At 65.2% G+C, this 54,341-nt stretch carries 63 protein-coding genes (1 of these 63 running past the window's edge); 43 read left to right on the forward strand and 20 right to left on the reverse strand.

The annotated features are described in order from the left end of the window. On the forward strand, positions 1-96 hold a 96-nt coding region (locus CAL18_RS19545; RefSeq protein WP_141217741.1), incomplete at its 5' end, for an IS3 family transposase. A 386-nt stretch (positions 97-482) separates the two neighbouring features. On the opposite strand, the gene CAL18_RS19550 is transcribed toward CAL18_RS19545, so the two are convergent. After that, positions 483-881 carry a hypothetical protein gene (locus CAL18_RS19550; RefSeq protein WP_141217742.1) on the reverse strand — a complete coding sequence of 133 codons (399 nt, stop codon included), beginning with the start codon at positions 879-881 and terminating at the stop codon, positions 483-485. Positions 882-1,603: 722 nt separating this feature from the next. On the opposite strand from CAL18_RS19550, the gene CAL18_RS03760 reads away from it, so the two are divergent. After that, positions 1,604-1,816 (forward strand): hypothetical protein, encoded by a 213-nt coding sequence (locus CAL18_RS03760; RefSeq protein WP_026638375.1) that lies wholly within the window; start codon positions 1,604-1,606, stop codon positions 1,814-1,816. Between the two features lie 93 nt (positions 1,817-1,909). On the opposite strand, the gene CAL18_RS19555 is transcribed toward CAL18_RS03760, so the two are convergent. Continuing rightward, positions 1,910-2,143, reverse strand: coding sequence for a hypothetical protein (locus CAL18_RS19555; RefSeq protein ID WP_038851950.1), 234 nt, complete (start codon positions 2,141-2,143; stop codon positions 1,910-1,912). Positions 2,144-2,175: 32 nt separating this feature from the next. On the opposite strand from CAL18_RS19555, the gene CAL18_RS03765 reads away from it, so the two are divergent. Next, positions 2,176-2,403, forward strand: coding sequence for a hypothetical protein (locus CAL18_RS03765; RefSeq protein WP_170940283.1), 228 nt, complete (start codon positions 2,176-2,178; stop codon positions 2,401-2,403). Positions 2,404-2,474: 71 nt separating this feature from the next. On the opposite strand, the gene CAL18_RS03770 is transcribed toward CAL18_RS03765, so the two are convergent. Then, complete coding sequence (locus CAL18_RS03770) at positions 2,475-2,801, reverse strand: DUF2007 domain-containing protein (RefSeq protein WP_026638374.1); 327 nt, start codon at positions 2,799-2,801, stop codon at positions 2,475-2,477. A 145-nt stretch (positions 2,802-2,946) separates the two neighbouring features. Between CAL18_RS03770 and CAL18_RS03775 the strand changes: the two genes are divergently transcribed. After that, the gene (locus CAL18_RS03775) at positions 2,947-3,597 is read left to right on the forward strand and encodes a DsbA family oxidoreductase (protein ID WP_170940284.1); all 651 of its coding nucleotides are present in this window, start codon (positions 2,947-2,949) and stop codon (positions 3,595-3,597) included. 21 nt (positions 3,598-3,618) lie between these two features. On the opposite strand, the gene CAL18_RS03780 is transcribed toward CAL18_RS03775, so the two are convergent. From CAL18_RS03780 to CAL18_RS03790, 3 genes are all read right to left on the reverse strand, one after another. Then, positions 3,619-4,146 (reverse strand): ureidoglycolate lyase, encoded by a 528-nt coding sequence (locus tag CAL18_RS03780; RefSeq protein WP_094817363.1) that lies wholly within the window; start codon positions 4,144-4,146, stop codon positions 3,619-3,621. Positions 4,147-4,613: 467 nt separating this feature from the next. Continuing rightward, a complete protein-coding gene (locus CAL18_RS03785; protein ID WP_094817455.1) occupies positions 4,614-5,786 on the reverse strand; it encodes a thiolase in 1,173 nt (390 codons plus the stop codon). Then, a complete protein-coding gene (locus CAL18_RS03790) occupies positions 5,786-6,184 on the reverse strand; it encodes a Zn-ribbon domain-containing OB-fold protein (RefSeq protein ID WP_094817364.1) in 399 nt (132 codons plus the stop codon). Before CAL18_RS03790 ends, CAL18_RS03785 begins: the two co-directional genes overlap by 1 nt. 265 nt (positions 6,185-6,449) lie before the next feature. Here CAL18_RS03790 and CAL18_RS03795 point away from each other — a divergent pair, with 265 nt between their 5' ends. From CAL18_RS03795 to CAL18_RS03805, 3 genes are all read left to right on the forward strand, one after another. After that, on the forward strand, positions 6,450-7,010 hold the full coding sequence (locus CAL18_RS03795; protein WP_038851949.1) for a cytochrome b: 561 nt from the start codon (positions 6,450-6,452) through the stop codon (positions 7,008-7,010). A gap of 95 nt (positions 7,011-7,105) precedes the next feature. Then, positions 7,106-8,017, forward strand: coding sequence for a manganese catalase family protein (locus tag CAL18_RS03800; RefSeq protein ID WP_026638367.1), 912 nt, complete (start codon positions 7,106-7,108; stop codon positions 8,015-8,017). A gap of 141 nt (positions 8,018-8,158) precedes the next feature. Beyond that, positions 8,159-8,659 carry a ferritin-like domain-containing protein gene (locus tag CAL18_RS03805; protein WP_026638366.1) on the forward strand — a complete coding sequence of 167 codons (501 nt, stop codon included), beginning with the start codon at positions 8,159-8,161 and terminating at the stop codon, positions 8,657-8,659. Between the two features lie 76 nt (positions 8,660-8,735). On the opposite strand, the gene CAL18_RS03810 is transcribed toward CAL18_RS03805, so the two are convergent. Further along, positions 8,736-10,130 (reverse strand): APC family permease, encoded by a 1,395-nt coding sequence (locus tag CAL18_RS03810; protein WP_026640236.1) that lies wholly within the window; start codon positions 10,128-10,130, stop codon positions 8,736-8,738. A 281-nt stretch (positions 10,131-10,411) separates the two neighbouring features. Between CAL18_RS03810 and CAL18_RS03815 the strand changes: the two genes are divergently transcribed. Then, positions 10,412-11,071 (forward strand): DUF4142 domain-containing protein, encoded by a 660-nt coding sequence (locus CAL18_RS03815; protein ID WP_231494585.1) that lies wholly within the window; start codon positions 10,412-10,414, stop codon positions 11,069-11,071. A gap of 43 nt (positions 11,072-11,114) precedes the next feature. Here the strand turns inward: CAL18_RS03815 and CAL18_RS03820 are convergent, their stop codons facing one another. The 4 genes from CAL18_RS03820 to CAL18_RS03835 all read right to left on the reverse strand — a co-directional run bounded on the left by CAL18_RS03820 (position 11,115) and on the right by CAL18_RS03835 (position 14,494). Continuing rightward, complete coding sequence (locus tag CAL18_RS03820; protein WP_141214356.1) at positions 11,115-12,074, reverse strand: NAD(P)-dependent oxidoreductase; 960 nt, start codon at positions 12,072-12,074, stop codon at positions 11,115-11,117. Then, positions 12,059-12,850, reverse strand: coding sequence for an SDR family oxidoreductase (locus CAL18_RS03825; protein ID WP_094796096.1), 792 nt, complete (start codon positions 12,848-12,850; stop codon positions 12,059-12,061). Before CAL18_RS03825 ends, CAL18_RS03820 begins: the two co-directional genes overlap by 16 nt. Then, complete coding sequence (locus CAL18_RS03830) at positions 12,851-13,663, reverse strand: N-acyl homoserine lactonase family protein (RefSeq protein WP_094796097.1); 813 nt, start codon at positions 13,661-13,663, stop codon at positions 12,851-12,853. 132 nt (positions 13,664-13,795) lie between these two features. Next, entirely contained in the window at positions 13,796-14,494 is a 699-nt protein-coding gene (locus CAL18_RS03835; protein ID WP_026640240.1) for a GntR family transcriptional regulator, read from the reverse strand. Between the two features lie 254 nt (positions 14,495-14,748). On the opposite strand from CAL18_RS03835, the gene CAL18_RS03840 reads away from it, so the two are divergent. The 12 genes from CAL18_RS03840 to CAL18_RS03895 all read left to right on the forward strand — a co-directional run bounded on the left by CAL18_RS03840 (position 14,749) and on the right by CAL18_RS03895 (position 26,207). After that, positions 14,749-16,149, forward strand: coding sequence for an MmgE/PrpD family protein (locus tag CAL18_RS03840; protein WP_094817365.1), 1,401 nt, complete (start codon positions 14,749-14,751; stop codon positions 16,147-16,149). A 52-nt stretch (positions 16,150-16,201) separates the two neighbouring features. After that, complete coding sequence (locus tag CAL18_RS03845) at positions 16,202-17,161, forward strand: tripartite tricarboxylate transporter substrate binding protein (RefSeq protein ID WP_094817366.1); 960 nt, start codon at positions 16,202-16,204, stop codon at positions 17,159-17,161. Positions 17,162-17,179: 18 nt separating this feature from the next. Next, positions 17,180-17,923: an SDR family NAD(P)-dependent oxidoreductase gene (locus CAL18_RS03850; protein ID WP_094817367.1), complete on the forward strand. Its 744-nt coding sequence runs from the start codon at positions 17,180-17,182 to the stop codon at positions 17,921-17,923. Between the two features lie 19 nt (positions 17,924-17,942). Further along, a complete protein-coding gene (locus CAL18_RS03855; protein WP_249278370.1) occupies positions 17,943-19,298 on the forward strand; it encodes an MmgE/PrpD family protein in 1,356 nt (451 codons plus the stop codon). Positions 19,299-19,321: 23 nt separating this feature from the next. Beyond that, the gene (locus tag CAL18_RS03860; protein ID WP_170940285.1) at positions 19,322-20,284 is read left to right on the forward strand and encodes a branched-chain amino acid ABC transporter permease; all 963 of its coding nucleotides are present in this window, start codon (positions 19,322-19,324) and stop codon (positions 20,282-20,284) included. An 8-nt stretch (positions 20,285-20,292) separates the two neighbouring features. Continuing rightward, positions 20,293-22,089 (forward strand): branched-chain amino acid ABC transporter ATP-binding protein/permease, encoded by a 1,797-nt coding sequence (locus CAL18_RS03865; protein ID WP_249278371.1) that lies wholly within the window; start codon positions 20,293-20,295, stop codon positions 22,087-22,089. Beyond that, complete coding sequence (locus tag CAL18_RS03870; RefSeq protein WP_094796101.1) at positions 22,079-22,789, forward strand: ABC transporter ATP-binding protein; 711 nt, start codon at positions 22,079-22,081, stop codon at positions 22,787-22,789. Before CAL18_RS03865 ends, CAL18_RS03870 begins: the two co-directional genes overlap by 11 nt. 42 nt (positions 22,790-22,831) lie before the next feature. After that, a complete protein-coding gene (locus CAL18_RS03875) occupies positions 22,832-24,055 on the forward strand; it encodes an ABC transporter substrate-binding protein (RefSeq protein WP_094796102.1) in 1,224 nt (407 codons plus the stop codon). Between the two features lie 104 nt (positions 24,056-24,159). Beyond that, positions 24,160-24,555, forward strand: a complete 396-nt coding sequence (locus CAL18_RS03880) for a carboxymuconolactone decarboxylase family protein (protein ID WP_026640249.1) — start codon at positions 24,160-24,162, stop codon at positions 24,553-24,555. 10 nt (positions 24,556-24,565) lie between these two features. Continuing rightward, on the forward strand, positions 24,566-25,459 hold the full coding sequence (locus CAL18_RS03885; protein WP_094817369.1) for an NAD(P)-dependent oxidoreductase: 894 nt from the start codon (positions 24,566-24,568) through the stop codon (positions 25,457-25,459). Positions 25,460-25,473: 14 nt separating this feature from the next. Next, positions 25,474-25,884 (forward strand): cupin domain-containing protein, encoded by a 411-nt coding sequence (locus CAL18_RS03890; protein ID WP_094817370.1) that lies wholly within the window; start codon positions 25,474-25,476, stop codon positions 25,882-25,884. Beyond that, entirely contained in the window at positions 25,881-26,207 is a 327-nt protein-coding gene (locus CAL18_RS03895; protein WP_026640252.1) for an NIPSNAP family protein, read from the forward strand. The genes CAL18_RS03890 and CAL18_RS03895 overlap by 4 nt, the downstream gene beginning before the upstream one ends. 44 nt (positions 26,208-26,251) lie before the next feature. On the opposite strand, the gene CAL18_RS03900 is transcribed toward CAL18_RS03895, so the two are convergent. From CAL18_RS03900 to CAL18_RS20010, 5 genes are all read right to left on the reverse strand, one after another. Next, complete coding sequence (locus tag CAL18_RS03900; protein ID WP_094817371.1) at positions 26,252-27,763, reverse strand: AMP-binding protein; 1,512 nt, start codon at positions 27,761-27,763, stop codon at positions 26,252-26,254. A gap of 39 nt (positions 27,764-27,802) precedes the next feature. Then, entirely contained in the window at positions 27,803-28,975 is a 1,173-nt protein-coding gene (locus CAL18_RS03905) for an acyl-CoA dehydrogenase family protein (protein WP_094817372.1), read from the reverse strand. A 71-nt stretch (positions 28,976-29,046) separates the two neighbouring features. Continuing rightward, positions 29,047-30,018, reverse strand: coding sequence for a Bug family tripartite tricarboxylate transporter substrate binding protein (locus CAL18_RS03910; RefSeq protein ID WP_026640255.1), 972 nt, complete (start codon positions 30,016-30,018; stop codon positions 29,047-29,049). Between the two features lie 67 nt (positions 30,019-30,085). After that, the gene (lpdA, locus tag CAL18_RS03915) at positions 30,086-31,516 is read right to left on the reverse strand and encodes a dihydrolipoyl dehydrogenase (RefSeq protein WP_094817457.1); all 1,431 of its coding nucleotides are present in this window, start codon (positions 31,514-31,516) and stop codon (positions 30,086-30,088) included. A 2-nt stretch (positions 31,517-31,518) separates the two neighbouring features. Further along, on the reverse strand, positions 31,519-31,632 hold the full coding sequence (locus tag CAL18_RS20010; protein ID WP_432759129.1) for a 2-oxo acid dehydrogenase subunit E2: 114 nt from the start codon (positions 31,630-31,632) through the stop codon (positions 31,519-31,521). Positions 31,633-31,665: 33 nt separating this feature from the next. On the opposite strand from CAL18_RS20010, the gene CAL18_RS03925 reads away from it, so the two are divergent. The 7 genes from CAL18_RS03925 to CAL18_RS03955 all read left to right on the forward strand — a co-directional run bounded on the left by CAL18_RS03925 (position 31,666) and on the right by CAL18_RS03955 (position 37,525). Next, complete coding sequence (locus CAL18_RS03925; RefSeq protein ID WP_026640267.1) at positions 31,666-32,463, forward strand: IclR family transcriptional regulator; 798 nt, start codon at positions 31,666-31,668, stop codon at positions 32,461-32,463. A 200-nt stretch (positions 32,464-32,663) separates the two neighbouring features. Continuing rightward, complete coding sequence (locus tag CAL18_RS03930) at positions 32,664-32,951, forward strand: hypothetical protein (protein WP_094817373.1); 288 nt, start codon at positions 32,664-32,666, stop codon at positions 32,949-32,951. A 151-nt stretch (positions 32,952-33,102) separates the two neighbouring features. Beyond that, positions 33,103-34,068, forward strand: a complete 966-nt coding sequence (locus CAL18_RS03935) for a Bug family tripartite tricarboxylate transporter substrate binding protein (RefSeq protein ID WP_026640269.1) — start codon at positions 33,103-33,105, stop codon at positions 34,066-34,068. Positions 34,069-34,090: 22 nt separating this feature from the next. Beyond that, on the forward strand, positions 34,091-34,876 hold the full coding sequence (locus CAL18_RS03940; RefSeq protein ID WP_026640270.1) for a GntR family transcriptional regulator: 786 nt from the start codon (positions 34,091-34,093) through the stop codon (positions 34,874-34,876). An 11-nt stretch (positions 34,877-34,887) separates the two neighbouring features. Beyond that, entirely contained in the window at positions 34,888-36,150 is a 1,263-nt protein-coding gene (locus tag CAL18_RS03945; RefSeq protein ID WP_094817458.1) for a 3-isopropylmalate dehydratase large subunit, read from the forward strand. After that, the gene (locus tag CAL18_RS03950; protein WP_026640272.1) at positions 36,147-36,662 is read left to right on the forward strand and encodes a 3-isopropylmalate dehydratase; all 516 of its coding nucleotides are present in this window, start codon (positions 36,147-36,149) and stop codon (positions 36,660-36,662) included. The genes CAL18_RS03945 and CAL18_RS03950 overlap by 4 nt, the downstream gene beginning before the upstream one ends. Then, the gene (locus tag CAL18_RS03955; protein ID WP_026640273.1) at positions 36,662-37,525 is read left to right on the forward strand and encodes an isocitrate lyase/PEP mutase family protein; all 864 of its coding nucleotides are present in this window, start codon (positions 36,662-36,664) and stop codon (positions 37,523-37,525) included. The genes CAL18_RS03950 and CAL18_RS03955 overlap by 1 nt, the downstream gene beginning before the upstream one ends. 21 nt (positions 37,526-37,546) lie before the next feature. Here CAL18_RS03955 and CAL18_RS03960 read toward each other — a convergent pair whose 3' ends face one another. Next, positions 37,547-38,758 carry an MFS transporter gene (locus CAL18_RS03960; RefSeq protein ID WP_026640274.1) on the reverse strand — a complete coding sequence of 404 codons (1,212 nt, stop codon included), beginning with the start codon at positions 38,756-38,758 and terminating at the stop codon, positions 37,547-37,549. Positions 38,759-38,847: 89 nt separating this feature from the next. Here CAL18_RS03960 and CAL18_RS03965 point away from each other — a divergent pair, with 89 nt between their 5' ends. Genes CAL18_RS03965 through CAL18_RS03975 form a run of 3 tightly spaced genes read left to right on the forward strand, consistent with a single transcriptional unit; the run spans position 38,848 to position 41,414 of the window. Next, a complete protein-coding gene (locus CAL18_RS03965; protein WP_094796111.1) occupies positions 38,848-39,801 on the forward strand; it encodes a diacylglycerol/lipid kinase family protein in 954 nt (317 codons plus the stop codon). Next, positions 39,798-40,610: a metallophosphoesterase family protein gene (locus CAL18_RS03970; protein ID WP_094817374.1), complete on the forward strand. Its 813-nt coding sequence runs from the start codon at positions 39,798-39,800 to the stop codon at positions 40,608-40,610. The genes CAL18_RS03965 and CAL18_RS03970 overlap by 4 nt, the downstream gene beginning before the upstream one ends. A 54-nt stretch (positions 40,611-40,664) precedes the next feature. Then, positions 40,665-41,414, forward strand: coding sequence for a phosphatase PAP2 family protein (locus tag CAL18_RS03975; RefSeq protein WP_094817375.1), 750 nt, complete (start codon positions 40,665-40,667; stop codon positions 41,412-41,414). Here CAL18_RS03975 and CAL18_RS03980 read toward each other — a convergent pair. From CAL18_RS03980 to CAL18_RS03990, 3 genes are read right to left on the reverse strand one after another with little or no spacing between them, the layout of a single operon-like run. Continuing rightward, entirely contained in the window at positions 41,383-41,862 is a 480-nt protein-coding gene (locus tag CAL18_RS03980) for an NAD(P)-binding domain-containing protein (protein ID WP_038852462.1), read from the reverse strand. The two genes, CAL18_RS03975 and CAL18_RS03980, sit on opposite strands and share 32 nt — an antisense overlap. After that, positions 41,859-42,284: a PaaI family thioesterase gene (locus CAL18_RS03985; protein WP_026640278.1), complete on the reverse strand. Its 426-nt coding sequence runs from the start codon at positions 42,282-42,284 to the stop codon at positions 41,859-41,861. The genes CAL18_RS03980 and CAL18_RS03985 overlap by 4 nt, the downstream gene beginning before the upstream one ends. 1 nt (position 42,285) lies before the next feature. After that, positions 42,286-42,900, reverse strand: a complete 615-nt coding sequence (locus CAL18_RS03990) for a TetR/AcrR family transcriptional regulator (RefSeq protein ID WP_094817376.1) — start codon at positions 42,898-42,900, stop codon at positions 42,286-42,288. Between the two features lie 435 nt (positions 42,901-43,335). Between CAL18_RS03990 and CAL18_RS03995 the strand changes: the two genes are divergently transcribed. The 13 genes from CAL18_RS03995 to nuoL all read left to right on the forward strand — a co-directional run. Beyond that, on the forward strand, positions 43,336-44,481 hold the full coding sequence (locus CAL18_RS03995; RefSeq protein ID WP_094817377.1) for a porin: 1,146 nt from the start codon (positions 43,336-43,338) through the stop codon (positions 44,479-44,481). Positions 44,482-44,681: 200 nt separating this feature from the next. Beyond that, positions 44,682-45,041: an NADH-quinone oxidoreductase subunit A gene (locus tag CAL18_RS04000; protein WP_026640281.1), complete on the forward strand. Its 360-nt coding sequence runs from the start codon at positions 44,682-44,684 to the stop codon at positions 45,039-45,041. A 33-nt stretch (positions 45,042-45,074) separates the two neighbouring features. Next, entirely contained in the window at positions 45,075-45,551 is a 477-nt protein-coding gene (locus tag CAL18_RS04005; RefSeq protein ID WP_006217960.1) for a NuoB/complex I 20 kDa subunit family protein, read from the forward strand. A 66-nt stretch (positions 45,552-45,617) separates the two neighbouring features. Next, positions 45,618-46,247: an NADH-quinone oxidoreductase subunit C gene (locus tag CAL18_RS04010; protein WP_094817378.1), complete on the forward strand. Its 630-nt coding sequence runs from the start codon at positions 45,618-45,620 to the stop codon at positions 46,245-46,247. 3 nt (positions 46,248-46,250) lie between these two features. After that, positions 46,251-47,507: an NADH-quinone oxidoreductase subunit D gene (locus tag CAL18_RS04015; protein ID WP_026640283.1), complete on the forward strand. Its 1,257-nt coding sequence runs from the start codon at positions 46,251-46,253 to the stop codon at positions 47,505-47,507. Between the two features lie 40 nt (positions 47,508-47,547). After that, positions 47,548-48,048, forward strand: a complete 501-nt coding sequence (gene nuoE, locus CAL18_RS04020; RefSeq protein ID WP_094817379.1) for an NADH-quinone oxidoreductase subunit NuoE — start codon at positions 47,548-47,550, stop codon at positions 48,046-48,048. Beyond that, on the forward strand, positions 48,045-49,412 hold the full coding sequence (nuoF, locus tag CAL18_RS04025) for an NADH-quinone oxidoreductase subunit NuoF (protein ID WP_026640285.1): 1,368 nt from the start codon (positions 48,045-48,047) through the stop codon (positions 49,410-49,412). Before nuoE ends, nuoF begins: the two co-directional genes overlap by 4 nt. Positions 49,413-49,427: 15 nt before the next feature. Continuing rightward, on the forward strand, positions 49,428-51,755 hold the full coding sequence (nuoG, locus tag CAL18_RS04030) for an NADH-quinone oxidoreductase subunit NuoG (RefSeq protein ID WP_094817380.1): 2,328 nt from the start codon (positions 49,428-49,430) through the stop codon (positions 51,753-51,755). Between the two features lies 1 nt (position 51,756). Next, entirely contained in the window at positions 51,757-52,830 is a 1,074-nt protein-coding gene (gene nuoH / locus CAL18_RS04035; protein ID WP_026640287.1) for an NADH-quinone oxidoreductase subunit NuoH, read from the forward strand. A gap of 21 nt (positions 52,831-52,851) precedes the next feature. Continuing rightward, complete coding sequence (gene nuoI / locus CAL18_RS04040) at positions 52,852-53,340, forward strand: NADH-quinone oxidoreductase subunit NuoI (protein WP_094817381.1); 489 nt, start codon at positions 52,852-52,854, stop codon at positions 53,338-53,340. A 17-nt stretch (positions 53,341-53,357) separates the two neighbouring features. Further along, positions 53,358-54,005 (forward strand): NADH-quinone oxidoreductase subunit J, encoded by a 648-nt coding sequence (locus tag CAL18_RS04045; RefSeq protein WP_026640289.1) that lies wholly within the window; start codon positions 53,358-53,360, stop codon positions 54,003-54,005. After that, positions 54,002-54,310: an NADH-quinone oxidoreductase subunit NuoK gene (gene nuoK, locus CAL18_RS04050; protein ID WP_026640290.1), complete on the forward strand. Its 309-nt coding sequence runs from the start codon at positions 54,002-54,004 to the stop codon at positions 54,308-54,310. Before CAL18_RS04045 ends, nuoK begins: the two co-directional genes overlap by 4 nt. A gap of 17 nt (positions 54,311-54,327) precedes the next feature. After that, positions 54,328-54,341, forward strand: the beginning of a protein-coding gene (nuoL, locus tag CAL18_RS04055; protein ID WP_094817382.1) for an NADH-quinone oxidoreductase subunit L. Its footprint extends 1,999 nt past the window's final position; the window shows 14 of its 2,013 coding nt (coding positions 1-14); it begins with the start codon at positions 54,328-54,330; its stop codon lies beyond the right edge, outside the window.

Consider the following 54,341-nt stretch of genomic DNA (forward strand, 5'->3'; position numbering starts at 1 on the left):
GATGTCTTCGATTACATCGAGCGGTTCTACAATCCCCGACGCCAACACTCAACGTTGGGCTACGTCAGCCCCATGCAATTCGAGGCAGCGGCTTGAGAGGTTAAACAAACTGTCCGGAGAAACGGGGCAAGGCCACTGTATGTGTTTAACAACCGCTAACGGCCGAGGCTGTGTGGAAACGCGTTATGTCCTCAGCGGCGCGCAACGCATTTAGTGCCATCGCAACAGCCCCGGTCCAAGCGCGACGTGTCGTTCGATGATTTCGGCACTCGACGGCTACGATAATTTAAGCTTGTGAGCAGACGACTGGCTAGGAGTACATACCTCGCTCCTTGTAGTACTTCTTTCGCGCATCGTTGGCAGAAACACCCAAGTCTGAGGCATTCAGAGTCTTTGAAACCACGCGAATCAACGATTCCAAGGTGAAGCAAACGAGCTTTAGCACATGACGAAGCTCAGCTCTTCGATACCTACCCAGGTCCTCAGCAGACGTCAGCGGCCGCCCTGGTTCTGCGGCCCCCCATGAAAACAAAGTTCCATACAACGTACCATGAGCGATCTCCGATGCATGGCGGTACAGAAGCAGACCAAATGCCAAGCCTCTTGTAGGCCCTGCGCCAAACATCAAATAGATCGCGTTCAGACGCTGCTGCATCACGTACGATCTCGGCCAGGCGATACAGATCTTCCGGTTTCTTGAGCAGGATCTGTCCATTTCGACCGAGCTCCAAACCTGCTCGTTGGGCTTCGAGTTGATGAGCGTCGGTGATGGGTTCGATAAACTGGATGGAAGGGCGGCGCTTATCTCCCCAGAACCTGAGCAACCATCGGTTCGATTTTCCGTCCAAAATCACCGAAAAATAGGTCTCGGTATCTCGCATCGACAGGTTTTCGCCAGGAAGAATATCGGTGCATATCTCGTGCAGACGCCGTTCTTCTGCCGTCGTGACGATCTTTTCGTTGTCCGGGTCGATAATCGGCGCGTCGTCATCTGGCGCAACTTCTACGGGTGGAACTTCCGATGCGTTGTCCGTTCGTGATTCTCAATGACAATGTACGGTGCCAGCCTTCCTGTCCATGTGGCAGCATTTTCCCGGAGGCGAATCTTTACGGCACCCGCCGCCATGAGAGTAGGCGTGAAATGGCAAGAGTAGGGCGGTGGCCAATACAGTGGCGATGGCTATGGCAGTTTTGCTCATGGACTGTCTCCGTTGAGCCGGGAATGGACGTTCGCTCCTCGCGGGATGGAACGGGGAGCGTCTGAAGGGGGCCTTGGCACGGCCCCGACTCGCTGGCCTGTACACCTGCCCTATGCACATTCAGTTAAATTCAGTCGTATTTAGGAGCATATGCTGCCCCAGTCTGCTTGCGCGATCAACCACGGGTCTACCCGTACGGTTGATGATACGCAGTCCGGTTTGCAGGGACCGAGCTCATTCGAACTGCAAGCGTCAAAATAACGAAACTCGCGCGGCGAAGCGCGTACACACGGCAAGCAGAGCGCAGGACCCTTCGCGTCGATGTGGGTAGTGAAGTATAATTTCAATAATAGAAACATATAGCATGATTTGCGTCGGGACCGGTGTTCCCGGGGGGCACAGCGATGAACTATCTACTCGAGAACATCAACACGAGCATCGCCCGTGCGGCCGAGCTGACGACGGACCCCGCCATGCTGCGGGTGCTGAAAACCATCAAGCAGCAGGTCGGCGAGCTGGCCCGGGCGGCGGATGACGCGAGCCAGGCCCGCCCGTCGGCCGCGGCTTCGCGCGTGGCGTCCGAACCTGTGGGGTCGCAAGCCACCACGCGTAAATAGCCACCCGCGGCGCTGCCTTTCGCCGGCACAGTGCTCGCCGGTGTCGCCAAGCCGGTCGCCTGAGTGCCGCGCCCCGGTTGATATTCGACGTTGCTATATGCCTTGCGACGCGCCGTCGTGTTGCGGGGCGTCGGGGTGGGCGCGCATGGATTGCGGCGCATCTTGCGGGTTTGCCGGCATGCCTTGATCGGTGGTGGCGGCCGGGGTTTCGGGTTTGGGGGGCTCCAGGGTCGTGGTTTGCCCCATGTGTACGGTGATCAGCGTGATCGACGGTCGAGCCAGGATGCGGCTCGCGGGCGGGTTGCCAGCAACCCGGTCATGACCCACAATGGCTGTGCCTCTACGTCGACCAGGTACCCATGTCTCTTCGAATGTATTTCCGCTGCGGTGCGGCGCTGTGTGTGGCGGCATTGACTGCCGCCTGTTCCAGCAGCCCGGGAACGTCCTCGCGCTTGTTCAACGAATGCACCTGGAATCGCAGTGCGTGCATGTATGAAGGCTCTTATGAGCCTGATGAAGAAGCCTATGCCGAGGAAGAGGCGCGTCGACTGAACAAGAGCCAGTCGATCAGGCTGCGGTCGAACTGATGATGACCTGAGCACGCGCCTTCGGGTGCGAGGGCGGCCGCTCATGGCGCTACGCGTGCCGTGACCGAAGGTCAGCCTTGGGAGTCGGCGGGCCGCGAAGCGCCGCATTGCCAGCAGGTCGAAAACTGCGGTTCAAGCCATTCGCCGCAGTCGCCGCAAAACCAGTGCGGGCGCGTGCGCCAGGCGTCGTCGACCTGGCCTTCGATGATGCGCAGGGCGGCGGCCTTGTCGCCTTCGCTTTCGAGCCATAGGTCGGGGCCGCATTGGTCCACGGGGATTTCCCCGGCTCCGCCCTGCAGGTATCGGCCGGTAAGGTGGCAGGCGATGCCGGCCTGTTGCAGCAGGTTGGCCCAGTGCTGCCCCAGCAGCAGGTCGGGTGCGCGGGTGAGCCGTATCATCGTAGCCTCCGGATCCAGGGTGGTTTGATCATAACGTCATGGGAACCCGCTGCGGCGTGCGCGGCGGCGGGCGTACACTGGACTGAACGATGGGGTGACGCCAGCCGCCGTTGCCGCTGTCGCACCGCTTTGCCGGGGAGTGATGATGAAAAGTATCAAGATCGATTTTGTGTCCGACGTGGCGTGCCCGTGGTGCGCGGTGGGGCTGGGAGGGCTGCTTGAGGCTATAGAGCGCATCGGGCCCGCGGCCGAGTTTCGCATCGCGATGCAGCCGTTCGAGCTGAATCCGGATATGCCCAAGGGCGGCCAGAATACCGGCGAGCGGCTGATGAAAAAGTACGGGTTTGACTATGCGCGCCTGCAAGAGAACCGCAAGGTGATTGCGCAACGTGCGGCTGCCGTGGACATGCCCATGAACCAGACGGACGACAGCCGTTCTTACAACACATTTGACGCGCACCGGCTGCTTTACTGGGCCGGCACCCTGGGGCAGGCCGAGCAGCTTGCCCTGAAGCGCAGCCTGTTGAAAACCTACCATTTCGACAATCTGGATACCGGCGAGACGCCCGTGCTGGTCAAGGCGGCGCAAGACGCCGGACTGGACGGCGATGCCGCCCGCGAGACGCTGGAAGCCGGGCGCTACGCCGACGAGGTTCGCGCCGAGCAGGCCAAATGGCGGCAACTGGGTATTACCTCGGTGCCGTCGGTGATCATCGACGACAAATACCTGGTCTCGGGCGGGCAGCCGCCCGAAGTTTTCGAGCAGGCCTTGCGGCAGGTGGCTGCCGAAGGCTGAAACGGGCGCAGTTGCGCCGCGCTATGCGTGGGGCGCGATTTCCCAGTTTGTGAGCGCGATGTTTGCCAGCGCGCTTTCGTGGGCGGGGGCGCCGTCGCGCAGATGGGCAACCAGGTCTTGCGTGGTGGACTGCCGCGTCAGCATCAGGCAGGTGACGGGTGCGTCGGGCACGCGGGTGGCGTGCCAGATGCCGGGCGCCATGCATAGGCCCATGCCCGGCTGCACGGCAAAAGCCGCAAGGGTGCCCAGGTCGGGCATGCCGGCCGGCGTGCCGCGTGCCACGATATGGACGACCGGCCCGGTAAGCGGCACGATGGCCTGTTGCGTGCGCAGATGCACTTCTAGTTGGGTAACAGGCCCGGTGTTGCGATAGTTGACCCACAGGACTTCCGCTTTGCCGCCGTGTCCGGGATCGAACAGGTGTTCGTGCCAGAAATCGGTGGTGGGGTGCGTATAGGCGGGAATGGCCGGATCGGCAGGGAACGCCTTGCCCAGTATCCACCCGTAAGGAGCAAAGGCATCGGCAGTGATAGGCAGGGCGCGCAGCATAAAAAACCCAGGTGATGCAACTGTGCCCGATTAAACCTCATTCGTGCGCCGCCGGCCAGTGCGGCCGCGGCCGGCCATGCTGCCTAGCTTTTGCGCAGGCGATGCACGGCGGATAACACCGTTGATGCATGCCCGTACGGTTTTACGCGTAGTTCTTGCATATACAGGCGCAGTGCAAGTTCGGCGGCCGAAACCTCCGCCGGGTCGCGCGTGGGGAGGGCGGCGCCGGCTGCCGGCACGCGGCGCGGCGGCCGCTTGGCAGCCCGGCTGTCTGGCCGATTCGGCCGCCTGGAAGATAGGCCCATGAGAGTTCCTTGGTGTCGGCCGTAGCGGCGCGATTCGGAACATCTTACGGGCCGTTATTGCGCCCTTTTATTCCGTCCGGGTGCAACAGATGAAAAATAAGCAATATCTGAATTAGTTGCTCCGTGCCGGAGGGGTGTTGTCGTGCCGTTTGCCCACGATGTTTACAGAGTGTCTGCCGTTCCCAGAATGGCGGTGGACTGGCTGGACAGCGTGCCGCCATTGCCGTGAACCAGGGCGGTCCGGGCATTGGCGACCTGGCGGTCGCCGCATTGGCCACGCAACTGGCGCACCGCTTCGATGGTGATGAATATGCCGTACATGCCCGGATGCACGCAGGACAGGCCGCCGCCGTTGGTGTTGACGGGCAGGCGGCCGCCTGGCGCAATGGCGCCGCCGCTCACAAAGGCGCCGCCTTCACCCTTCTTGCAAAAGCCCAGGTCTTCCAGGAAAAGAATGGGATTGATGGTGAAGGCGTCGTAAAGCTCGACGACGTCGATGTCCTGGGGGCGCAGGCCGGCCATGGCATAGGCGGCGGCGCCGGATTGAGTGGCGGCCGTGACGGTCAGGTCGTCCATGGACGATATCTGCCGGTTCCAGCAGGCGGTTGCGCCGCCCAGCACGTAGACGGGCGGGTGGGGCAGGTCGCGGGCGCGGTCGGCGCGCACCAGCACGTAGGCGCCCGCGCCGTCGGTTACCAGGCAGCTGTCGCGCACTGTAAGGGGATCGGACACCATGCGCGAATTGAGTACGTCTTCGATGCTGAGCGGGTCGCGCATGAAGGCTTCCGGATTCAACTGCGCCCACTTGCGGGCGGCAACGGCGACTTCGGCCAGTTGTTCGCGCGTGGTGCCGTATTGATGCATGTGCCGCGCGGCAGCCAGTGCATACGAACTCAGCGGGTTCAACGCGTGGTAGGGCGCCTCGTACGGTTGAGGGTCGAGTTTGCGGCGCGCGTTGCCGATCTCGGCCCGGTTCAGCGTGGCGGTGCGCTGGGTGCTGCCATAGCAGACCAGCACCGCGTTGCATTGGCCGCTGGCAAGCGCCTGCAGGGCGGGCATCAGGTGCGCCACGAAGCTCGACCCGCCCAGCATCGTGCTGTCGATGAAGCTGGGCCGTATGCCCAGGTGTTCGATGACGGGCATGGCCCACATGCTGGCGGTGACGCTGGCGGTTGCCAGGCCGTCGATGTCCTGCATGGTCAGGCCGGCGTCGGCGACGGCGCGATGTGCGGCCTGCACCAGGATTTCCATGTCGGTATAGCCGTGCGCTTCGCCCAGGCCGGCATGCCCCACGCCGGCGATGGCGGCAACGCCGCGCAGATCGGTCAGGGCCATCATGCGCACCCTCCGGCCTGCCTGAAAACGACCGTCTTCTCGCCGTCTATGTCGGCGACGTCGGCCTGTACCGCCATGCCGATGGACACCGCGTCGGGGGCGATGCCTTGCACGCGGGACATCAGGCGCACGCCTTCTTCAAGATCGATAAGCGCGACGTTATAGTCGCCGCCCTGTTCGGGCCTGCGCCGCACGACGGTGGTGGAATACACCGTGCCCTTGCCGGATGGCGTGGCCCACGCCAGTTGGTCGGAGCCGCAGTGCGGGCACACCATGCGCGGGTAGAAGACGGCGCGCGCGCAGGCCTGGCAACGCTGGATCTGGAACTGGCCCTTTGCAAGCTGGTCGCGGTAGTGCTTTTCCGGGCCTGCGGGCGGCGCGGACATGGATTCGGACATGGGATGGGGCTCTCTCTGTTGCGAACCGGCTGATTTTCCGACGATCACCGCCGCCATGCCACTCTTGATTGGCTTAGGGGGGCTTTTGCTGCGATTAACAGGGCAGGGTGCACCGGCCGGGCCGGACGACGTCATGCGGACCTTTCAGTGTGTTTCAATCCGGCGCTCTGCGCACTTTTCCGGTTCCCGCGATTGCGGACAGTCAAATCGCTGATCGGCGTCCCGGGCCAACATCGTCCCGGTTACCTTTCACCGGAGTACTTTGATGAGCACAGCCGCCCCCTCGACCTGTTATGACTCGCAACAAGGCTACGGACGTGTCTCCCGCGTCCTGCACTGGAGCATGGTTGCGCTGTTCGCGTGGCAGTTCGCCAGCTCGGCCCTGCATGCCTGGGATCGCGAGGCCGCCGTTTCGAAATGGTTCTGGTCATCGCATGTTTCTCTGGGCGTGACCCTGCTGGTGTTGGCCGCATTGCGCGCCTTGTGGGCACTGTTGAATCTGCGGCGCAGGCCGCCAGCCGGGGCAGGAGCGGCCGGAAGGCTGGCGCGCCTTGGCCATGCCGGTCTGTACGCGCTCATGATGGCGGTGCCTGTCCTCGCGCTGGCGCGCTCGTATGGCCGAGGCAAAGGCCTGGCCGTCTTCGGCATGCCCCTGTTCGAGGCCACCGGCCGCGAACAGCCCGCCCTGGTTGCCATGGGCAACGCGCTGCACGGCTGGCTGGGGTGGGCGCTGCTGGCAATGGCGTGCGGCCATGTCTTCATGGTTTGGCTGCACCATTATGTGTGGCGCGATGGTACGGCCGCGCGGATGCTGTGCCGCCGCTGAACGCCGCCGCCCCCTGGCCGGCCCCCCGCGGGTATGGCAATTGCGAAGCGCCGCTGGCCCGCCTTTGCGGGCAACTCACTCAGCGGGAGACTCCTATGTTTGCGCATAACAAACGCTTGCAATACACCGTACGGGTACGCGAAAGCAATCCGGGCCTGGCCAATCTGCTGCTCGAGCAGTTCGGCGGACCGCAGGGCGAACTCGCGGCTGCGTGTCGTTACTTTACCCAGGCCCTGGGCGAAGACGATCCGGGCCGCAAGGACATGTTGTTCGATATTGCCACTGAAGAACTCAGCCACCTGGAAGTGATCGGCACCCTGGTTGCGATGCTGAACAAGGGCGCCAAGGGCAAGCTGGCCGAAGGCGTCGACGCCGAGGCAGACCTTTATCGCAGCCTGCATGGCGCGGGTAACGACTCGCATGTGACCCAGGTGCTTTACGGCGGCGGGCCTGCCCTGATCAACTCGGCAGGCCAGCTCTGGAACGCCGGATACATCGACACCATAGGCGAACCGTCGGCCGACCTGCGCTCGAACATTGCAGCCGAAGCACGCGCCAAGATCGTGTACGAACGGCTGATCAATGTCACCGACGACCCCGGCGTGAAAGAGGCGCTGGGTTTCCTGATGACGCGCGAAGTGGCGCACCAGTTGTCATTCGAGAAGGCGCTGTACTCCATGCAGCCCAACTTTCCGCCGGGCAAGCTGCCCGGAGACCCGCGTTTCGCCCGCACCTACTTTGACATGTCCCAGGGTGAAGGCGATATGCGCGGCTCGTGGAACAGCGACGCCAACTTCGATGTGGTCTCCGACCGCGATCAGCAGTGCGCGGTGGATGGAGGAGACGGCCTGGCCAACGTCGGTCTTTCCCGAGAAGAACTCGAAGCCTTGCAAGCCATGGCAGCCCGCACGACATCGCAGCCTGATGCCGACCCCATGACGGGCGCCGATCTGGGTAGCGGCGTGGACGGAACCCAGCCCAAGCCCAAGTCCCGGCAAAAGCGCTGACGGCAGGGGCCGCAGCCGTCGCGGCCGGGCGGCGGCCGTATGGTGTATGCAGCAAGAGCGGCTTGACGGGGGTGATACATCCGCAGGTATAGGGTTTGCTGTACCAAGGTCTCGCATCCACCGTATTTCATGGAGACCTTCATGGCTGCCAAGACTCTGCAAGACCTGTTTATTCACGAACTGTCGGATATCTACAGTGCCGAGAAACAGCTGGCCCGGGCACTGCCCAGGCTTGCCCGCGCCGCGACCAATCCCAAACTGGCCGAAGCCTTCCAGCTGCACCTGGAAGAAACCCACGGCCAGATTGAACGCATCGACCAAGTGGTAGAGCTTTGCGACATCAAGCTCAAGCGCATCAAGTGCGCGGCCATGGAAGGCCTGGTGGAAGAAGGCAAGGAAGTTATCGAGGAAATCGACAAGGGGCCCGTCCTGGACGCCGCGTTGATTGCGGCGGCCCAGAAGGTGGAGCATTACGAAATTGCAAGCTATGGCACCTTGTGCACGTTCGCACGGCGGGCCGGCTTTAAAGAGGCGGAAAAACTGCTGTACCAGACGCTGCAGGAAGAAAAATCGACCGACGACAAACTGACCAAGCTGGCTGAAAGCGAGGCCAACCCCGAAGCGCAGCAGAAAAGCAAGTAATGTCTGCTGGAAAGAGCCGGCCGGCGCGGTGCGATAAGCACGGCGCCGGCCGAATGCTTTGCCAGGGCCCCGCCGCTCAGTCGTCGGTGAGGTGTTCGGGATCCAGGCGCGGGGCTTCTTTGCGGTGCACCAGCAAGGTCAGACCCCACATGACGACACCCAGGGCCAGCAGCCACCCGGCCACCTGATACTGAATCGTGTCGCGGCCCGTCATGGGAGTTACCAGGAACAGGCAGGCGGCAGCCCCCAGGCACGCCACCACGCTGTTGGTGCGGAAGTGCTCGTGCTGGACCTTGTCGCGGCGCAGCACCAGTACGGCGACGTTGACGAACGCGAATACGCCCAGCAACAGCAGCGCCGTGGTGCCGCCCAGGGCGCTGATGGCCTGGGAGTTGCTGGCCGACACCAGAATAATGAGGCCGAGCGCCAGCGCGGTGGTAAACAGGATGGATGCCCACGGCGTGCGGGTGCGCTCGTGCACGTACGACAGGAACTTGGGCAGCACGCCCTGGCGCGACATGCCGTATAGCAGCCGGCTGGCCATCATCATGTTGATCAATGCCGAGTTGGCCACGGCGAACATCGAGATGACCGGCATCACGGTTTCCATCGGCAGGTTCGGCGCTGCCCGCTGGACCACCAGCACCAGCGGCGTGGAGCTGGCGGCAAGCTCGCCGACGGGAATCAGCGCCACTGCGCAGATGGACACCAGCACGTAGATCAGCGCGGTAATGCCCAGGCCCGTAAGCATAACCTTGGGAAAGATGCGGTGCGGCGAATGGGTTTCCTCGGCCATGTTTACCGAGTCTTCGAACCCCACCATTGCAAAAAACGCCAGGGCGGTGGCCGACGTGATGGCCAGGAACACGCTCTTGTTCTCGGGCGTTTCAAAGGCCACCACGCGCGAGAAATCTGCCTTGCCATCGCTGATGGCATACAAGCCCAGGACGATTACCAGCAGCAGGCCGCTGAGCTCGACCAGGGTCAGCACGACGTTGGTCTTTACGCTTTCGGACGCACCGCGGAAATTGACGATCATGACGAGCAGGATGAAACCCAGCGCGCCCATCGTGACGGTCATGGGGCTGGCGTCCATGCCGAGCGCCACGAACAGGTTGGCCGAGAACGCACGCGAGGCCGTGGCGGCCGACGTAAGGCCGGAACACATGACCGTGAAGCAGACGATGAACGTCAGGAAGTGCACGCCGAAGGCTTTGTGCACGTACAGCGCCGCGCCGGCCGCGCGAGGGTATTTGGTGACAAGCTCGAGATAGGAAAAAGCGGTCAGCAGGGCCACCAGAAACGCCACCAGGAACGGCGCCCACGCCGCGCCGCCTACTTCGGCGGCCACTTGACCGGTCAGGGCGTATATGCCCGTGCCCAGGATATCGCCCACGATGAACAGCAACAGCAGCTTCGGCCCCATGACCCGCTTAAGGGGAGTGTGGTCCAGGCTGTCCTGGTTAGACATGCTTTTCTCCTCTCTGGTTTTCGTACGGAGGCAAGTATGTGCCAGGAGGGCGGTTTAGTCGTCCGCCACTGTGTCACCGATCTTAACGAGAGTTTTCATTAAGGCGCGCCTGGACGGGCGGCCGCCGGCGGCAGCCGGACGGCAACAGCCGCGGGTCTTGGCCGGCAGACCCGGGCAAGACGCCCGGGGCGGGTACGCCATTTGCTGTACCGCAGGCACACCTTCCGGCTCCACGCAAGCCGACAACCCACAGGCGCGAAACGCGTCGCAACGGAGGCCTTATGAAACTACGCACACTGACACTTTGCATGATGGCGGCCGGCAGCATGCTGGCGGCCAGCACCGGCATGGCGCAACCTCAACCGACCACGCCGGCTCCGGCGACCCAGGGCGCGGCGCAGCAGGAACGCCAGGACCAGGCGCAACAGAATGCCGCCGAGCAGCGGGCCGACCAGGCGTCGGCGCAGCAGGACGCCAAGGACCAGCTCGATGGCGACGATGAGGATTTTCTTGAAAACGCCGCGCAGTCCGGCGCCGCCGAAATAGAGGGCAGCAAGATGGCCCAGGAAAAGGCCAAGAATCCGGATGTGAAGGCGTTTGCCGACAAGATGATCCAGGACCACACCAAGGTCAGTGAAGAACTTGCCGCCCTGGCCAAGAGCAAAGGCTACACGCCGCCCACCGAGCCGTCCATGCTGATGAAGGCCAAGCTCAAGACGCTGAGTCTGACCGACGACGGTTTTGACGAAATGTATGTGGATCACATCGGCGTGGCCGCCCACGAAGATGCGGTGAAGCTCTTCGAGGAGGCCGCCAAGGACGCCAAGGATCCGGAAATCAAGGCCTTTGCCGAGAAGACGCTGCCGGCCTTGCAGGAGCACCTGAAGATGGCGCAGACCCTTCAGCAGCAGGTGAAGGAGCGCAAGGAAGCCAAGAACTGACCGTGCTCGGTTTGCCGGGCACCCAGCGGCCGCGTACCGGCTTTCAGGCCGGGCCGGCCGCTTTGCCTCGCACTTCCACGCCCGCATCGGCCTCGATATAGCGCATGATTTCGGTCATGTCGGCCTGTTCGCCGAACTTGTCGCGGGTGGCGTTGAGCAACTGGCGCACGGCGTCGCCCACTCGCAGCGGCACGCCCAGCCTTTCGCCGGTTTCCATGCAAAGCCGTACGTCCTTGGCCGACAGGCCGATGGCAAATCCGAAATCGAAGCTGCGGCTGAGCACGTACTTGGGGATCTTGTCTTCGGATGCGTTGCTGCGGCCAGATCCGGCGTTGATGACCTGGACCATGATGTCGGGGTCGAGGCCGGCCTTGACGCCCAGCGCGAGGGTTTCGGAGGTGATGGCCAGCGCCGTGACTGATATCAGGTTGTTGATCACCTTCATCGTCTGCGCCATGCCGGGCCGCGCACCTACGTACAGCGGTCGGCCCAGGACTTCAAGCACGGGCAGCGCCGCCTGGTAGGCATCGTCCGCGCCCGATGCCATCAGGGCCAGGGTGCCGCGCTGCGCGCCGGCCACGCCGCCGCTGACCGGGCAGTCTATCGTTGCGATGCCGCGTTGCGCCAGGCCGGCGGCCAGTTCTTCGGCTGCCTGGGGGCCCGATGTGGACAGGTCGATCACCGTCCTGACCGCTGCGCCATGTACCAGCCCGTTTTCTCCCAGGCCGACATCGATCACGACCTGCGGCAGGGGCAGGGAAAGCAGCACGGTGTGCGCCGCGTCTGCCACCTCGCGCGGGCTTGCGGCAATGCGCGCGCCTTCGGCCGCCAGCGGCGCCATGGCCGGCCCGCTGGGATCGTACACGGTCACGTCGTATCCGGCGCGAAGCAGGCGGGCGGCCATGGGCGCGCCCATGCGGCCGATTCCGATGAACCCCAGGGTGTCTTTGCGTTCAGTGTTCATGATAGCCACGTAGGAAGGTTGGGTCAGGTGGCGGTCCATCCGCCGTCGATAGGGAGTACGGCGCCGGTAATATCGGCGCCTGCGTCGCTGCACAAGAAGCCGATCAGCGCGGCGACGTGCTGCATCGCCACGAAGCGGCCGGTAGGCTGGCGGGCGGCCAGGTAATCATGGCGCGCCTGTTGCTCGGTAATGCCTTGCTCGCTGGCGATAGCCGCGATGCGCGCCGTAATGGCAGGTGTGGGAACGGTGCCCGGCGCGACGGCATTGCAGGTAATGCCATGGGGCGCCGTTTCTACCGCCAGGGCACGGCTCAGGCCGATGAGCGCCGTCTTGGTGGTGATATAGCCCACCCGGTCCGGCGTCGCGCCCGCTCCGTACACCGACGAGATGTTGATGATCCGGCCCCAGCCCTTGGCCCGCATGCCGGGGATGCACAGGCGGGCAAGGTGGAAAGGCGCCGACAGGTTCACGGCCAGCGCCTCGTCCCAATCGCGGCGGGGCAGCGCGTGGGCGGGGTGGAAGTGGCGCACCACGGCATTGTTGACGACGATATCCACGCCATCCGCGGCTCGTTGCGCGTTGGCCGCCATGGCTTCGATCTGGTCGACATCGTTGAGGTCCGCGGCGTAGAAAAGCACGTCGGCGCCCTGGCGCGCCAGGCTGTCGCGGGCCTGCCGCGCCGTGTCGTCGTCACGCAGCGCGTGCAGGATGATGCGCGCTCCGGACTTTGCCAGCTCTGCGGCAATGGCCAGGCCCAGGCCGGCGGTCGATCCGGTGACCAGCGCGCAGCGTCCGCGCAACGAAGGCTCGCTCATTCAGGTTGCCCGGGGCGGCACGTCGAGCCGTACCGCCTTGCCTTCCAGCTCGGGGCTGGGCGCGGGGTAACGCAGCATCACCTGGGGATCGTGGCCGGGCACGATATGGGCCTCGCTGTCGGCCAGCTCCTGCACGGCGCGGTGCCCTTCGAGCATGTCGCCCACGTTGTAAACGGCAGGAAAGGGAATGCCATGGCCGATGTTGCCATACAGGTGAGTCGCATCGGACGCCAGAACCACCCACCCGCGCCGCGTCCATACCCGCACGACCTGCAGGCCCGCCGTGTGGCCGCCCACCAGGTGCAGCGAAAGTCCGGGCGCCAGTTCGGCCGGCCCCTGGTGAAACGTCACGCGGCCCGCGTACAGCTTGCGCACGAACGACACGACGTCTTCCACGTAGTAGGGGTGGCGCAGCGTGCCGTGACACATGCAGCGGCCGGTGGCGTAGGCGGACTCTGCTTCCTGCACATGGAAAGTGGCTGCCGGAAAATCGTTCAGCGTGCCGGCATGGTCGTAGTGCAGATGCGTGATGATGACGTTGCGCACCTGGGCCGCGTCAATACCCAGAAGCGCCAGCCCGTCGACAGGGCGCTGCAATAGTTCGCGGCCGCGCTGGCGGGCCGAGTCTTCGTCGAAGCCGGTGTCGACCACGTAGATTTCATCGCCGCGACGCGCCACCCAGATGTAGTAGTCGAGATCGGAGTCGGCGTCGTGGAAGTCGACGCTGCCCAGGTAGTTGTCGGCGGGGCTGCGGCCGCCGTGGCGCGCATAGCGCACCGCATAGACCTCGAATGGGGCAGGTTGTGGGGTCAAGATTTGTCTCCTGGTGGCGGCTGCCGGACCATGGGCGCCGCCGTCTATGTTGGTAGGATTGTATTATAGTATTAGCGAAAAAAGCAAAGCCCGGCAGCGCTGGGCGTGCCGGGCCTGTGGGGCCGCGAGCCGTTATTCGGCTGTAGCCTGGGTTTCGCGCAGGATCTTGATGGCTACGCGGGCAGCGTTGCGCACGTGCAGGCTGCCGGCCTTGCGCGCAGCCCGGCCGTCGCGGGCCGCCAGCGCGTCGAGCAGCGCGCCCAGTTCGGCCAGGCTTTTCTTGGCGCGGCCCGGCGCCTGCATGGACGTAGATCGCAGCAGCATGACGCGCGAGTTCAGCAGGCGCAATGTCGTAGTCAGCGCTTCATTGCCGGCGCCGTCGAGCAGCTGTTGGTAGAAGTGGTTCTTGGCCGCCAGCTGTTCAAGCGACCCGCCGTGCGAGAAGGCCCGCTTGAGCGCCTGGAAGGCGGCCTGCAACGCCTTGAGCTGCTCTTCGGTGGCGCGCTCGGCAAACAGCTGGCAGGCCAGGCCTTCGAGTTCTTCGCGCACTTGGTAAATGCCTTCGGCCTGCTCGGGCAGCAGGCGGTCGACCACCGGGCCGCGGTGCGGAATGACGTGGATGAGGCCTTCGGATTCAAGCTGGCGCAGGGCTTCGCGCACCAGCGTGCGGCTGACGCCTGTCATTTCGCAGAGTTCGCGTTCGGGCAGGCGTTCGCCTGGCTGAAAGCGGCCCACCAGGATGGCGTTGCGAATGCTCTCGGTCACACTGTGGCGCAGCACTGATGCGGCGCGGGGAACTTTGAAATCGGCAGGGAGCTCGGCGGCGTTCATGCGATGGGAGGCAATGTTGCGGGCGGAATCAGTCTACAGGCTTGGGGCATTTTAGCGGTACTTCCTGTGGGGTCGGGCAGAGACGAACGACCGGGTGCGTCGATTCGCCGTGGCGCCAACCGTATCGGCTGAAAAAAAACGATTATTCAATCATACAATCTGTTTATAATACCGAAAACGCGCCAGTGGAAATAAACCGGCCCAGGCGCGGCAAAAACGCCACGGGGTACACGTGGCCAAGGAGACAACGCAACATGCAGGCAGGCGGATCGGCTGGTGTTTCGCGCGCGCTGGCGGAGTTCGTCGGGGCGTGCCGCTGGGAAGATATTCCGGGCGCGGTGCGCCGCGAGGCTCATCGCGCGCTGTTGAACTATTTTGCTGTCGCCCTGGCGGGCGCGGCCGACCCCACTCTGGATATCGCCGTGCAGGTCTACGGCCGTTTCGCGGCCGGGCGGCAGGCCTCTCTGGTCGGGCGCGCCGAGCGCACGGACGTACTCAATGCCGCGGCCCTGAACGCCATGGCAGCGAATGTGTACGACTACGACGACACGCATTCCCCCACCATTATTCATCCCACGGCGCCGGTTGCCGCGCCGCTGTTCGCGCTGGCGCAGGCGCGGCCCATGCGCGGCGACGAACTGTTGCTGGCCATGGTGCTGGGCATCGAGGCGGAGTGCCGCATTGGCCTGGCGGTGTCTCCTGGCCATTACGCGCGCGGCTGGCACATTACGTCGACATGCGGTGTGTTCGGCTCCGCCATGGCGGCCGGCAAGCGCCTGGGCCTGTCGGCGACCGCACTGGTGTGGGCGCTGGGCTGCGCGTCGGCACAGGCGGGCGGCCTGGTGGAAACGCTGGGCACCATGTCCAAGAGCGCCAGTGTGGGCAATGCCGCCCGCAACGGGCTGTTGGCCGCGTTGTTGGCACAACAGGGCTTCGCCGGGCCGGATGCGCCGCTGGAAGGGCCGCGCGGATTCCTGTCCGTGATGGGCGAGCCGCCGCAGCCGGACGCCATCACGCGAGATCTGGGGCTCGATTGGCAGCTGCTGCGCAATACCTATAAGCCATACCCGTGCGGCGTGGTGCTGAATCCGGTGATCGATGCCTGCCTGGCGCTGGCAGGCGACGCGCGCGTGGCTGACGCGGGGCTGGCCTGTATCGAACGCATCACGCTCACGGGACACCCGTTGTTGCGTCAGCGCACCGACCGGCCGGGCGTGACGACGGGGCGCGCTTCGCAAGTCAGCGCCCAGCATGCCGTGGCTGTGACCCTGGCGCGCGGCCGCGCCGGTCTGGAGGAGTTCAGCGATGCGGCGGCGGGCGAGCCCATGCTGCGCGATCTGGGCGCCAAGGTCGAGTTCCGCGACGACGCCGGATATTCCGTGGACGCCGCGCAGGTGCAACTGACATGGCGCGATGGGCGGCAGTTGACGCGCCGCGTGGATGCCGCGCGCGGGTCGCAGGCCCGGCCGCTTTCGGACGACGAGCTTGAAGACAAGCTGCTGGCGCTGGCGGGGGGCTGCCGGCCCGGCTGGGACGCCAGGCCGCTGATCGATGCATTGTGGACGCTGGAGACCGCGCCGGACGCGGCGCAGGTGATGGCTTTGGCGGCGCAGGCGGCAACGCCGGCAGGTCACGGCCGGGATCGAGACTGCTGATGGAAGGGGCGGCATGCCGCCCTTGCAAACCACACAACGAGGAGAGAAGACGATGCGGCGTTATTACTTTCGCGTGGCGGCGGCGGCCCTGGCCGGGCTGGCGATGGCCGCGGCGGCACGGGCGGATTATCCCGACAAGCCGTTGCGGATTGTGGTGCCGTTCGCCGCCGGCGGCGGCGTCGATGCGCTGACGCGACCTTTTGCCCAGGAGCTCGGCAAGGTGCTGGGCCAGACTGTCGTGGTGGAAAACAAGCCCAGTGCCACAGGCCAGACCGGCGCGGCAGAAGTGGCGCGCGCCGCGCCCGACGGCTACACGCTCCTGCTGAGTTCGGCCGCATTCGGCACGACGCCGGCGTTCTACCCGCAAGCGCCCTACGACCCGATCAAGGATTTCACCCCCATCACGATCGTGGCGGCTGCGCCGCAGGTCGTGGTGACGAACAAGAACTTCAAGGCCAGGAATATCGATGAGCTGGTGCGCATGGTCAAGGCGGGTGAGCAGGTCAACGTCGCGCTCAGCGGTATTACCGGCATGCAGGCGCTGGCCACGGAGATGATTGCCGCGCAGGCGGGCATCACGTTCACCAAGGTGCCCTACAAGGGCGCGGGAGCCGCTTTCAAAGACCTGATCAGCGGAGAAGTCGACGTGATGATAGACAACCCGGCGTCGTCGCTGCCCCATGTGCGCGCAGGCAACCTGAATCTGATCGCGACCACAGGCCCCAGGCGCATGTCCACGGCCCCGGACACGCCCACCGTTGCGGAAACCCTGCCCGGCGTCCAGGCGCGCAACTGGTTCATTCTGGCTGCGCCGGCCGGCACGCCGGCGCCCGTCATCGATGCGCTTAGCCGCGCCGCCATCCAGGTGGCCAATGGCCCCGTGATGCAGCGCTTCTTCGAACGCGACGGCACTGAAGTGGTGGCCAATTCGCCGCAGCAAGCCGGGCAGTACCTGAGCGAGGAAATCGCCAGGTGGGGAAAGATCGTCAAGGAACGCAACCTGCAGCCCTGACCGGGCACGGAGCACGACATGGGAAGACTGGAAGGAAAGATCGCGGTGGTGACCGGCGCCGCCGGCGGCATAGGAAAGGCCATCGCGCTGGCGTATTCGCGTGAGGGCGCCACCGTAGGAATGCTGGACAACAACGCTGCCCTGCTGCAAGAGGTCGTGGCAGCGGTACCCGGCGCCAGTGCGCTGACTTGCGATGTGGCCGACAGGGCGGCCGTGCAAGCCGCTATCGATGGCTACGCTGCGCAGTCCGGCGGGCTGGATATCCTTGTCAACAACGCCGCCTATTTCTACTACGGCTTGCTGACCGACATGCCCGAGCCCGTGGTCGACAAGATGATCGACGTCGGGCTCAAGGGCGCATTGTGGTGCCTGCAGGCCGCCACGCCGCACCTGGCGGCGCGGGGCGGCGGGTCGGTCATCAACCTGTCTTCCGTGGCCGTATCGGTGGCCATCAAGAACGCGGCAGTCTACAGCTGCATCAAGGGCGCGCTGGATACGCTGACGCGCCAGCAGGCGGTGGAGCTGGGGCCGCGGGGCATACGCGTCAATGCATTGGCTCCCGGGCCGGTGGAGACGCCGGGGGCGAGCTCGGTTATCGATGCGCAAGGCTGGGAAGCGCGGCGCGCCCGGACGCCGCTGCGCCGGCTGGCCGAGGCGGACGACATCGGCGCGGCCGCGGTGTTCCTGGCGTCGGACGAGGCCGTGTCGGTCGCGGGCGTCACGCTCAAGATCGATGGCGCCATGACGGTGATGGGCTACTGAGGCGAGGGCGGACCGGCACATGGAACAGAACACGATGCACGGTTCGAGCGCGGCCGCCAGGCTGGCGCGCGACGGGCTGGCGGCGCGCCAGTTCGGCGCCCCGACGCTCGCCCATGCCAAGCGCTGCCTGCTGGATTACTTGTCGTGCGCATTCGAGGCGCTGCCCTTGCCCTGGAGCGAGCAGGCCGCCGCGCTGGCGCCGGCCGCGCAGGGGGGAGCGCATGTGATCGGCCGCGCGGGGCCCCGGCAACCCGATGCGGCCGCCTTCGCCAATGCGGTGGCCGGGCATGGCCTGGTGCGTGAAGACATGCACGCGGGCAGCGTGGCCCACCTGGGGGTGGTGGTCTGGCCCATGGTGTTTGCGGTGGCCCAGCAGCGTGGCGTATCCGGCGCGCAGGCGCTGGACGCCGCCATTGTGGGCTATGAAACCGGCGCTCGCCTGGGCCGGGCGGTCATCACCCCGGACCTGGCGCGCTTGTTCCGGCCTACCGGACTGGTTGGGCCGTTTGCCGCCGCCATGGCGGGCGCGCGCCTGCATGGCTTCGATGAAGCTCGCACCCTGTACGCGCTCGCCCTGGCGGGAAATTGCTGCGCGGGCCTGAATCAATGGGCGCATACCGGCGGCAGCGAAATGTATTTTCATCCGGGTTTCGCGGTGCGCAACGCGTGGACTTGCCTGCAACTGGCCGCCGGCGGTGCGCAGGCTTCGGCTTCCATCCTGGAGGGCGAGGCGGGTTTTTTCCAGGCGTATGCGCGCGCGCCCATGCCGGCCGGCATTGCCTTGTTCGCCGACGGATCGGCGGAAATCGACCATGTGTTCAACAAGCCGGCGCCCGCCTGCAATTTTGCCCAGACGCCTTGCCAGGCGGCGCTGCGCGTCGCGCGCGAGGCCGGGTGGCGGCGTATTGCATCGGTGCGCATCGAAACCACGCATGCCGCGGTGCGCTATCCGGGGTGCGCGGCCACAGGGCCTTTCGAGCACGCGCTGCAGGCCAAGATGAGCATTCCGTTCGGCGTGGCGGCCACGCTGGCGACGGGCGTGATTGCCGAAGACAACTACCGGCGCCTGGACGACCCCGAGATCGCGCGCTTGATCGCCGCAACCGAACTGTGCGCCGATGCCGAGTACAGCGCGGCGTTTCCGGCCAGGCAGGGCGCGCGCGTCACGCTGTTGCTGGAAGACGGTTCCCGCATATCCGGCGCGCTGGATGACGTGGTGGCGGCGGACGATGCCCTGATTCGCCAGCGCTTCCGGCAAGCGGCGCAAGCCGTGCTTGGCGCCGACACGGCGGCCCGCATCGAAGACCTGGTGGATCGCTATGAGCGGGTCGCGGATGCCGGCGAGTTGCCGCGCCTGTGCGCGGCGGCGGCCTGATCCCATTTTCGTAAGGAACCTTCATGACAGAACTACAAATCCATCTGGAAGCCTTCCTGCAATCGCTGGCCGCCGGTGTGCTGGTGGGCGGCATCTATGGCCTGATGTGTGTGGGGTTGGCGATGATCTTCGGGATCATGCGCGTCATCAACTTCGCGCAGGGCGATTTCATGATGCTGGGCATGTACATCACCTATTTCTTCTTCATGCTGCTGGCCGGACACGGCATGGCGGGCTCGGTGGCGAATCCCTACATCTCCATGCTGCTGGCGATGCCGGTGATGTACTGCGTCGGCTATCTGGTGCATCGCATGCTGATATCGCGCGTGACGGGCGGGCGGACAGCCAGCCTGGAAGGCGAAGGCCATTACGCGCAGCTGATCCTGACGCTGGGCATCGCGCTGGTGCTGCAGAACGGCGCCATGATGCTGTTCGGCCCCGAACTGGAATCGGTGCGCACGCCCTTGTCCAGCAGCGCCTGGGAGATCGGCCCGTTGTGGGGTGACTTCGTCAGCATTTTCGTCAACAAGGGGCGCGGCATTGCCGCGCTGATATCGGCGGCGGCCATCGTGGCGCTGGCGCTGGCGGTGGGCCACAGCCGCCTGGGCAAGTCATTGCGCGCGGCGGCCGACAATCCGGTAGCCGCTTCGTACATGGGCATCGACGTGGACGGCGCGTATCGCGTCGCCTTCGCGCTGGGCACCTGCATTACGGCCCTGGCCGGCGGGCTGCTGGCCACCAACTACCCGTTCCATCCTTTCGTGGGGCTGGAGTTTGTCATCGTGATGTACGCCGGCGTGGTGCTGGGCGGCATCGGCAGCATCGTGGGCGCGTTCTGGGGCGGCATGGTCATCGGCCTGGTGCAGCAACTGTCCAGCCTGGTGCTGCCCACACAATTGCAGAACGCCGCGATCTTCGTGTTCTTTCTGCTGATCGTCATCCTTCGGCCGCAAGGGTTCTTCGGCCGCGTTGCGGAGCGGACCTGATGAAATCCATGCGCACCTTACTGATCATGCTGGCTGCCGCGGCCGTTTATCTCGGCGCCGCGCTGCTGGTCGACAACTCGTATCACCAGCTGATTTTTACGCTGGTGCTGGTATGGGCCTGCTTTGGCCTGTCCTGGAACATGCTCAGCGGCTATACCGGCCTGGTGTCGTTCGGCCACGCCGCCTTTTTCGGCCTGGGCGCGTATGCCGCCGTGCTGGGCCAGATATACCTGGGCCTGTCGCCCTGGCTGATGATTCCGGTTTCGGCATTGATAGGCGCCGCAGCCGGGCTGCTGGTGGGCATACCCACGTTCCGTCTGCGCGGCCACTATTTCGCGCTGGCGATGCTGGCCTACCCTCTGGCACTGTTATATGTATTCGAGTGGCTGGGCTACCAGGAAGTCACCTTCCCCATGGTGCGCGACAACCCCGCGCGCTACATGCAGTTTTCCAATCCCTGGCTGTATACCGTTGTGGCCATGGTGATGCTGCTGCTGTTCGTGCAGCTGACGCGCTACGTCGAGCGCACGCGTTTTGGCATGGCGCTGATCGCCATCAAGCAGAACGAAGCGGCGGCCGAGGCGGCGGGCATCGATACGCTGCGCTGGAAACTCAAGGCGATTGCGCTCAGCGGAGCCATCGCAGGAGCCACAGGCGCCTTCTATGCCGTCGTGCTGCTGGTGGTGACGCCGGTGTCGGTCTTCGGCATGCTGGTGTCGGCCCAGGCGCTGACGGTGTCCATGTTCGGCGGGGTGGGCACGGTATGGGGGCCCATCATCGGGGCGGCCATCCTGATTCCCCTGGGCGAGATACTGCATGCCGAGCTCGGCGCGGCTTATCCCGGCATCCAGGGCGTGATCCTGGGCGTTGCCATCATTGCCGTCATCCTGGCCGCGCCCGAGGGCGTGTACTGGAAAACGCGCGACTTGCTGCGGCGCCGCGGCGCCTTGCCGCCGCCGGCCGCAGCGCCGGACGGCGATGCCGCCCTGCCGCCGGACAGCGCCGAGGCGGTATCGTCCGTGTCCAATATCGCGCCGGGCATGCGCCCCGGGGGGGCGCAGCAAGGCGGAGAGCTGATTCTGGATGTGCAGGGCCTGTCGCGAAGTTTCGGCGGCCTGAAGGCCGTGCACAACGTCAGTTTCCAGGTGCGCAAGGGAATGATCCTGGGCATCATCGGCCCCAACGGAGCGGGCAAGACCACGCTGTTCAATCTGTTGAACGGGTTCCTGAAGCCGGACGCCGGACGCGTGGTGTTCAAGGGCGTCGACATGGCCGGCCGGAAACCGCACGTACTTTGCGCAGCCGGGGTGGGGCGCACTTTCCAGGTAATGCGGCCTTTCATGCGGCTGACGGTTGCGCAGAACGTCAAGATCGGCGCGTACGTCAAGGCGCGCAACGAGGCCGAGGCCGACGCGCTGGCGGTGCAGGCCATCGAACGGGTGGGGCTGTCCGACTGCGCCGACCGGGTGGCGTCGGTGCTGACGACGCGCCAGCTGCGCCTGATGGAACTGGCCCGCGCCATGGCCGGGCAGCCCGAACTGCTGCTGCTGGACGAAACCCTCGCCGGCCTGGGGCAGGGCGAAGTCGATGATGTGGTGCGCGCCATACGCGAACTGTCCGCGCAAGGCGTGACCATCGTCATCATCGAGCACACCATGCAGGCGATGGTCCGGCTGGTTGACGAGTTTGTCGTGCTGGACCACGGCGAAGTGCTGGCCGTTGGAGATCCGCAGGCCATTACGCAGGACACGCGTGTCGTCGAAGCCTACCTGGGCAAAAAATGGAGCAAGAAAAATGCTGCTTGAGATCGACAACCTGGTGGCGGGGTATTCGGCGTTGCCGGTTCTGAACGGCGTGTCGGTGGCGGTACGCGAAGGCGATTTCGTATCCATCGTGGGGCCCAACGGCGCGGGCAAAAGCACGCTGTTCAGGACCATATCCGGCACGGTATCGACCATGTCGGGCGCCATCCGCTATGACGGCCGGGACTTGCTGTCCGTGCCGGTATCGCAGCGTGCGCACCTGGGCATTGCGCACGTGCCGGAAGGACGTCAGGTATTCGCATCGATGACGGTGCTCGAAAACCTGGAAATGGGCGCCTACACCGCGTCAGGCCGGCGCGACTGGGCGCACAACCTGGCCCGCATCTATGAATGGTTTCCTGTGCTCAAGCAGCGTGCGCGCCAGCTGGCCGGCACGCTGTCGGGCGGGGAACAGCAAATGGTGGCCATCGGGCGCGGCCTGGCGTCTTCGCCGCGGCTGCTGATGCTGGACGAGCCATCGATGGGATTGTCGCCGGCGATCGCGGATTTCATCTTCGAGCGCCTGATCGACATACGCAGGGAAGCCCGGCTGACCATCCTGCTGGTAGAGCAGAGGGTGGCCGAAGCCTTGCAGTTCGCCGACCACGGCTACGTGCTTGAAACGGGGCGCGTCGTACTGGAAGGCACCCATGAAACGTTGCAGGCGGACGACCGTGTCCGTCGCGCGTACCTCGGCATGTAAGCCCATACGAACAGCCGCGCAAGCGGACGAGAGGAGACAACCATGAGAATGCGATCGATCAAGAACCTGGGGCTGGCGGCGGGCATGGCCAGCCTGTTGGCGGTAGGCGCCCCTGCCATCGCGGCCGAACCGCCGCCCGTCAGCGTGGGCCTGATCGCCCCGATGTCGGGCATCTACGCGCGACCCGGCCAGGTGATGCGCATGGGCGCCGAGATGGCCGTGAAAGATATCAATGACCAGGGCGGCATCAAGGCCCTGGGCGGCGCCAAGCTGAAGCTGGTGGTGGTGGATTCGGGCGATTCGACGGAAAAGGCAAAGAGCGCGGCCCAGCGCATGGTGGCAGACTTTCCGGACCTGGTGGCCGGAACGGGGGCCTACCTGAGTTCGTTCACGCTGGCCGTCACCGAGGTGACCGAACGCGCCAAGCTGCCGATGCTGACTCTGTCGTATTCCGACCAGATCACGGCGCGCGGTTTCAAGTACATCTTCCAGACGTCCGCCACTGCCGGCCGCCAGGCCGACCTGGCGCTGCCGATGATCCTGGACCTGGCCGAAAAGGCGTCCGGCAAGCGTCCCAAGACGGTAGCCATTCTTACCGACAACACCGCCGCATCGCTGTCATCGGTAAAGGCCATGAAAGACGGTCTGCTGGAAAAGAACAAGCTGGAACTGGTCGTGGATGAAACCTTCACGCCGCCACTGTCGGATGCATCTTCGCTGATCCAGCGCGTGCGCTCGCGGCGACCCGACCTGGTGTTCTTCCTGCCCACCGTGATTTCGGACGCCAAGCTCATTCTCGAAAAAATGAACGAGACCAATGTGCGCGTGCCCGTGATCTCGTTCGGCATCGCCATTGCCGAGCCTGACGTGCTCAATACGGTGAGCCCGAAGCTGATCAACGGCGTCATGTCGGCCGTGGCCAACTGGGGCGCCAAGGGGCAGGAGGCGCTGATCAAGCGCATGAAAGACGAATACAACGAGCCCTGGATGACCCAGAACGCGATATCCACCTATGGCGACATGTGGATCATCAAGGCAGCGCTGGAGAAGGCCGGCAAGGCCGACCGGGAATCGGTGGCGCAGGCGATGCGCACGCTGGATGAAGGCAAGACCCCGTATTTCCCGGGCGGCGAGCTGAAGTTCGACGAAGCCGGACATCGCGTCGGCGCCACGCTGACGGTCATCCAGTGGCAGAACGGCGTGCCGGTGACGGTGTTCCCGGAAGATGTCGCGATAGCCGAGCCCATCTGGCCAGGCCAGAAGTGACCGCCGGTGCGGCGTGGCGGGCGAGCCGCCATGCCGCCGCGTCAAAATAGTGATATTGTATTATTGTATTCTGGCTACACCACGCAGCATATAAAGGAATCAGCATGGAACAATCCAATCAGTTCGAAAAGGGCCTGGAGAACCGCAAGAAGGTGCTGGGCGCCGCGCACGTCGAAAAAGCCTGGGCTGCGGCGGACGATTTCAACCGGCCCATGCAAAAACTGGTCACTGAGTATTGCTGGGGCGAGATATGGGGTGATCCCACCCTGCCGTTCAAGACCCGCAGCATGCTGAACCTGGCCATGCTGACCGCCATGAGCCAGCACCACGAGCTGGCTTCCCACGTCAAGGGAGCGTTGCAGAACGGCGTGACCAAAGACGAGATCCGCGCAGTGCTGATGCAGGCATCGGTGTACTGCGGCGTGCCGTTGGCGCTGGCCGCTTTCCGCGTGGCCACGCAGGCGATCAACGCCCATGAGGCGGAAGCTGGACGGGCCTAGGAAGATCGCCATGGCGCAACAGGATAGAGTGGGGTTCATCGGGCTGGGCAACATGGGCGGACGCATGGCGCGCCGCCTGGTCGATGCCGGAATTGCCGTATGCGGCTACGACACGGACGCCGCCCGGGCGAGCGCAGCGGGGGCGCAGCCGGCGGCGACGCTGCGCGCAGCGGTCGAATCCGCCGACGTGGTGCTGCTTTCTCTGCCGGACAGCCGCGTGGTCGAAGCGGTAGTAGAAGGGCCGGACGGCATACTTGCTGCGTGCCGTGCCGGCCAGGTAGTGGTGGACCTGAGCACCGCGGCGGCCAGTTCCACCCGGCGCCTGGCGGGCCTGTTTGCCGACAGGGGCGTGCAGTTTGTCGACGCGGGCGTATCGGGCGGGGCGGCCGCGGCAGAGCAGGGCAAGCTGACGCTCATGGTCGGCGGCGATGCCGACACCGTGCGGTCGCTGCAATGGGCATTTGCGCCGATCAGCAGCAAGGTGCTGCACATGGGGGAAACCGGAGCCGGGCACGCCACCAAACTGCTGAACAATTTTCTCAATGCCATCAGCCTGGCGGCCACGGCGGAAGTCATGGTGGCGGGCAAGAAGGCCGGGCTGGATTTGCATCGCCTGCTGGACGTCTTGAACAGCAGCAGCGGCATCAATTTCGCCACGCTCAACCGGTTTCCTCATATTGTGGATGGCAATTATCTGGAAGGCGGCTTGACCAGCAAGCTCATGACGAAAGACATCGTGCTGTATGTGGATCTGGTTCGCGAGCTGGGCGTGGCGTCGCTGAACGCGTCGGGGCCGCTGGCGAGCTTCGGCCTGGCCACGGCGCTGGGATACGGCGATCAGATCAGTAATCGTGTCGTGGATGCCATCGGGGATGTGAGCGGTGGCGTCCGCCTGAAAACTTGAAAGGAGGTTATCCAATGAAGGTGTTTCATGGCAGGGCGGAAGGCAAGATTTCGGAGCAGCGCAGCTCTACATTCACCGGCATCGTGTGGGGCGACCCGATCATGCCCACCACCGACAACGTGACGATCAATTCGGTGTTTTTTTCGCCGGGCGCGCGCACGTACTGGCATACCCACGAACTGGGGCAGATTCTGCAGGTGACGGCCGGCCGCGGCTGGATCTGCGCCGACGGACAGCCCGCGCAGGCCATCCGCCAGGGCGATGTGGTGTGGATACCGCCCAACGAGCGGCACTGGCACGGCGCCGCGGCAGATACTTACATGATCCATGTGGCCACTTCGCTGGGCAAGAGCAATTGGCAGGAAGAAGTGTCTGAGCACGACTACATCGGCGCCACGGCCGCCGCCGCCCGGGAGACGCCATGATCGTCGAACTGCGCATCTATCATTGCGCGCCGGGCCGCCTGCCGGCGCTGAACGATCGCTTCACCAACCATACGCTGGGCTTTTTCAAGAAGCACGGCATTGAACAGATCGGCTTCTGGACTACGCTGGTGGGGCCGTCCAACCAGTCGCTGACCTATTTGCTCAAATGGGAAAGCATGGCCGAGCGCGAGCAGAAGTGGAACGCCTTCCAGTCCGATCCGGACTGGATCGCCACGCGCGCGGCCAGCGAAGCCGAGAAGATCATTGTCGAGCGCGTCGAGAACCAGTTCCTGGCTCCGACTGCGTATTCGGCGCTGAAGTAGCACAGCGGACACCTCTGGCCGGGCGCCCGGCCAGGGGCGTCGTCCTAGCCCGGCCCCGGCTCTGCCAGCATGCGCCGCAATTCCCGCTTGAGCACCTTGCCCGATGGGTTGCGCGGCAGGCTGTCGCACAGCACCAGCTTCTTGGGCGTCTTGAATCCCCCCAGCCTTGCCGAGCAATGCGTGCGCAAGGCGTCCAGCGTCAGGGTGGCGCCGGACCGAAGCACGACCGCCGCCGTCACGCATTCTCCCCATGTGGGGTCCGGCAGGCCGATCACTGCGGCTTCTTCTACTTCCGGCAGTTCGTACAGTACGCGCTCGACCTCCGACGAGGCGATGTTTTCGCCGCCGCTGATGATCATGTCTTTCTTGCGGTCGGTCAGGTACAGAAAACCCTCTTCATCGACATAGCCCACGTCGCCGGTGCGGAACCAGGCGCCGAAAAAGCTGGCGGCGGTCTTGGCGGGGTCGTTCCAGTAGCCCAGGCATACCTTGGGGCCGGACAGGCATATTTCGCCGGGCTGGCCGGGCGGCAGTGGCCGGCCCTCGTCGTCGAAGATGCCCAGGGCCACATGCGGCAGGGCGCGTCCGGTGGAGCCGATTTTCTCGAGCTCGCGCCCGGGTTCCATCATGGTGTCGCCCGAGCAGGTTTCGGTCAGGCCATAGGCGTCAATGTACCGGGCATGGGTGAAGAGCTGCGTGAATTCGCGGATACGCTCTTCTGGCGTGCGCTCGCCGCCGCCGATCAGCCAGCGCAGGCTGCTCAGGTCATATTGCTGGCGTTCGGGCAACGCCAGGCAGCGATTGAGCATGACGGGCGCCATCCAGGCCCCCGTGATGCGCTCGCTGTCGATCAGGGCCAGCGCGCGCGCGGCATCGAACTCGCGTTCGAGCACCAGTGCGCCTCCGGTCATCCATAGCGCAACGCCGGGCAGATCATAGGCGCCCACGTGATACAGCGGCCCTACCACCAGCAGGCGGTCATCGCGCGACAGGCCCAGCGTCGTGATGTGGTCCAGGCATTTCCACGCCATGTTCGCATAGCTGTGCATGACGCCCTTGGGCCGGTCGGTGGTGCCGCTGGTGTACATCAGGCGGTACAGCGTATCGGGCGTTGCGGCGGGCGCGGCGGGCGCGGGCGGCAGGCCGGCCGCTCCCGGCAAGCGGGTGCTGTCGGCTTGCGCAGCGTCGTCGAGCCAGGTGACGGGGCACCGCTCGGGCACCGAAGCCCGTAGCTCGGCGTCGGCGAAGAGCCGCCGGGCGCCGGAATTGTCGAGGATGTAGTCGACCTCGTCTTTGCCCAGGCGGTAGTTGATGGGCAGCAGCACGGCGCCGGCCCGGCTGATGGCCAGGCTCAGTTCAAGAAAGGCAGCGCTGTTTTTCATGAGCAGCGCCACGACCTGGCCGGGCCGGATGCCCTGCTCAGCCAGCAGGGCGGCCGCCCGTCCGGCGCGCAGGTTCAGTTCGGCATAGCTGATGCGCTGGCCGCGATACACCAGCGCCAGCCGCTGGGGTTCCGCTTGCGCCCACCAGGCCACGCTAGCGCTGATAGAAACCATGGTCGTCTCCGTATTGTGCGGCAGGCGCGTCAGCGCCGCTCAGTAAGAGCGGGGCATCTGCAGCTCGTGGTTCGCGACGTAGTTCAGGATCATTTCTTCGGATACGGGCGCAAAGCGGAACAGCCGGCAGTCGCGCCACAGCCGCTCGACGTGGTATTCCTTGGCGTACCCCATGCCGCCCATGGTCTGCATGGCGCGCTCTGTGGCGCGGCCCACCGTCTGCGCCGCGATCAGCTTGGCCGCGTTGGCTTCGTTGCTGTAGGGCAGGCCCATGTCGAAGTTCGTGGCTGCCTTGTAGTTCAGCAGGCGCGCGGCCTCGATCTCGACATGGCATTGGGCCAGGGGAAACTGCAGGCCCTGGTATGAGCTGATCGGGCGGCCGCCAAATACGCTACGGTCGTTGGCATACTGCACCGCCAGCCTGATCGCCAGTTCGCCCGTGCCCACCAGGCCGGCGGTCGTTACCATGCGTTCGGTGTTGAGCACGTCCAGCAACTCGCGCCAGCCTTGGTGCAGTGTCCCGATCAGTTCGTGCGGCTCGATGCGCACGTTGTCGAAGAAAACGCTGCTGGAGTCCAGCGTGCAGGTTCCCAGCTTGTCAATGGGGGTATGAGTCAGGCCCTCGCGTTCGACGTCTATCATGAACATCGACAGGCCGTCAGTGCGGGACTGGGCCTGCTCGAGCTTCTTGGTGCGGGCGATGACGAGCATCTTCGAAGCCGAGGCCACGCCGGTGATCCAGATCTTGCGGCCGTTCAGGCGCCAGCCGTCGCCGTCCTCGGCCGCATAGGTCTTGATTTCCAGCGTGTTGGTGCCGGCGTCGGGCTCGGTCAGCGCCATGCAGCAGTTGATTTCGCCGCTGATCAGCTTGGGCAGCAGCTCGCGGCGCATGGACTCGTTGCCGAAGCGGGCGATCGACACGCCGCCGAAGATGGGGTTGATCATGAACAGCTGGCCCACGGTGGACCCGCCCCCCGTGGCGGCAAGAGCCTCCACGATCAGCGACATTTCCAGCATGCCCAGGCCGCTGCCGCCGTATTCCTCCGGCAGCGCCACCCCGGACAACCCGGCTTCGCAGACGGCGCGCCAGTATTCAGTGGGAAAGGCCTTTTCGCCGTCTTGCTTGCGCCAGTATTCCAGCCCGAACCGTTCGCCGATCTGGCGGGCGGATTCGATCATCATGCGCTGTTCGTCGTTGAGTCTGAAGTCCATGGTGGTGTCTCGTGTCGAATTGAAGCTGCGCGCCCGCGGGCGGCGCAGCTGCCGATCTGTCCCGGCGTCGCCTACTGGGGTTGAATGCCCGCCGTCCTGGCGAGTTCTTTCCAGGTCTTGATTTCCTCGACCAGTTGATCCTGCGCCTGTTGCGGCGTGTCACCCACCGCTTCCAGGCCCTGCGAGGTCAGCCATTCGCGCATTTCCGGCGACTGCAGAATGGCCACGAACTCCTTGTTGAGCATTTGCACGGTGGCCGCCGGCGTCTTGGCCGGCACGTACAGGCCATACCAGACCGCCGCGTTGAAGCCCGGCACGCCAGATTCGGCAACGGTGGTCATTCCCGGCCACAGGTCGGAGCGCTGGGCGGTGGTGATGGCCAGCGCCTTCACTTTTCCGCCTTCGGCGTATCGCTTCGCAGTGGACAGCGGGTCGATCACCATCTGAACTTCTCCGCCCATCAGGCCGGTGAGCGCCGCGCTGGCCCCTTTGTATGGCACATGGGTCACGGGGGCCTTGGCCGCCGACTTGAAAAGTTCGCTGGCAAAGTGCACCGAGGTGCCGATTCCGGGCGTGCCGAAGTTCACTTTCTCGGGATTGGCCTGGGCGTACTTGACGAGATCGGCCACGTTTTTCACCGGCAGATCGTTGCTGACGAGCAGGGCGAACGGGCCACGGACCACGGTCGTGATGGACATAAGGTCGCGGGTCACGTCGTACGGCAGCTTGGCCTTGATGGCAGGCTCGGTCGCGATGGCGCCGCTGTGCAGCAGGATGGTGCTGCCATCGGCATCGGCGCGCACGGTGGCCTCGGTGCCAATGGCGCCGCCCGCCCCGGCCTTGTTTTCCACAATGACCGGACGCTGCAGGCGCGCGCTGAGTTGTTCGGCCAGTTTGCGGCCCAGGATATCCGAGGTGCCGCCAGCGGAATAGGGCACGATCAGGCGCATCTGTTTTTGCCCGGGAATCTCCTGTGCCGCCGCGGGCATGGCCCAGGCGGTTGCCGCCGCGAGTGTCAAAGCCAGTTTCTGAAAGCGCTTCATGGTTGTCTCCTTGTGTTCGTTCGTGTCTTAGGGCATGCCCGGGTGGTTTCCTGCATTGGGAACTGCATTACATGTGCAACGCCCGGCCATAGGCGGCCAGCACCGATTCGTGCATGGCCTCCGACAGCGTGGGATGGGGAAATACGGTTTCGATCAGCTCGGCTTCGGTGGCTTCGAGCGACTGCGCAACGGCGTACCCATGCACCAGTTCGGTGACTTCGGGGCCTACCAGATGCGCGCCCAGCAACTCACCGGAAGCGGCGCTGAAGATCGTCTTGATGAAGCCGGCGGCCTCGCCTATGGCCACGGCCTTGCCATTGCCTTGCAGCGGGAACTTGCCGACCTTCACGTCCGGATGGGCCGCGCGCGCCTGCGCTTCCGTAAGGCCTATCGATGCGCTTTGCGGATGGCTGTATACGCACGCGGGAATCGCCGGCGCGCGCGCGCGCAGCGCCTGGGGCGGCCGGCCGGCGTGCAGGCGCGCGATATGTTCGACACATGCGATGCCTTCGTGGCTTGCCTTGTGCGCCAGCATGGGCGGACCCGTGACGTCGCCTATGGCATATAGCCCCGGCTCCTGCGTGGCGCCCCAATCGCCGGCTTCGATCAGGCCGTGGTTGATCACCGCGCGGCAATGTTCCAGGCCCAGATGCTCGGTATTGCCGACCAGGCTCACCGCCACCAGCGCGCGCTCTGCCTGCAGGGCGATGGCCTGGCCGGCGTCGGATTCCACCACCGCCTGCACGTGCCCGGCCGTGACGTCGGCACTGGCCAGCCGCGCGCCCGTCAGGAAGCGCACGCCGTCCTGCTCCATGGCCTGCCGGACGAAGTCGGACACCTCTTCGTCGCCGGACGGCAGCACGCGCGGCGCGGCTTCCACCACGGTTACGCTGCACCCCAGGGTTGCGTAAAAGCTGGCGAACTCAAGGCCGATAGCCCCGGCACCTATTACGAGCAGAGACGCCGGAAGCTGTGTGGCGGACAGGGCTTCGCGGTAGCTCCAGACCCGCTCGCCATCGAAGGGCAGCGCGGGCAACTCGCGCGGCCGCGCGCCCGTTGCCAGAATGATGTGCGCCGCCGCGATCTGTTGCGCTGCCTGGCCGTCGGCCCCGCTGACTTCCAGGCGGCCCTTTCCCTGCAGGCGCGCGCTGCCGCTGAAGACTTTGACGCCGGCCTTTTTCAGCAAATGGGCCACTCCGCGGTTCAGGCGTTGCGACGCGGTGCGCGACCGCTGCATGATGCGTGCGAAATCGATTTGCGGCGATTCGGCAACAATGCCTTCTGCATGGGCCTGGCGGATACGGCGCACCGTATCTGCAGAGTGCAGCAGGGCCTTGGTGGGGATGCAGCCCCAGTTCAGGCAGACGCCGCCCAGGTGCTCGCGCTCGACCAGCGCCGTGCGCAATTTCAGCTGCGAGGCCCGCAGCGCGGCCACATATCCTGCGGGGCCGCCGCCAACGATCGCCACGTCGAATTCCTGGCGGGATGCGGTTTGCATGGTCATATCGCGAGCAACCCTGCAGGTTGTTCCAGGGCCTGCACAACCCGCTTCAGGAACGTCAATGCGGTGACGCCATCGAGCACGCGGTGATCGGCCGACAGCACCATGCCCATTTCGCGGCGTATCGCGGGCCGGTCTTCTTGTCTATGACGGCTTCTCCTCCCGAAAAGAAGGTGGGCGCGCTCAGCGCCGGCCTGCGAATTCTTCGCCACCTGGCGAGCGTACCGACGCCGTTGGGAGTCACGCGCATCGCGCGCGATCTCGAACTGAATTCCAGCACATGCTTCAATCTGCTGAAAACCCTGGTGCACGAAGGCCTGGTTACTTTCGACGAAGACACGAAAACCTACCGGATAGGCCTGGGGCTGGTGGAACTGGCCAAAGGCTCTCTGGAGCAGGCCTCGTATGCGCGGCTGCTGCGTCCCCACCTGCAGGAAATCGCCAGCCGTCACCGCGTCACCACGACGCTGTGGCAGCGCACCACCAACGACCGCGTGGTCATGGTGGACCTGGCCGACAGCGGATCGGCCCTGCGCGTGCACATGAGCATCGGCCAGCGGCTGCCGCTGTATATTGCGGCGCTGGGGCGCTGCATGGCCGCGTACAGCCCGCTCAGCCCCGCCGAACTGCGGTCGCGCATCAGCAGCCTGCGCTGGGAAGATGGGCCCAGTTTCGAAGCCTATATGCGCGACGTCGAGAAAGTGCGCGAGGTCGGCTACGCGCTGGACGAAGGGCACTACGTCAAGGGAATTACCACGGTGTCTTCGCCCATACTCGACGAGCATCGCACCCCCTTGATGGCCATCAGCGCAGTGGGATTCTCCGCCCAGTTCACACCATCGTCGCTGCAGTCGCTCGGTGAAGACCTGCGCGACCGCTGCCGCGAGGCCAGCAATTCCCTGTCGGGCGGCAAAGTCGGCCTGTTCTGGCAGACAGGCTCGTAGCCGCGGGCGCGCGCTGCGCACGGACGGCGGGGCAACACCCGATTGCGCCGTGCGCCATATCAGAGTATCCATACACCTGACAGCAGTTCACTAACGACCGCTGATGTCTGAGCGTACCGGGCGGCACAGTCCGGATGCACAGGCGGAGCCGGACCGTGCAAGGCAGCCTGCCTTATGCGGATATAAGCCAGGAGGGGCTTATGGCAGTGGTGTATGTAGAGTTCGAACGGGCGCGCCGTGGCAAGGCCCGTGTCGCCCCGAATGCAGTGAACCAGGCCGTGCCGCGCCGCGATAGCGGCCGGGCCGTCTTCTGGGGCTGTCTTGGGCTGGCGCCGTTGGCAGGCCTGGCCGCCCCCGTGTGGGCGGTACCGCAGTTCGGCCACCTGGCCGGATGGGGCCTGGCGGGCGCCGGGCTGCTGGCCTGTGTGCTGATGTTGTTCGGCCTGGCCAGGCTTGAAGCCGACCGCGCGCGCGACGCCGGCCAATAGATCTTTTCCCGCTACGTCCGTCCGTCCGCATAGGCCGCGCATGGCCGCTCGCCCGCCCCGGCCGTATCGGCAGGGGGCTTGATGGCGGCCGGGTTTAACAGGTATAGTTGTATTGTCATCAATACAACACAACATACCAGGAGATATCCCGATGGTCGGACTGCATCGAATCGCTGCGGCGTGCGCCGTTATTGGATCCATGGCGCTGCCGCCCGGCGCGGCATGGGCCCAGAACGACGCCATCAAGCTCGTGGTGGGAGCGCCCCCCGGCGGCACCACCGATACGGTGGCACGCAGCATTGCGCAACATATGTCGAAAGACCTCAAGCGCACGGTGCTGGTCGAGAACAAGCCGGGCGCAGGCGGCAACATCGCCGCCGACTATGTCGCCAAGAGCAACCCCGACGGCAGGACGCTGCTGGTGACCTTCACCAGTTTTTCCATCAATGCCACCCTGTACCGCAACCTTCCGTTCGACCCGGTGCGCGATTTCACGCCTATCAGCATGCTGGCCAATGTGCCCAGCGTGCTGGTCACGCGCAAGGACTTCCCGGCCAAATCGATGGAAGAGTTCGTGTCGCTGGTCAAGGCCAGCCCGGGCAAGTACACCATGGCGCTGGGGGCCATCGGTTCGTCGCTGCACCTGGCGGGCGAGCGCATGAAAATGATGGCCGGTCTCGATATTCTCAATGTGCCTTATAAGGGCACGTCGCCCGCCGTCAACGACGTGCTGGGCGGCCAGGTCGACATGATGTTCGCCAGCTCGCTCAACGCGCTGCCGCACATCAAGAGCGGGGCATTGAAGGCGCTGGGCGTCAGCAGCCCCGAGTCCCTGGCGCAGTTTCCCGGCGTGCCTCCTATTGGCGATACCATCAAGGGTTTCGAGTCCAACGCCTGGTTCGCGCTTTTCGGCCCGGCCAACCTGCCGGCCGACACGCTGGCCACGCTTAACGCCGCCGCGCGCAAGGCCGTCGATACGCCGGACTTCCGCCAGCTGCTCGAGCGCGAAGCCGCGTCCGCCGTCAGCAGCACCCCGCAGGAGCTCGACGCCTTTGTACGTGAAGACATCGAACGCTACGCCGAAATCGTAAAGTTCACCGGCGCCACCGTCGACTGACCGCCCACACAGGAGCCCGCCCGTGTCCGATAGCCCGCTACCGCTGTATCACAAGGTATACCTGCTCTTGAAGCAGCGGTTGCGCGCGGGCGGTTTTCCGTACGATGTGCCCATGCCGGGCGAAAACGCCCTGGCCGCCGAATACGGCGTATCGCGCCTGACGATCAGGCGTTCGCTGGACCGCCTGGAATCCGAAGGGCTGGTCGAGCGCCGGCAAGGCCGCGGCACCTTCGCCGCACGCCCCTCGGCGCTGTCCGTCACCCAGCAGGGGGCCGATATTGACGGGCTGATGGCCCATCTGGCCAGCATGGGCATGCAGACCCAGGTGCAATTGCTCGAACTCGAAACCGTGCCGGCCGCCGGCCCGGTGGCGGCGCGCCTGGGCGTCGCGCCGGGCGCACTGGTGCAGCGGGCCGTGCGGGTGCGCAGCCACCAGGGCCTGCCTTTCTCGTACCTGACCACATTTGTTCCCGACGATATCGGCCGCCGCATCCGCCGCGAAGACCTCGCGTCCAAGCCTTTGCTTGCCATATTCCGCGACCTTGACGTCAGGGTGGCGGGCGCCGAACAGGCCATCTCGGCTGTGTTGGCCGAACCGGGCGTGGCCGAGCTGCTCGACGTGCCGGTGGGCGCGGCCTTGCTCAGCCTGCACCGGCTGGTGCGCGACGAATCCGGCCGGCCGGTGGAATGGCTGCATGCGCAGTATCGCCCCGACCGCTACGAATACCGCATGAACATGCAGGCGCACGATATGCCCGGCCAGCCCACATGGCTGCCGGCCGCCATGCCTGCGCACGCAAGCGCTTGAAGAGGTTCACTGTGACAGCCCAGACCCTGGCCCAGAAACTGCTGGCCGCCGCGGCCGGCCGCGATACCGCGCGCGTAGGCGAAATCCTGACCTGCAAGGTCGATCTGGCCATGTTCCATGATTCCAGCGGGCCGCGCCGCCTCAAGCCCATGCTCGAAGAGCTGGGAACCGGCCTGTGGGACCGCTCCAGGGTTGTGCTGGTCATGGACCATTACGTGCCCGAGGCCGACGACGAATCGCGCCGCATTGTCCGCATTGCCCGCGACTGGGCGCGCGAACAGGCGTTGCCGCATGTCTATGATTCGGTGGGCATCTGCCACGTGGTGGTGCCGGAACACGGCCACATCAGGCCGGGCATGTTCTGCGTGGGCGGCGACTCCCATTCGCCCACCGGCGGCGCGTTCGGCGCCTACATGTTCGGTGTGGGCAGCACCGAAATGCTGGGCGTGGTGGCCAGCGGCGAAATCTGGATGCGCGTGCCCGAAACGCTGATGATGCGTTGGAACGGGCGCCTGAATCCCGGCGTTACCGCCAAAGACATGATGCTGCACATGATAGGACGCATGGGCATGAACGGCGGGCGTTACCAGGCCGTGGAATTCTGTGGCGAGGCCGTCCGCGCGCTATCCATGCAAGAACGCATGACGCTGTCCAACATGTCGGCCGAGCTGGGCGCGCAGGCGGGGCTGGTGGCGCCGGACGAAACGACGCGGCATTACCTGCGGCAGGCGGGCGTTGCCGATGTCGACACGCAGCGATGGCAGTCTGACCCAGGCGCGCCGGCACAGTGGCACGATTTCGATGCCGCGGCGCTGGAGCCGCAGGTTGCGGCGCCGCATAGTCCGGCCAATGCCGCCCCGGTGCCGGCATATGGCGACACCCCGGTGCAGGTTGCCTACATCGGCGCCTGCACGGGCGCCAAGCTCGATGACCTGCGGGCCGCCGCCCGCATTTTGCAGGGGCGCACCATCGCCGCCGGCGTTCGCCTGATGGTGGCGCCGGCCAGCCAGCGCGACCAGGCCGCGGCGGACGCCGAAGGGGTATTGCCCGCGCTGCTGAAGGCAGGCGCCACGCTCTTGCCCACGTCGTGCGGGGCGTGTTCGGGCTACGGCGGCTCTATTCCCGAAGGGGCAAATGTCATTGCCACCACCGCACGCAATTTCAAGGGGCGCATGGGGGCGGCCACTGCCCGGGTGTTCCTGGCGTCTCCCTACACCGTGGCCGCATCCGCCGTCGCCGGCCGCATCGCCGATCCACGTGAATTCCTGTCATGACCCGTATTCATAAAGCCTGGCGCATCGGCGACGATATCGATACCGACCAGCTCGCACCCGGCGCCTACATGAAGTTCGGCATTGCCGATATTGCGCGCCATTGTCTCGAAGGCGTGCGGCCCGACTTTGCTGCGGGCGTCCAACCTGGCGACGTGCTGGTGGCGGGACGCAATTTCGGCATCGGCTCGTCGCGCGAACAGGCCGCCGCGGCGCTGGTGCACCTGGGCGTGCACGCCGTCATCGCGCCCAGCTACAGCGGCCTGTATTTCCGCAACGCGTTTAATGTCGGGCTGCTGCTGCTTACCTGCGAACGCGCCGGCGAAATCGCCGACTTCGAACAGATCGAGATCGACCTGCCCAATTGCCGTGTCCTGCGGGCCGACGGCGCCCCTCTGCCGTGCGAGCCGGTGCCCGGATTCCTGCTCGACATGGTGCGCGCCGGCGGGCTGCTGCCGCAATTGAAGCGCCGGCTGGCCGATGGTTCGCTTCCCCGTTACCCCCAGAGAGCCTGATGGAAAATCGCCTTCTGAAAGACCGCCTGGCTGCCGGACAGGCCCTGCTCGCCCCCGGTGTCTACGACGCCCTGTCGGCCCTTATTGCCGAGCAGGCCGGCTTTGATGCGCTATACCTGTCGGGGGCGTCGATCGCCTATTCGCGTCTGGGCCGTTCCGACGTCGGCCTCACCACGTATACCGAGGTTGAAGACACGTTGGCGCGCATCACCGAAAGGGTGCGATGCCCCGTCATCGTCGATGCAGACACCGGCTTCGGCAATGCCCTGAACGTACAACGCACGGTGCGTGGGTTCGAGCGGGCCGGCGCATCCATGATCCAGCTCGAAGACCAGGGCTTTCCCAAGCGCTGCGGGCATCTGGCGGGCAAGACAGTGGTGCCTGCCGCCGAAATGTGCGGCAAGCTGCGCGCCGCACTGGATGCCCGCAACGCCGACTCCACGCTGATCCTGGCCCGCACCGACGCGGTGGCGGTGGAAGGCCTGGAGGCCGCATTCGAGCGCGCCGAGCGCTATCTGGAATGCGGCGTGGATGCCATATTCATCGAAGCGTTGCGCTCGCCGGGGCAGTTGGACGCCGCCTGCGCGCGCTTCGCGTCGCGGGTGCCGCTGCTGGCCAACATGGTCGAGGGCGGCCAGACGCCCGTGGAAAGCGCCGACGCACTGGCGGCAAGGGGTTTTCGCATTGTCATCTTTCCCGGGGGGACGGCGCGCGCCGTCGCCCACACCCTGCAGAATTACTATGGCAGCCTGCGCCAGCATGGCACGACTGCGCCTTGGCGCGACCGCATGCTGGACTTCGATCAGCTCAATGCGCTGATCGGCACTCCCGGCTTGATGGAAGACGCCCGCCGCTATGCCTGATACCGCGCATCGGGCGGCGGCTTATGGCCGTTCGCCCGATGCGACGGCAGAAGGGTTGCCGCGCGGCAGCCAGCGCCAGAACACCGCCGCACCCGCCAGGCCCAGCATTCCCATGGCCGCAACCGCTGCGCCCAGCGACACCAGCGCCGCCACGGCCGACAGAATCACCGGCCCCAGGCTGCTGCCCAGGTCGGCCACCAGCCGCCATATGCCCAGGAACTCGGTGCGCCCGGTCTTGGGCGCGGAGTCGGCTCCCAGCGTCATGACGATGCCCGAACCGATGCCGTTGCCCATGCCCAGCATCATCGATATCACGACGAATCCCACCACGCCCGTGGTAAACGATGTTCCTATCAGGGCGATGCCCATCAGCAAGGTGCAAGGCAACGCCACCCAAAGCCGTCCGCGCTTGTCCATCAGCGTGCCGGCCGGGTAGAACACCGACATGTCGATGGCGGCCACCAGGCCGTAGATCACCGAGGTGGCCGCCGCGCCGATGCCCAGGTGATCGGCCCACAACGGAATCACCACCTGGCGCGACGCCCGCACCGCGCTGACCAGCAGTATGCCCAGGCCCAGCGTCAGGAAGACGCGCCGGTGCGCCCGAGCCACGTCGAGCACGCGCGGCTTGGCGGGCGTTGCCGTCCCGCGTTGTTCAACAGGAGTCATGTCGGGGGCGTAGCGGGCAATCATCCCCGCGCCGGCCATCGCGGCCACGGCGACCCAGTAAGCGCCCTGCAGGCCCATGAAATGGATCAATGCGGCGCCGGCGAACGGACCGACGAAGACGCCGATGCGCATGGTGCCGGCCAGGGTGGACAAGGCCCGCGCGCGCATGTGCACGGGTACGGCATCGATCATATAGCTCTGCCGCGCCAGCAGGAACACCGACGACGCCATGCCGATCAGGAAAACGCCCGCGGCCAGCATCGCCGCGTGCACGGCAAAGATGCACAGCAGCAGCGCAAGCACGCTCAGCGCAGCCGCGCCCACCATGGACCGCCGCTCGCCGTGGCGCGAGGTGATGATGGCGGCCGGGATATTGCTTACCAGCGAACCGATGCCGATCAGCGCCACGATCAGCCCCGACATGGCCACCGACGCGCCCAGGTCCCGGGCAGTCAGGGCCACCACGGGCAGGATGGCGCCGTTGCTTACACCATAGAGAATGGACGGGCCGAACGCCGGTACGGCGATTTTTCGGAAACTGAAGGGCTCGGCGCGATTCGGCACGGTGCTGCGCGTAGGGGAAAGGGTAGGGCGCCATTTTAGCCGGCCTCGTATCGCTTGCCGGCGGCGTGGCCGCAAGCTATCTTTGTGGCATGACTTCTACTCCAGCGAGCGGTCCGGGTCCGTTCTTCATTGTGCAGAACATGGGCTCGGGGCGCGACGATGCCCGCGAAGCGCAGGCCACCCTGCGCCGCGTGCTCGATGCCGCCGGCGTTCGCTACGACATCATCGCGGTCGACGACGGCCGGCAATTGCCCGCGGCGGTACAAACCGCAGTGGGGCGGGCGCGCGACCAGGGCGGGGCGGTGGTGGCGGTCGGCGGCGACGGCACGCTCAGCGCGGTGGCCCAGGGCGTGCTGGATACCGGGTTGCCGTTTGGCATCGTGCCGCAGGGCACCTTCAATTATTTCGGCCGCACCTATGGCATTTCGCAGGACACCGAAGCCGCGGCGCGCGCCCTGCTGGCCGCCCGCCCCGAGCCGGTGCAGGTGGGGCTGGTAAACAGCCGCCTGTTTCTCATCAACGCCAGCCTGGGGCTGTATCCGCAATTGCTGGAAGACCGCGAGGTGTACAAGCGCCGCTATGGCCGCCGGCGATACGTCGCTTTATGGTCGGCTCTGGTCACCCTGGCGCGCGCGCATCGCCAGCTGGCGATACAGCTCGAACACGCGGGGCAGGTTCGCCAGATGCGCACCCCCACCATCGTGGTGGGCAACAACGCCCTGCAGCTGCAGCAGATCGGCATTGCCGAAGCCGACGAACTCTCGCAGGGCCGGCTGGTGGCGATGGGCGCCAGGCCGGCGGGCACCCTGGCTTTATACGGGCTGCTCTTGCGTGGACTGTTCAGCCGGCTGGGCGATGCCGACCACGTCTTCAGTTTCGGCTTCGACAGGCTCACCGTACGCGTTCGCGGCCGCAGCCGGCGGGTTAAAGTCGCGCTCGACGGTGAAATCTGCTGGCTGGATACGCCGTTGCACTTCCGTGTTTCCCCCCAACCGCTGCGCCTGCTGGTGCCCCCCGAAGCGCTGCGCGCCGAATCCGCATGACGCGGCTGTTGCACGTTTCCGATACCCATTTCGGCTGCGAAGACGCCACGGCCGTCCGCGCGCTGCTCGCGCTGGCGCGGCAGGTGCAGCCCGAACTGGTGCTGCTGGGGGGCGACGTCACGCAGCGCGCCCGGCGCGCCCAGTTCGCGGCGGCCCTCGATTTTGTGCAGAATCTGCAATGCCCGGTGCTGGCCGTGCCGGGCAATCACGACATTCCGCTATACAACCTGGCGGCGCGCCTGCTCGACCCTTACCGGGGCTTTCGGCGGGCGCTGGGGGCGAACCTCGAACCGGTAGTCGAAACCGAGCGCCTACTGGTCATCGGCGTAAATTCCACGCGGCCCAGCCGCCACAAGCATGGGCAGGTTTCGGGCGCGCAGGCCAGGCGCGTGGCGCAGCGCCTGCGCCAGGCGCATCCGGCCAGCCTGCGTGTGGTATTGCTGCATCATCCCGTGCGCGCCGTCGTCGAAAGCGACCAGTCCAACTTGCTTATTGGCCGCGAAACCGCCGTGCCGGCCTGGGTCGATGCGGGCGCCGACCTGATCCTGGGCGGGCATATTCATCTGCCATACGTCCTGCCGGTGCATGGGGCAGCCGGCCCCGCGCCGCGCCAGGCGTGGGCGGTGCAGGCCGGCACGGCGGTGTCGCGGCGCATACGTGGCGGGGTTCCCAATTCGGTCAATGTCATCGAACATTCCTTCGACCATGACCCGGGCGCATGTTCAGTGCAGCGGTGGGACTACACCCACGGGGCCGGCGAGTTCCGCTGCGTGGCCGACCAGGCACTGCGCCTGCAGCGCGATCCCTGAACCCAACACCCTTGCGGCCGCCCGCCGGCCACGAATTCTGTTCAAACGGCTCTAATGGAAGCTTTCGTCGACTGGGTCGCTGTCCATCCTCTTCTGATCCTGCTGGCCGCCCCCGCTGCGGCGGCGCTATGCGCCTGGCTGGCGGCGCGCCAGGTCCCCAGCGGCCCCGGGGCTCGACCCGTCTTGCTGTGGTCGCTCCTGGCGGCAGGGTCGGGCGCGGTGTTCCTGGCCCTTGCCGCCGCCATGGCCGGGCAGCCCGGCGAAGCGCGCCTGGACAGCCGACTTGCCTCCGGCCTCAGTCTCGCGATGCCGGCGGCCCTGTTATGGACGATGTCGTGGTTCACCTACCTGGGCGACCGTAACCTGCTTACGATCATTGCCGTGGGCATGACGGTGTCGCTACTGTGGAAGCGGCAATGGGTGACGGCCCTGGCATGCGTGGCAGTCACGGGCGGCGCCGGCCTGCTCAACCTGGGGCTCAAGCATCTGTTCCAGCGCGTGCGGCCTGAACATCTGCATGGTTATGCCAGCGCCGATGGCTGGAGCTTTCCCAGTGGCCACACTTCGGGAGCCCTGGCGGTGTACGGCTTTGCCTGCTACCTGGCCGTGCGGGCGCTGCCGGCGCCCTGGCAGGCGCCCTGCGTGGCGGGCGTGGCCGCGCTCGTGGCGGCCATCGGCGTCAGCCGGGTGCTGCTGCAGGTGCATTACTTGAGCGACGTGCTGGCAGGCATTGCCATCAGCCTGGCATGGCTGGCGGCGTGCATGGCCGCGCTCAGCGCGGCCCGGCAACGGCGCGCCAGATAATCTGCAGCAGCCGGCTCACGTCTGCGCCGCGGTGTCGGGCGGGCAGGGCGCGCATGGCGGGCTCGGGCGGCCCCGCTATATACAGGGCGCCTGCGTCCCGGGCGGCATGGCCCAGGCGCTCGGCTGCTTCCCGCGGCAGGGGCCGCAGGTTCCACAGCAATTTATCGCGGATATCGGCGCCCACCCTGCCATCGCTGAATCGATCCAGCGTGCGGTCGATTTCCCGTTCGCCAGGCAGCGCCAGCACCACCAGATCCGATTCGTGCAGCGCTTCGCGGGCCGATGCCGCCAGTGTGGCCGCCCCGCGAAACGGTTCGCAGCGGGCCGGGTCGCGGTCGTACACGGTAAGCGCCAGATCGGGCTGCGCGTCTTGCAACAGGCTGCGCGCCGCCGCTGCGCCCGTTGTGCCCAGGCCCACCACGCCCACGCGCAATGGCCTGCTCGTCATGGCGCCGGCACCGACCACGTGCTTACGATATGCGCCACCGGCTCCGAGGCGCCCTCGCCATGCAGAATCACTTCGCCGGCGGCCAGGCGACCGGTCTTCAACAGCCGGGCTTGCGCAACCACGGCGCCTGCGGGGCTCTTGCGCAGGAAGTTGATGGTCAGGCTGGCGGTGACGGCGTTGGGCTGCCCGGTAGCGCCCACCACCGCGGCGTACAGCGCCAGGTCCGCCAGCCCCATCAGCATGGGGCCCGCCACGATGCCGCCCAACCGTTGATGGGCGTCGCGCGCCGGCAGGATGGCGCGGGCCGTGCCAAAACCTATGTCGGTGATCTGTACGCCCAGCACTTCCGCAAAGGGGTGCTGCTCGGCCAGCAAGCGCCTGAAGTCGGCAACAGAGATACGGGCAGGGGGCGATGCGGTCATGTCAGGCTTGCTCCAGGTCGGCGCAGTAACGTTCCAGCAGGTCGTCGGCGTGCTGCCCCAGTGACTTGACGCGACGGGTATGGAACAGCAGCAGCAGCCCCATCAGATACGTGAAGACCTGCATTTGCTCGATGGCCACCGTTTCATCCGGCCACTGGCGGGTTGCCTGCAAGCCGTGCCCCAACTGCGACACGCACGTGCGCAGCCGCGCATTCAGGCGTTCGTCGATGTCGCGGCCCAGGCCTCGCGGCCCCAGCCCCTGGAACAGGTACATGCCCAGCGCGAACTCGGTCGGACGCTCGGCGTAATAGCCGTAAAACGCCTTGACCACCCGCCGGGCCGCGCCCACCGCATTGCCGGGCAGGGCGCCCGCCAACGCTGCGTGCAGGCGTTCCAGCGACGCATCGAGCAGCTCGGCATAAATGGCTTCCTTGCCGTCAAACCAGGGATAAATGGCGCCGGTGGTGCAGCCGGCTTCCTTGGCTATGGCGCGCACGGTTGTCTGTTCCAGGCCATCGCGCTGGAACACACGCTGTGCGGCCTCCAGAATCAGCTGGCGCCGCAACGCGATAAATTGTTGCGCACGGGACGAAGGTTGCGGGCGAGACGAGTCCATGGGCACGCCGGAAATATCAATGTGCTCATTTAATAACAACGTTATTTCCCTGGCAAGGCATGCCTTTCAGCCCCATCGCCGGGGCGGGCAGCAAATGTATCTACCCGGTGCGCCGTGTATCCAGTATTGTGCAGAGTAACGGCGCCATGTCGGTGCAAAGCCGTCGCAGCCGGCGCGCTCAGCGCACCAAACGCCGTAAATACGCGCCTTTCCGAGCGCCTAGGGTAAACACGTAGGTGTTTCGGCTCCGGCTCCGCCAATGTTGCGAGATACCAACAGCCAGGGCGGCGAAGTCGTACTTTTAGGGGTGCGGCCATAGCCAGTGTCGGGGATTTTTGATGCAATAGCGTCAACTTCCCTTCGCGGAGTTAGGGGGGCGGCAGGCTGATGCAAGCGTTGCTGCTCTTGTCACTCAAATCAACGGAGATTTCTTAAATGAAAAAGACTCTGCTCGCTGCCGCCCTGCTCGCCGGTTTCGCCGGTGTGGCCCAGGCAGAAACCTCGGTGACGCTGTACGGCATCATCGATACCGGTATCGGCTACAACAAGGTCAAGGGCGACGGCTGGGATAGCGGCAGCCGCGTCGGCATGATCAACGGCGTGCAGAACGGTTCGCGCTGGGGCCTGCGTGGCACCGAAGATCTGGGTGACGGCCTGCAAGCCGTGTTCCAGCTGGAAAGCGGCTTCAGCTCCAGCAACGGTAACTCCGCTCAGAACGGCCGCCTGTTCGGTCGTCAAGCCACCATCGGTCTGCAAAGCGACAGCTGGGGCCGTCTGGACTTCGGTCGTCAAACCAACATCGCGTCGAAGTACTTCGGCTCGATCGATCCGTTCGGCGCCGGCTTCACGCAAGCCAACATCGGCGTTGGCCTGAGCGCTGCCAACACTGTTCGCTACGACAACATGGTCATGTACCAAACCCCGTCGTACAGCGGCTTCCAGTTCGGCATCGGCTATTCGTTCAGCGCTGACGACAACACCGACGACGACGATCGCGTTGGCTTCCGTACCGCCGACAACGTTCGTGCCATCACCGCCGGCCTGCGCTACGTGAACGGTCCCCTGAACGTCGCTCTGTCGTACGACCAGCTGAACGCTTCGAACCAGCAAGCTCAGGACGAAGTTGACGCCACCCCGCGTATGTACGCGATCGGCGCTTCGTACGACTTCGAAGTCGTGAAGCTGGCTCTGGCCTACGGCCGCACCACCGACGGCTGGTTCGCTGGCCAAGGCGTGGCCGGCGTGCAATTCGCCGACTTCGACGGTGATGGCGTTGCTGACGAGCAAGGTCTGGGCAACAACCTGTTCGCCGACGGCTTCAAGTCGAACTCGTACATGGTCGGCCTGACCGCCCCCATCGGCGGCGCGTCGAAGCTGTTCGGTTCGTGGCAAATGGTTGATCCCAGCAACGACCGCCTGACCGGCGGCGACGAGACGATGAACGTCTTCTCGCTGGGCTACACCTACGACCTGTCCAAGCGTACCAACCTGTACGCCTACGGTTCGTACGCCAAGAACTACGCGTTCCTGGACGACGTCAAGAGCACCGCTGTCGGCGTCGGTATCCGCCACCGCTTCTAATCGGCTGCGAGGCGCAAGCCTCGCATCGATTACCTAGCGTGCATGCGGCCTTCGGCCGCGTGCGAAAAGCCACCCTTCGGGGTGGCTTTTTTGTTACTGCAAAAGGTCAATTTGCCCTGGTTTTCAGTGCGCTGGGTTCAGCAGAGAGTCACCTCGCAAATGCTACAATCTGAAGGTTTGCGCATTTGACGGACGCCAGAATGAACTTGCAACAGTATTTTCCCGTCCTGCTGTTTATCGTGGTGGCTACCCTCATCGGGTTTGCGCTGCTGACTGCAGGGTCGCTCTTGGGGCCGCGGCGTCCGTACGCCGAGAAACTCTCGGCCTACGAATGCGGTTTCGACGCCTTCGACGATGCCCGCATGAAGTTCGATGTGCGCTACTACCTGGTGGCCATCCTCTTCATCCTGTTCGATCTCGAAATCGCCTTCCTGTTCCCCTGGGCCATTGCGCAGGGCACCGTCGGCATCGTCGGCTTCTGGACCGTCATGGTGTTCCTGGCCGTCCTGACGGTGGGCTTCATCTACGAATGGAAAAAGGGTGCGCTCGACTGGGAATAACCCAGGTCTGCACGCACGCTATCAGAGACCAATATGGCTATAGACGGCATTCTCAAGCAAGGCTTCATCACTACCAGTGCCGACAAGTTCCTGAACTGGGCAAAAACCGGTTCGATGTGGCCCATGACCTTCGGTCTGGCCTGTTGCGCGGTCGAAATGATGCACGCCGGCGCGGCCCGCTACGACCTGGACCAATTCGGCATCATCTTCCGACCCAGCCCGCGCCAGTCCGACCTGATGATCGTGGCCGGCACGCTGTGCAACAAAATGGCGCCGGCGCTGCGCAAGGTGTACGACCAGATGCCCGAGCCGCGTTGGGTGGTGTCCATGGGTTCGTGCGCCAACGGTGGCGGCTACTACCATTATTCGTATTCGGTCGTGCGCGGCTGTGATCGCATCGTGCCGGTCGATGTCTATGTGCCGGGCTGTCCGCCCACTGCAGAAGCGCTGGTCTACGGGTTGCTGCAAATGCAGAACAAAATCCGCCTGACCAACACCATTGCCCGCTGAGGCGTTGTGGCCGGCCTCGCGTAGTGCCGGCCACACCTGTCAGCATCTCGGTTCACCAAAGCAATCATGACGATGACCAGGCTCGAAACCCTGAAACACAACCTGCAGGCCGCGCTGGGCGCAGATGTCGCGCTCACCGAGGCGCTGGGCGAACTGACGCTCGAGGTGTCGGCCGACCAATGGCTCGCCGCGTGCAACAAGCTGCGCACCGACCCCGGCCTTGGCTTCGACACCTGCATCGATCTGTGCGGGGTCGACTACCTTACCTGGGGCAATGGCGCGCGTCCGGCGGCCGATGCCTTGACGCCGGGCGTCCAGCGCACCCGCTATGCGGTGGTCGTGCATCTGCTGTCCGTCCAGCACAACTGGCGCCTGCGGGTGCGCACCTGGGCGCCTGACGACGACTTCCCCATGGTGGCCTCGCTGGTCGAGTGCTGGCCTGGCGTGAACTGGTTCGAGCGCGAAGCCTTCGACCTGTTCGGCATTGTCTTCGAAGGCCACCCCGACCTGCGCCGCATCCTGACCGACTACGGTTTCATCGGCCATCCGTTCCGCAAAGACTTCCCCCTGTCGGGCACCGTCGAAATGCGCTACGACCCCGAACAAGGCCGCGTCATCTACCAGCCGGTCACCATCGATCCCCGCGAAATCACCCCGCGTGTCGTACGCGAAGACTCCTACGGCATGGGGCGTTAAATCATGGCAGAAATCAAGAACTACACCCTGAACTTCGGCCCGCAACACCCGGCCGCTCACGGTGTGCTGCGCCTGGTGCTCGAGCTCGACGGCGAAGTCATCCAGCGCGCCGATCCCCACATCGGCCTGCTGCACCGCGCCACCGAAAAGCTCGCCGAGCACAAGACCTACCTGCAGGCGCTGCCCTACATGGACCGCCTCGATTACGTGTCCATGATGTGCAACGAGCACGCGTATGTCATGGCCATCGAGAAACTGCTGGGCATCGAGCCGCCGCTGCGCGCGCAGTACATCCGCGTCATGTTCGACGAGATCACGCGCCTGCTCAACCACCTGATGTCGCTGGGCTCGCACGCCCTGGACGTGGGCGCCATGGCCGTGTTCCTGTACGCCTTCCGCGAACGCGAAGACCTGATGGATTGCTACGAAGCCGTCTCGGGTGCACGCATGCACGCGGCCTACTACCGTCCCGGCGGCGTCTACCGCGACCTGCCCGACTCCATGCCGCAATACGGCGACGGCAGCAAGTACCGGGGCGACAAAGAACTGCGCCAGATGAACGACGCGCGTTCGGGGTCGCTGCTCGACTTCATCGAAGATTTCACCAACCGGTTCCCCGGCTGCGTCGACGAATACGAAACCCTCCTGACCGACAACCGCATCTGGAAGCAGCGCCTGGTGGGCATCGGCGTTGTCGATCCCGACCGCGCCAAGGCCTTGGGCTTTACCGGCCCCATGCTGCGCGGCTCGGGCGTGGCCTGGGACCTGCGCAAGATGCAGCCCTACGAAGTCTACGACCTGGTCGACTTCGACGTGCCGGTGGGCGTCAACGGCGACTGCTACGACCGCTACCTGGTCCGCGTGGCCGAAATGCGCGAAAGCAACCGCATCATTCGCCAGTGCGTCGAATGGCTGCGCAACAACCCGGGGCCGGTCATGATCGAGAACCACAAGGTTGCGCCGCCCAGCCGCGCCAACATGAAATCCAACATGGAAGAGCTCATCCATCACTTCAAGCTCTTCTCCGAGGGTTTCCATGTGCCGCCGGGCGAGACCTACGCGTCCGTGGAACACCCCAAGGGCGAATTCGGCATCTACATGGTGTCCGACGGCGCCAACAAACCGTACCGCCTGAAGATCCGCGCGCCTGGTTTCGCCCACTTGCAATCGCTCGATGAAATGGCGCGCGGCCACATGATCGCCGACGCCGTAACCATCATCGGTACGCAGGACATCGTTTTCGGCGAGATCGACCGCTGATCCACCAGCCCGACCGCCCCGCATAACCCGGATTCAAACTATGCTGCTTTCCGCACAGGCCTACCAGAAAATCGATCGGGAACTCGTCAAGTTCCCGGCCGACCAGCGGCAGTCGGCCATCATGGCTGCGCTTGCCATCGCGCAAGAAGAAAAAGGCTGGCTGGCTCCCGAAGTCCTCGAAGACGTGGCCAACTATATCGGCGTGCCGCCCATCGCGGTGCAAGAGGTCGCCACCTTCTACAACATGTTCGACACCCGGCCGGTCGGCAAGCACAAGATCGCGGTCTGCACGAACCTGCCCTGTGCCTTGCGCGACGGCGAGAAAGCCGGCGATTACCTCAAGCGCAAGCTGGGCGTCGACTATCGCGAAACCACGCCCGACGGCCTGTTCACCCTGGTCGAGGGCGAGTGCATGGGCGCCTGCGGCGATTCTCCCGTGCTTATCGTGAACAACAAGCATATGTGCGTGCGCATGACTGAAGAAAAGCTCGACGCGCTGGTCCAGGGTCTGAAGGCGCAATCCCAAGGAGAATCGGCATGAGCGCGCCCGACCTGTACAAGCAATGGGCCCAGGGGCTGGACCCCAACCCCGGCAGCGACCTGTCCACGTCGATGTGCCTGCACGGCCGTCATCTGGGGCCGCAGATCCTCGCCGATCTCGACGGCCAGAACTGGCGCCTGCAAGACTACGTCAAGCGCGGCGGCTACGAGGCCCTGCGCAAGATCCTGTCTACCGGCATGAAGCCCGAAGACGTCATCGCCGAAGTCAAGGCGTCCGGCCTTCGTGGCCGCGGCGGCGCGGGCTTTCCCACCGGCCTCAAATGGAGCTTCATGCCGCGTGCCTTTCCAGGGCAGAAGTACCTGGTATGCAACTCCGACGAAGGCGAACCCGGCACCTTCAAAGACCGCGACATCCTGCGTTTCAACCCGCATGTCGTGATCGAAGGCATGGCCATCGCCGCATACGCCATGGGCATCAGCGTCGGTTACAACTACATCCACGGCGAAATCTTCGAAGTGTACGAACGCTTCGAAGAAGCTCTGGAAGAAGCGCGCGCCGCCGGCTTTCTGGGCGACAACATCCTGGGTTCCGAATTCAGCTTCCAGCTGCACGCGTTCCATGGCTATGGCGCGTACATCTGCGGCGAAGAAACGGCGCTGCTCGAATCGCTCGAAGGCAAGAAGGGCCAGCCGCGCTTCAAGCCGCCGTTCCCGGCCAGCTTCGGCCTGTACGGCAAGCCCACCACCATCAACAACACCGAAACCTTCGCCGCGGTGCCCTGGATCATCCGCAACGGCGGCCAGGCCTACCTCGAAGTGGGCAAGCCCAACAACGGCGGCACCAAGATCTTCTCGATCACCGGCGATGTCGAGCGTCCTGGCAACTACGAGATCCCGCTGGGCACGCCGTTCGCCAAGCTGCTCGAGCTCGCGGGCGGCATGCGGGGCGGCAAGAAGCTCAAGGGCGTGATCCCGGGCGGCTCGAGCGCGCCGGTGCTGCCGGCCGATATCATGATGGACACCACCATGGACTACGACGCCATCGCCAAGGCCGGCTCCATGCTGGGGTCGGGCGCGGTGATCGTCATGGACGAAACGCGCTGCATGGTGAAGTCGCTGCTGCGGCTTTCCTACTTTTACTACGAAGAAAGCTGCGGCCAATGCACGCCGTGCCGTGAAGGCACGGGTTGGCTGTACCGCATGGTCAACCGCATCGAACATGGCCAGGGGCGTCCCGAAGACCTCGACCTGCTCGACAGCGTTGCCGGCAACATCATGGGCCGCACCATCTGCGCCCTGGGCGACGCCGCCGCGATGCCGGTGCGCGGCTTCTTGAAGCATTATCGCGACGAATTCGCGCACCACATCGAGCACAAGTCGTGTGTGGTCCCGCAATATCTGTAGGTCTCAGGAACAGCAATGGTTGAATTAACCGTCGACGGCAATCAGGTCGAAGTCCCCGAGGGCAGCATGGTGATGCATGCGGCCCAGAAGCTGGGCCTGTACGTGCCCCATTTCTGCTACCACAAGAAACTGTCCATCGCGGCCAACTGCCGCATGTGCCTGGTTGAAGTGGAAAAGGCGCCCAAGGCGCTGCCCGCGTGCGCAACGCCTGCCACCAATGGCATGGTGGTGCACACGTGCTCTGAAAAAGCCAAGGCCGCCCAGAAGTCGGTCATGGAGTTCCTGCTGATCAATCACCCGCTCGATTGCCCCATCTGCGATCAGGGCGGCGAATGCCAGCTGCAGGACCTCGCCGTCGGCTACGGCGGCTCCACCTCGCGCTATCGCGAGGAAAAGCGCGTGGTGTTCCACAAAGATCTCGGCCCGCTGGTGTCGGCCGAAGAAATGACGCGCTGCATCCACTGCACCCGTTGCGTGCGCTTCGGCCAGGAAATCGCCGGCGTCATGGAACTGGGCATGCTGGGCCGCGGCGAACATTCCGAAATCACCACCTTCGTGGGCCGCTCGGTCGAGTCCGAACTGTCGGGCAACATGATCGACCTCTGTCCCGTGGGGGCGCTGACGTCCAAGCCGTTCCGCTACACCGCGCGCACCTGGGAACTTGCCCGCCGCCGCAGCGTCAGCCCGCACGACAGCCTGGGCGCCAACCTGGTCATCCAGGTCAAGGGCGACCGTGTCATGCGCGTGGTGCCGTACGAAGACGAAGCCATCAACGAATGCTGGATCAGCGACCGCGACCGCTTCTCGTACGAAGGCCTCAACAGCGAAGACCGCCTGGCCGCGCCCATGATCAAGGGCGCCGACGGCAAGTGGCAGGAAGCCTCCTGGGCCGACGCCCTGCAGGCCGTGGCCCAGGGCCTGTCGCGCGTGCGCGACAGCCATGGAGCGGGCCAGATCGGCGCCCTGGCCGCCGAGTACGCCACTACCGAAGAATTCGCGCTGCTGGGCCGCCTGGTGCGCGCCCTGGGCTCCGAAAACATCGACTTCCGCCTGCGTCAGACCGATCCCGGCTTTGACGCCGCGCTGTCCGGCGCGCCCTGGCTGGGCATGCCGGTAGCCGAGCTCGACAACCTCGACCGCGTGCTGGTCGTGGGTTCGTTCCTGCGCAAAGATCATCCGCTCATGGCGCAGCGCCTGCGCCAGGCCGCCAAGCGCGGCACGCAAGTCCTGCTGATCGACAGCGCGGCCGACGATCCGTTGCTGCCCGTGGCCGGCCGCATCACGGTGGCTCCCTCCAGCCTGCCGCAAGCGCTGGCCCAGGTGGCGGTGGCGCTGGCGCAAGCCAAAGAACAGCCGGTTCCCGCCGAATTCGCCGGCATCACCCCCGATGACGCCGCGAAGCTCATCGCCGCCAGCCTGGCATCCGGCTCGAATGCCGCGGTGCTGGTGGGCAACATGGCCGTCGCATCGCCCCAGGCATCGCTGCTGGCCGCGAACGCGCGTGCCATTTCCAACCTGGCGGGCGCCCGTTTCGGCTTCCTGACCGCCGGCGGCAACACCGTGGGCGGTTACCTGGCCGGCGCGGTGCCAGGGCAGGGCGGCAAGACTGCCGCCGCCATGCTGGCCGAACCGCTCAAGGCCTATATCGTGCTGCACGCCGAACCGGCGCTGGACGCCGACAATGGCCCGCAGGCCGTGGCTGCGCTGCGCGCCGCCGAGTTCGCGGTCGCGCTCACTCCGTACGCGTCGGCCGCCCAGGACTGGGCCGATGTCATGCTGCCGGTGTCGCCGTTCACGGAAACGTCGGGTACCTTTGTCAACGCGCAAGGCCTGGCCCAAAGCTTCAAGGGCACCGTGGCGCCGCTGGGGCAGACCCGTCCGGCCTGGAAGGTGCTGCGCGTGCTGGGCAATGTGCTGCAGCTGCAGGGCTTCGACGACGAAACGTCCGAATCGGTGCGCGATACCGCGCTGGCGGGCGGCATCGAAAGCCGGCTGTCCAACGACGTCAAGGGCGCGCCCGGCGTGGGCCGCCCGGGCACGGGCCTCGAGCGCGTGGCCGACGTGCCCATCTATCGCACCGATGCCATCGTGCGTCGTTCCGGCCCGCTGCAGGATACGCCCGCGTCGCAACCGCCCACCGCGCGCATGAATGGCGGCACGCTGGCCGCGCTGGGGCTTGCCGCCGGCGCCAAGGTGCGGGTGACCAGCGCCACGGGCTCGGTCGAGCTCGAAGCCGTGCAGGACGACGCCGTGGCCGACCGTGCCGTGCGCATATCGGCCGGCTTCGAACAGACAGCCGCCCTGGGTGGCGCATTCGGTGAAATCAGCGTGGAGCGTGCCTGACATGGAATGGCTCGATATTCTTCAAAGCCACGGCCAGGCCTTGCTTGGTCCGACCGCATGGATGGTGGTCTGGACCCTCGTCAAGATCATCATCATTGCCGTGCCCATCATCCTGTGCGTGGCGTATCTCACGTACTGGGAACGCAAAATGATCGGTGCGATGCACGTACGCCTGGGGCCCACCCGCGTGGGCTTCCGCGGCCTGTTGCAGCCGTTCGCCGACGTGTTCAAGCTGCTGACCAAAGAAGTCGTGGTGCCCACGCAGGCCAACAAGATCCTGTTCGTCGTGGCCCCGGTTGTCACGCTGATGCCGGCGCTGGCCGCCTGGGCCGTCGTGCCGTTCGGCCCCGAAGTGGTGCTGGCCGACGTCAACGCCGGCCTGCTGTACATCATGGCCATCACGTCGGTGGGCGTGTATGGCGTGATCGTGGCCGGCTGGGCATCGAACTCCAAGTACGCGTTCCTTGGCGCCTTGCGGGCCTCGGCGCAGATGCTCTCTTATGAGCTGGCCATCGGCTTCGTGCTCGTGACGGTGCTGCTTGTCTCGGGCAGCCTCAACATGACCGAGATCGTGCTGGGGCAGACTCGCGGCTGGTTTGCCGACCGCGGCCTGACCTTCCTGTCGTGGAACTGGCTGCCGCTGCTGCCGCTGTTCGTGATCTACGTCATTTCGGCCGTGGCCGAAACCAACCGCCACCCGTTCGACGTGGTCGAAGGCGAATCCGAAATCGTGGCCGGCCACATGGTCGAATATTCCGGCATGGCATTCGCGCTGTTCTTCCTGGGCGAATACGCCAACATGATCCTGTTGTCGTGCATGGCGGCGATCATGTTCCTGGGCGGCTGGACTTCGCCCGTCGACATCGCCCCGCTGAACTGGATTCCGGGCTGGATCTGGCTGGGCATCAAGACTTTCTGCGTGGTCTCTCTTTTCGTGTGGTTCCGTGCGTCGTTCCCGCGCTACCGCTATGACCAGATCATGCGTCTGGGCTGGAAGATTTTCATCCCGCTGACCGGCGTATGGCTGGTGGTCGTGGCGATCTGGATGCAGACGCCCTGGAACATTTGGCGCTGACGCGCCAAGCTGAGGCAGGATATGGAAGCGATCAAAGATTTCTTCGGCAGCCTGATGCTGGCCGAACTGCTCAAGGGCATGCGCCTGACGGGCAAGTACTTCTTCAAGCGCAAGGTCACCTTGCGCTACCCGATGGAAAAGACGCCGACCTCGGCGCGGTTCCGCGGTCTGCACGCCTTGCGCCGCTATCCCAATGGGGAAGAGCGCTGCATCGCGTGCAAGCTGTGCGAAGCCGTATGCCCGGCGCTGGCCATCACCATCGAATCGGACCAGCGCGACGACGGCACCCGTCGCACCACGCGCTACGACATCGATCTCACCAAGTGCATTTTCTGCGGCTTCTGTGAAGAAAGCTGCCCCGTGGACTCCATCGTGGAAACGCATATCCACGAATACCACGGCGAAAAGCGCGGCGATCTTTACTTCACCAAAGACATGCTGCTCGCCGTAGGCGACCGCTACGAACCCGAAATCGCCCGCCGCCGGGCCGAAGACGCGCCATACCGCTGACGCCCAAGGTCTGATCCATGACATTCACCACAGTCCTGTTCTACATACTGGCCGCGGTCCTGGTGATCGCCGCCTTCCGCGTCATCACGGCGCGCAGCCCCGTAACCGCCGTGCTGCACCTGATCCTGGCGTTCGCCAACGCCGCCATGCTCTGGATGCTGCTGGGCGCCGAGTTCCTGGCCCTGTTGCTGGTGCTGGTCTACGTGGGCGCCGTGATGGTGCTTTTCCTGTTCGTCGTCATGATGCTCGACATCCGCATCGATTCGCTGCGCCGCGGGCTCAAGACATATCTGCCCCTGGGGCTGGTCATCGGCGCCGTGCTGGTGGTCGAGATGTCGTTCGTGCTGGGCGCCACCTGGTATGGCGCCGGCCCGCAAGCCGCCGTGGCAGGCGACTACAACAATACGCGCGCCCTGGGCGAGGCCATGTACACCCAGTACGTGTATGCCGTGCAGGTGGGCGCCGCACTGCTGCTGGTGGGCATGGTGGCGGCCATCGCGCTTACCCTGCGTCGCCGCCGCGACGCCAAGTACAACGATCCCGCCGCCGCCGTCCGGGTGCGCGCAAAAGACCGCTACCGCCTGGTGAGCATGCCCGCGCAGAGCGATCGCGCCCTGGGCCGCGTGGCCGGGCAGCCCGGCGACGCCCAAGGAGAAAAACAATGACGTTGACGCTGGCCCACTACCTGGTGCTGGGTGCGATTCTGTTCGCCATCGGCATCTTCGGCATCTTCCTGAACCGCCGCAACCTGATCATCCTGCTGATGTCCATCGAGCTCGTGCTGCTGGCCGTCAACATGAACTTCGTGGCGTTTTCCAGCTGGTTCGGCGACACGGCCGGACAAGTGTTCGTGTTTTTCATCCTGACCGTCGCCGCCGCCGAGGCCGCCATCGGTCTGGCGATCCTGGTGCTGCTGTTCCGCAACCTGAACACGATCAACGTTGACGATCTCGATCGCCTGAAGGGCTGACGGGGTATTGGAAGAAAATGTCTAGCTCACC

The organism is Bordetella genomosp. 7 (assembly GCF_002261415.1).
GTDB lineage: Bacteria > Pseudomonadota > Gammaproteobacteria > Burkholderiales > Burkholderiaceae_B > Bordetella_A.

Coding starts and splice junctions, on each gene's coding strand:
- CAL18_RS03765 (WP_170940283.1), top strand. CDS start 2,176: ATGTCTCTTCGAATGTATTTCCGCTGCGGTGCGGCGCTGTGTGTGGCG.
- CAL18_RS03860 (WP_170940285.1), top strand. CDS start 19,322: ATGACAGAACTACAAATCCATCTGGAAGCCTTCCTGCAATCGCTGGCC.
- CAL18_RS03930 (WP_094817373.1), top strand. CDS start 32,664: ATGGCAGTGGTGTATGTAGAGTTCGAACGGGCGCGCCGTGGCAAGGCC.
- CAL18_RS03980 (WP_038852462.1), bottom strand. CDS start 41,862: ATGACGAGCAGGCCATTGCGCGTGGGCGTGGTGGGCCTGGGCACAACG.
- CAL18_RS03785 (WP_094817455.1), bottom strand. CDS start 5,786: ATGGCCCTGACCGATCTGCGCGGCGTTGCCGCCATCGCCGGCGTGGGG.
- CAL18_RS04015 (WP_026640283.1), top strand. CDS start 46,251: ATGGCAGAAATCAAGAACTACACCCTGAACTTCGGCCCGCAACACCCG.
- CAL18_RS03970 (WP_094817374.1), top strand. CDS start 39,798: ATGACGCGGCTGTTGCACGTTTCCGATACCCATTTCGGCTGCGAAGAC.
- CAL18_RS03845 (WP_094817366.1), top strand. CDS start 16,202: ATGCGGCGTTATTACTTTCGCGTGGCGGCGGCGGCCCTGGCCGGGCTG.
- nuoH (WP_026640287.1), top strand. CDS start 51,757: ATGGAATGGCTCGATATTCTTCAAAGCCACGGCCAGGCCTTGCTTGGT.
- CAL18_RS03890 (WP_094817370.1), top strand. CDS start 25,474: ATGAAGGTGTTTCATGGCAGGGCGGAAGGCAAGATTTCGGAGCAGCGC.
- nuoF (WP_026640285.1), top strand. CDS start 48,045: ATGAGCGCGCCCGACCTGTACAAGCAATGGGCCCAGGGGCTGGACCCC.
- lpdA (WP_094817457.1), bottom strand. CDS start 31,516: ATGCAAACCGCATCCCGCCAGGAATTCGACGTGGCGATCGTTGGCGGC.
- CAL18_RS03825 (WP_094796096.1), bottom strand. CDS start 12,850: ATGAGCGAGCCTTCGTTGCGCGGACGCTGCGCGCTGGTCACCGGATCG.
- CAL18_RS03835 (WP_026640240.1), bottom strand. CDS start 14,494: ATGAACGCCGCCGAGCTCCCTGCCGATTTCAAAGTTCCCCGCGCCGCA.
- CAL18_RS03770 (WP_026638374.1), bottom strand. CDS start 2,801: ATGATACGGCTCACCCGCGCACCCGACCTGCTGCTGGGGCAGCACTGG.
- CAL18_RS03990 (WP_094817376.1), bottom strand. CDS start 42,900: ATGGACTCGTCTCGCCCGCAACCTTCGTCCCGTGCGCAACAATTTATC.
- CAL18_RS04045 (WP_026640289.1), top strand. CDS start 53,358: ATGACATTCACCACAGTCCTGTTCTACATACTGGCCGCGGTCCTGGTG.
- CAL18_RS03775 (WP_170940284.1), top strand. CDS start 2,947: ATGAAAAGTATCAAGATCGATTTTGTGTCCGACGTGGCGTGCCCGTGG.
- nuoG (WP_094817380.1), top strand. CDS start 49,428: ATGGTTGAATTAACCGTCGACGGCAATCAGGTCGAAGTCCCCGAGGGC.
- nuoI (WP_094817381.1), top strand. CDS start 52,852: ATGGAAGCGATCAAAGATTTCTTCGGCAGCCTGATGCTGGCCGAACTG.
- CAL18_RS03885 (WP_094817369.1), top strand. CDS start 24,566: ATGGCGCAACAGGATAGAGTGGGGTTCATCGGGCTGGGCAACATGGGC.
- CAL18_RS03780 (WP_094817363.1), bottom strand. CDS start 4,146: ATGCTGCGCGCCCTGCCTATCACTGCCGATGCCTTTGCTCCTTACGGG.
- CAL18_RS19550 (WP_141217742.1), bottom strand. CDS start 881: ATGCGAGATACCGAGACCTATTTTTCGGTGATTTTGGACGGAAAATCG.
- CAL18_RS03805 (WP_026638366.1), top strand. CDS start 8,159: ATGGCTGCCAAGACTCTGCAAGACCTGTTTATTCACGAACTGTCGGAT.
- CAL18_RS03965 (WP_094796111.1), top strand. CDS start 38,848: ATGACTTCTACTCCAGCGAGCGGTCCGGGTCCGTTCTTCATTGTGCAG.
- CAL18_RS03855 (WP_249278370.1), top strand. CDS start 17,943: ATGGAACAGAACACGATGCACGGTTCGAGCGCGGCCGCCAGGCTGGCG.
- CAL18_RS03975 (WP_094817375.1), top strand. CDS start 40,665: ATGGAAGCTTTCGTCGACTGGGTCGCTGTCCATCCTCTTCTGATCCTG.
- CAL18_RS03850 (WP_094817367.1), top strand. CDS start 17,180: ATGGGAAGACTGGAAGGAAAGATCGCGGTGGTGACCGGCGCCGCCGGC.
- CAL18_RS03925 (WP_026640267.1), top strand. CDS start 31,666: ATGACGGCTTCTCCTCCCGAAAAGAAGGTGGGCGCGCTCAGCGCCGGC.
- CAL18_RS03880 (WP_026640249.1), top strand. CDS start 24,160: ATGGAACAATCCAATCAGTTCGAAAAGGGCCTGGAGAACCGCAAGAAG.
- CAL18_RS03875 (WP_094796102.1), top strand. CDS start 22,832: ATGAGAATGCGATCGATCAAGAACCTGGGGCTGGCGGCGGGCATGGCC.
- CAL18_RS03800 (WP_026638367.1), top strand. CDS start 7,106: ATGTTTGCGCATAACAAACGCTTGCAATACACCGTACGGGTACGCGAA.
- nuoE (WP_094817379.1), top strand. CDS start 47,548: ATGCTGCTTTCCGCACAGGCCTACCAGAAAATCGATCGGGAACTCGTC.
- CAL18_RS03840 (WP_094817365.1), top strand. CDS start 14,749: ATGCAGGCAGGCGGATCGGCTGGTGTTTCGCGCGCGCTGGCGGAGTTC.
- CAL18_RS04005 (WP_006217960.1), top strand. CDS start 45,075: ATGGCTATAGACGGCATTCTCAAGCAAGGCTTCATCACTACCAGTGCC.
- CAL18_RS04000 (WP_026640281.1), top strand. CDS start 44,682: ATGAACTTGCAACAGTATTTTCCCGTCCTGCTGTTTATCGTGGTGGCT.
- CAL18_RS03910 (WP_026640255.1), bottom strand. CDS start 30,018: ATGAAGCGCTTTCAGAAACTGGCTTTGACACTCGCGGCGGCAACCGCC.
- CAL18_RS03795 (WP_038851949.1), top strand. CDS start 6,450: ATGAGCACAGCCGCCCCCTCGACCTGTTATGACTCGCAACAAGGCTAC.
- CAL18_RS04010 (WP_094817378.1), top strand. CDS start 45,618: ATGACGATGACCAGGCTCGAAACCCTGAAACACAACCTGCAGGCCGCG.
- CAL18_RS03955 (WP_026640273.1), top strand. CDS start 36,662: ATGGAAAATCGCCTTCTGAAAGACCGCCTGGCTGCCGGACAGGCCCTG.
- CAL18_RS03870 (WP_094796101.1), top strand. CDS start 22,079: ATGCTGCTTGAGATCGACAACCTGGTGGCGGGGTATTCGGCGTTGCCG.
- CAL18_RS03820 (WP_141214356.1), bottom strand. CDS start 12,074: ATGGACCGCCACCTGACCCAACCTTCCTACGTGGCTATCATGAACACT.
- CAL18_RS03865 (WP_249278371.1), top strand. CDS start 20,293: ATGCGCACCTTACTGATCATGCTGGCTGCCGCGGCCGTTTATCTCGGC.
- CAL18_RS03815 (WP_231494585.1), top strand. CDS start 10,412: ATGAAACTACGCACACTGACACTTTGCATGATGGCGGCCGGCAGCATG.
- CAL18_RS03790 (WP_094817364.1), bottom strand. CDS start 6,184: ATGTCCGAATCCATGTCCGCGCCGCCCGCAGGCCCGGAAAAGCACTAC.
- CAL18_RS03995 (WP_094817377.1), top strand. CDS start 43,336: ATGAAAAAGACTCTGCTCGCTGCCGCCCTGCTCGCCGGTTTCGCCGGT.
- CAL18_RS03950 (WP_026640272.1), top strand. CDS start 36,147: ATGACCCGTATTCATAAAGCCTGGCGCATCGGCGACGATATCGATACC.
- CAL18_RS03760 (WP_026638375.1), top strand. CDS start 1,604: ATGAACTATCTACTCGAGAACATCAACACGAGCATCGCCCGTGCGGCC.
- CAL18_RS03810 (WP_026640236.1), bottom strand. CDS start 10,130: ATGTCTAACCAGGACAGCCTGGACCACACTCCCCTTAAGCGGGTCATG.
- CAL18_RS03935 (WP_026640269.1), top strand. CDS start 33,103: ATGGTCGGACTGCATCGAATCGCTGCGGCGTGCGCCGTTATTGGATCC.
- CAL18_RS03985 (WP_026640278.1), bottom strand. CDS start 42,284: ATGACCGCATCGCCCCCTGCCCGTATCTCTGTTGCCGACTTCAGGCGC.
- CAL18_RS20010 (WP_432759129.1), bottom strand. CDS start 31,632: ATGGGCATGGTGCTGTCGGCCGATCACCGCGTGCTCGATGGCGTCACC.
- CAL18_RS03895 (WP_026640252.1), top strand. CDS start 25,881: ATGATCGTCGAACTGCGCATCTATCATTGCGCGCCGGGCCGCCTGCCG.
- nuoK (WP_026640290.1), top strand. CDS start 54,002: ATGACGTTGACGCTGGCCCACTACCTGGTGCTGGGTGCGATTCTGTTC.
- CAL18_RS03905 (WP_094817372.1), bottom strand. CDS start 28,975: ATGGACTTCAGACTCAACGACGAACAGCGCATGATGATCGAATCCGCC.
- CAL18_RS03900 (WP_094817371.1), bottom strand. CDS start 27,763: ATGGTTTCTATCAGCGCTAGCGTGGCCTGGTGGGCGCAAGCGGAACCC.